This window comes from Pseudomonas parasichuanensis, from assembly GCF_021601385.1.
In the GTDB taxonomy this organism is placed as follows: domain Bacteria; phylum Pseudomonadota; class Gammaproteobacteria; order Pseudomonadales; family Pseudomonadaceae; genus Aquipseudomonas; species Aquipseudomonas parasichuanensis.
Window position 1 is genome coordinate 115344 of record NZ_BQHO01000007.1, and the last position, 56502, is coordinate 171845.

A 56502-nucleotide genomic window follows, 5' to 3' on the forward strand; every position below is an offset into this window, starting at 1 on the left:
TCATGCAGGTGCGCCGGCACCTTGATCAGGGCAAAGTTGAACACCTGGCGGCCGTTCATGAAGAAGTTGCCATTGGTGACCTTCAGGTGCTCGGCACCGGAACCGTCGGTACCGAAACGCGCCTCGCCCAGTTGCCACACCGCATCCTCACCCATCCAGGTGGCGGTGGCGGCATCACCGAACAGCATGGTGGTGTTGCGGTCTTCCGGGTCGACGATCTTCGAGTACGGGTCGGCGGTGATCAAGAGACCGTTCTTCAGCCCCGCCGCCTGCATGAAGCCCTTGATCGCGTACAGACCGTAGACGTAGCCGGAACAGCCCAGCGAAACGTCGAACGCCGCCACCCGAGTGGAAAGGCCCAGCTTGTGCTGGACGATGGCCGCGGTGTGCGGCAGCCCTTCTTCGTCACCGTTCTGGGTGACCACGATCAACACATCGATCGATTGCGGATCGAGCTCGGGGTTGCTTGAGAACAAGGCACGGGCGGCCTCGACGCACAGGTCGGAGGTTTCTTGCTCTTCGGCCTTGCGCGGCAGGAACGACGCGCCGATCTTGCCGAACATGAACTCTTCGTCCTTGCCGAACTTCGCACCCTGGACGTAGTTGTCCAGGCCAGCGGTGGGCACGTAACTCGCGATGCTTTTGATGCCAATCATTCTGGCTTCCCAATGAAAACAGGCAAAGACCGCCACTCGATGACTTGAGGGCGCCCACTACCGGGGCCGTGACACGCCGACGTCAGGCAGGTCACTGGCGAACCGGTAACAAATTGCTGCAGCAGCTGCCGCATAGAATACAGGGAAGATGCGCGATTTGACTCATTGGTCACACTCATTTATTGCCAACTGCCGCTCAGCGCCATGCACCAGGCACAAAAAAGCCCCGGCAGCGCGGGGCTGGCCGGGGCTTTTGGGTACCCGTTCGCTTACATCTGGTTGAACAGGCTCAGCTTGGAAATCTGCGTGAAGCTCAGCTGCGACGCCTGCAGCATGGCTTGATGCAGCGCCAGCATGATCGACGCGTCGGCCATGTCGGTGTTGCCGATGGCGTCCTGCGTAGCCTTGTTGGCGGTGGTCAGGCTGGTGTTTTCCTGGCGCTGGATGTCGAGCGAGTTACCGCGCGCACCAATGGAACCGCGAGTGATATCGACCTGTTCGCGGGCGCTGGCCAGGTTGGCGACCGCCGAGGCGATGGAGTTCTTCAGCGCGGTGTTCGCCGCGGCACCGGTGCCCGGCGCATCCAGCGCGGTACGCAGCTGGCTGATGGTCTCCAGCACGCTCTGGTTCTGGTGGGTGTTGGCATTGACCGCAAACTGGTCACCCGCCTGCGGCGTACCGGACACCTGGTAAGTGACACCGGCCACCGTCAGTGCCGGCGCGGTGAAGGTACCGCTGGCCACTACCTTGCTGTCGGCGGTCAAAGGCTGCGCGTAGAGCTCGTAAGTGTTGGCACCGGTAAACTTGATGACCGCACCGCTGTCGGGGAACGTGCTGCGGTAGGCCGCCGGGTCGGTCACCGCACCGCCGGTGACCTGCGCGCTCGACGGGTTGCCGGCACCACGGACGGTGGTCAGGGTGTCGGGGCGCGCCTGCAGGCTGAATGCATGGCCGGCGACGGCGGTATTGGGGTCATCGCCTTCCTGCAGCGAGAGGGTGATCTCGAACTCGACACCACGGAACGCGATGCGGTTACCGCCCTCGGCCTTGCTGTCGAAGGTGCCATTGGTCGGGGTTTCGGCAGTGATGTCGTTACCCAGGGCATCGGTCACGGTGTACTGGGTGGCACTGGTGAAGGTGACCTTGTACGGCTGGCCGGTGTTGAAATTGCTGTTATAGGCACTGCTCGAGGTCAGCAGGCCCGGCGAGACCGCGACACGGCCATCATCGACCGGCGGCGCCACCAGGGTGGACTCGGTACGGCTCTTGTTCTTGGCCGAATCGAAGATGCTGAAGCCGGTGTCGTTGGTCGCCAGCTTCAGGGTGTCGGACACCTGCAGGCTCAGCTGGGTCTGGTCGCCCTGGTAGCTGTAGCTGCCGTCGGCATTGCGCACATAGGGCGGCGACGAGGTCTTGGTGCCGCCGAACATGTAGTCGCCATTGGCATCGCGCGAGTTGAGCAGGCCGAAGATGTTCGCTTCGATCTCCTTGAGCTCGCTGCTGATGGAGGTGCGGTCGGCCGCACTGATCCCGGCGCCACCGGCACGAATGGCCAGGTCGCTGGCGCGCTGCATGGCGTCGTTGATGGTGGCCAGCACGCTCTCTTCCTGCAGCAGCGAGTTGTTCACCGTGGTCATGTTGCCGTCGTACTGCTTGAGCAGGGCCTGCTGCTGTTGCAGCAGCAGCAGGCGCGCGGCGCCGACCGGGTCATCGCCGGCGGACTGGATGCGCACACCGGTGTCGATCTGCTGCTTGACCTTCATCAGGTTGGCAAAGTTGCTGGTGTAGCTGGTAGCGCTCGACTCATAGAACTGAGCGGTGGAAATACGCACGATGGCTACTCCTTACAATGCGTTGATCAAGGTCGTGAAGGTTTCCTGCGCCGCCTTGATGATCTGCGACGACGCGGTGTAGTAGTGCTGGAACTTGATCAGGCTGGCCGCCTCATCGTCCAGGTTAACACCGGAAACTCCATTGCGGGCTTCCTTGGCCGAGTCGTACACGGCCTTGGTCGCCGTGGTATCGATTTCGGCCTGGTTGGCCTTGGCACCGACCCGCTCCACCATCGAGGCATAGGCCGACGTGAAGCTGCTGCCGCCACCGGAATTGACACCCACCGTGGCCTTGGTCTGCAGGTCGAGCAGCGACTGGGCATTGCGGTTGTCGGACTTGCCAGAGACGTTGAAGCCCAGGCTGAACGAGTCATCCTTCGCCGGGCTACCGCCGACCGAGGTCTCCACGGTGAACTTACGGGGGTTGTTGCTGGCATCGAGGATCGGCGCCCCATTGGCGTCAAGCATGGGCACGCTGATCGTCAGTTTGTTTTCCTGGCCCGGCACGATGGTGCCGGTACCGATGTTGTTGCCCTTGGCATCGAACAGGGTATAGCCCTGGGTGCCGCCGCTGGCCGCGCCGAACACCATGCGCACCGGCATCGAGTACTTGATCGAATCCTGGATCAGTGCGGTGCCGGCACCGCCGTAGATATCCAGCTTCGCCCCCAGGTTCGGCTGGGTGATGGTGCCGGTACCGTCATTGCCGCTGCCGACGGTGGCGTTGATCGGCCCGGCGAACGCCAGCTTGTTGGCATCGGTGAGGGTGGTGCTGATCGAGCCCGCCGCCGCACGGGTGGGGATCACCTTGAAGCTGTCGCCCGCTGCCAGACCGCCACCGTTGAGCTTCAGGGTGAAACCGTCGATGACCGGCGGTGGCGTGGTGCTCAGGTCGAAGCTGCCCATGTCGGTGCCGTCGGAGCGGCGCACGCTGTACTGGGTGCCACTGGTGAAGGTGACCTGGTAATCGTGGGTGGTGAGCAGGCTGCTGTTGGCAATGGTCACGTCCAGGTTGCCAGAGCCCGCGCTGTTGCCAGATGCCCCCAGGCTGCGCTGGCTGATTGCCGCGGCGCTGTTGATGCTGGAGAACAGCGCGCTGCCGAACTGGCCGTTGGCATCCAGGCCCTGGCCCAGCTGGCTGTTGATGCTGTCGGTCACCACCAGGGCCACTCGACCCAGCTCGTTCATCGACGGGTTGAGGACGTCCTGGCGGTAGCGCAGCAGGCCGCCGATCTGACCGCCGGTGATGACCGAGGTGACATCCGAGGAGAAGGTCGGGTAGTTGACCTGCAGGCTGTACTGGCTCTTGTCGGCGGCGCTCGGCCCGGCGGTGAGGGTGTTGGAGCGGTTGCCGGTGACCAGCGACTGGCCGGTGCCCAGGTACACGTCGTAGTTGCCGTCACGCTCCTGCACGGTGACACCGACCAGCTCGTTGAGCTGGCGCACCGCTTCGCTGCGCGCATCCAGCAGGGTGTTAGGCGTGGCGCCGGACGCCGACAGCTGGGTGATCTGCTTGTTCAGGTCGGCGATGCTCGAGGTGAGCTTGTTGACCTGGCCGGCCAGCGTGTCGAGCTGGCTGTTGATGCTCTGGTTCTGCTTGTTCAATTCGCTGGAGATGGAATTGAAACGGTTGCTCAGGGTTTGCGCCTGAGTCAGCAGCAACTGCCGGGACGCCACGTCGCTGGGCTTGGCCGAAGCGGTCTGCAGGGCCGAGAAGAAAGCGGTCAGCACCGAGCTGATACCGGTGCTGCTGTCACCCAGCAGCTTGTCGACACTGCCGATCTGATCCAGGTAGGTGGCCGCATCGGTACTCAGCGAGGTCGCGGTACGCAGCTGGTTGTCCAGGTAGGCGTTATAGACCCGGCGCACATCCGCAAGCTGAGTACCCGTACCAATGAACCCCGAGCCGATGTTGTGCGCAGGCCCCGAGACCTGGACGGTCTGCTGGCGCGAGTAACCGGAAGTGGCAGCGTTGGCGATGTTGTTAGAGGTGACCGACAACGCCGCCTGGCTGGCACTCAGGCCGGACAGGCCGATCGAGATCAGGTTAGACATGCTTCAATCCTTATAGATTCGTGGTAGTGCCAGCCATGGCGTATTGCTGGGTGGGCTGCAGTTGCCGGGCGATGCTGATGATCTTGCGGGCATAGTCCGGGTCGGTTGCGTAACCGGCCTTCTGCAGCTCTCTTGCAAACTGTTCCGGGTTATCGGCTGCACCGACCGCATCTTTATAGCGACTGTTGTTCTGCAACAGGCTGACCAGGTCGTGGAAGCTGTCCTGGTACGAATCGTACGAGCGGAACGCCGCGGTCTCCTTGACGAACTGGCCGCCACGGAACTCGCTGGTGATCGCCCGCGCCTCGCCCCCCTGCCAGTTGCCGGTGGCCTTGATGCCGAACAGGTTGTGGCTGCTGCTGCCGTCGGGGTTGCGCATGACCGACTTGCCCCAACCCGTTTCCAGCGCCGCCTGGGCCACCAGGTAACGCGGGTCGATACCAATGCGCTTGGCCGCCTGCTCGGCCATCGGCAGCATGGTGCTGACGAAGGCATCGCTGTTGCCGAACGCCTTGTTCGGTGCCAGCGGCGGCTGGGCCACCGCACGCCCGACGATACGCATGCCCTCGGCAGGCACGGCAAATGTCCGCGCCGGCTGCCAGTCACCACGGGCGACACCGGCCAGTGACGGCGCATTTTGCGCCGCATCGCCAGCGGCCGAGGACGGCACGATACCGGCCAACAGGCGGTCGGTGAGCTTGCCCGGCAAGGCCAGGCGCCGCGAATTGAGGGCCGCCACGTCATTGCGCGCCGCAGCGGGTTGTTCAGCCCGCGCAGGTTCGGCCGCCCGGCCACCCCAGAGCGCCGGGGCCGGCCCATCGTTACGCGGGAACGGGCTGGTATTGACCGTACTGGCCTTGCCCTTGCTCAGTTGGCGCACCAGCACATCCTGAAGGCCGATACCGCCCCCTTCGCGGGACATGCTCACGGCCAGCTGCTGGTCGTACATGTCACGGTACTGCTTGGTGGTATCGCTGTTCATCGGGTTTTCTTCGTCGGCCAGCACGTCGCTGGCCTTGCGCGAGGCCTTGAGCATCTCGCTGACGAACAGTGACTCGAACTCCTGGGCCACCTTGCGGATGTTGCCCTCGCTGTCGCGATCACCGCGCTTGAGCGTACTCAAGCGATTGAGGTCGGTGTAGGCGCCGCTGTCGGCGTGACCGGAAACCAGGCTTTTCGGATTCATCCCTAGCGTCCTCAGATCACGATCAGGTCGGCCTGCAACGCACCGGCCTGCTTCAGGGCTTCAAGGATGGCCATCAGGTCGCTTGGCGCAGCGCCGACCTGGTTCACCGCACGGACGATCTCATCCAGCGTGGTGCCCGGGCCGAACTTGAACATCGGCTTGGCTTCCTGCTGGGCATTGACCCGCGAACGCGGCACCACGGCCGTCTCGCCGTTGGAGAACGGCCCCGGTTGGCTGACGATCGGGTCTTCGGTGATGGTCACGGTCAGGCTGCCGTGGGTAACCGCGGCCGGCGACACCTTGACGTTCTGGCCTATGACGATAGTGCCGGTACGCGAGTTGATGATGACCTTGGCCACCGCCTGGCCTGGGTCGATCTCGAGGTTTTCCAGGATCGACAGGTAGTCGACACGCTGGCTCGGGTCCATCGGTGCGGTCACCCGCACCGAGCCACCGTCCAGGGCCTGGGCCACGCCCGGGCCGAGCAGTTCGTTGACCTTGTCGACGATGCGCTTGGCCGTGGTGAAGTCAGGCCGGTTGAGGTTCAGCGTCAGGCTGTTGCCCTGGTTGAAACCGCTCGGCACCGCACGCTCGACGCTTGCACCGCCCGGAATACGGCCCGCCGACGGGACGTTGACGGTAATCTTCGAGCCATCCCGGCCTTCGGCATCAAAACCGCCGACCACCAGGTTGCCCTGGGCGACGGCATAGACGTTGCCGTCGATACCCTTGAGCGGGGTCATCAGCAGGCTGCCGCCACGCAGGCTCTTGGAGTTGCCGATCGACGACACGGTGATGTCGATCACCTGGCCGGGCTTGGCGAAGGCCGGCAGGTCGGCGTGCACCGAAACCGCAGCAACGTTCTTCAACTGCACGTTGCCCGAGCCCGGCGGCACCTTGATACCGAACTGCGACAACATGTTGTTGAAGGTCTGCAGGGTGAACGGGGTCTGGGTGGTCTGGTCGCCCGTCCCGTTGAGCCCCACCACCAGGCCGTAGCCGATCAGCTGGTTGGCACGCACGCCGGAAATACTGGCGATGTCCTTCAAGCGCTCGGCGTGGGCGCCGAACGCACAGGACAGAAGAAGTGTCGCGGCAATCAACCGCCTAGCGTTGAACATGGTCATCCGTACTCAGAAGGGCCAGAGCGGGCTGATGAAGAAACGGTCCAGCCAACCGGGCTGGCTGGCATCGGCAAACGAGCCGGTGCCCGAATAGGTGATGCGCGCGTCGGCCACGCGAGTGGACGGCACGGTGTTGTCCGTGGCGATGTCATCGGCACGTATCAGGCCTGCAATGCGCACCAGCTCTTCGCCGGTGTTCAGGGTCATCCATTTCTCGCCACGCACGGCGATGATGCCGTTGGGCAGCACTTCAGCGACGGTGACGGTGATCGAACCGGTCAGGGTGTTGCCCTGGGTCGCCTTGCTGTCGCCCTTGGTGGTGCGGTCGCCGCTGTAACCGGCCTCGAGGGTGAGGTCGCCACTGCCCAGCGGGTTGTTGGTATTCGGGACGGTGCCGAACAACGAGGTCAGGCCGAGGTTGGCCTTGCTGTTCTTCTGGATCTGTGAACCGGCGTTCTTGCTCGCCGAGGTGCGCTCGTTGAGGGTGATGGTGATGATGTCACCGACCCGGAACGCCTTGCGATCGGTATACAGGCCCTGCTCGAAACCGGCCTGGTAGATCGAGCCGTTGTTGGCCGCTGCCGGCAACGGGGTGCGCGGCAACACCGGCGCATAGTACGGGTCGTTTGGCTTGGGCGTCGGCGCGACGCAACCGGCCAGCAACACCGCCCCCCCCAGGGCGAAAACGGACAACAGACGAATCATGACGCTTACCTCTTGGTGTAACGGGCGCTGCAACAGCGAGCGAATGGTCAATGGCCCGCACCCGGCGGGCCATCAGGGCTTACAGCTGCTGGGTGACGAACGACAGCATCTTGTCGGCCGTCGAGATGACCTTGGAGTTCATCTCGTAAGCGCGCTGGGTGGTGATCATGTTCACCAATTCCTCGACGGTGCTGACGTTGGAGGTCTCCAGGGTCTGTTGCTGGGTGGTGCCGAAACCGTTCAGGCCCGGGGTCCCGACCTGCGGCGCGCCGCTGGCGGCGGTCTCGAGGAACAGGTTGTTGCCGATGGCCTGCAGGCCAGCCGGGTTGATGAAGTCGGCGGTCTGGATGTTGCCGATGACCTGCGCGGCCGGGTTGCCGGTCGTGGTGATCGACACGGTGCCGTCGCGGCCGACGGTGAAGGTCTGGGCGTCTGGCGGCACGACGATGGCCGGCTCCAGGGCGAAACCGTTGGCGGTGACGATCTGGCCATCGGAGTTCAGGTGGAAGGTGCCGTCACGGCTGTACGAGACCGTGCCATCGGGCTGCAGGATCTGGAAGAAGCCACGGCCATCGACCGCCATGTCCAGCGGGTTCTCGGTGGTCTGCAGGCTGCCGGCGGTGAAGCTCTTCTGGGTGCCGACGATGCGCACACCGGTACCGACCTGCAGGCCCGAAGGCAGTTCGCTGTCCTGGGTGGACTGCGCGCCAGGCTGTCGTTTGATCTGGTACAAGAGGTCCTGGAACTCGGCGCGGTCGCGCTTGAAGCCCGTGGTCGAGACGTTGGCCAGGTTGTTGGAAATGACCGTGAGGTTGGTGTCCTGGGCGGACAGGCCGGTTTTAGCGACCCAAAGAGCCGGAAGCATCTAGTGTTCTCCTCGTGCGCCTGTTTTACGGCACCCGTTCAAATGTGATTAGCCGATTTGCAAAACCCGAGCCATGGCTTCATCGCCTTCCTTGGCCGCGTTCATCATCTTGACGTGCAGTTCGAACTGACGGGACAGCGCCAGCACCGAGGTCATTTCCTCCACCGCATTGACGTTGCTCGACTCAAGGAAGCCCGAAACCACGCGAACGTTGACGTCGGCATTGGCGGGCTGGCCGTTGCTGGTGTGAATCATGCCGTCGAGCCCCTTGGTCAGGCCCTTGATGTCCGGGTTGACCAGCTTGATCCGGTCGACCTGGGCCAGCGCCCGCGGGTCTTCACCCATGGCGCGAATGCTGATGGTGCCGTCGTCACCGACCTCGATCTTCTGCTCGGGCGGGACCGCGATCGGGCCGCCATTGCCGATGACCGGCATGCCGTTGCCGGCCCGCAGTACACCGAGGGCGTCAATGTTCAGGCTGCCGGTACGCACATAGGCTTCGCTGCCATCCGGGGCCTGCACGGCCATGAAACCCTGGCCACTGACCGCCACGTCCAGATCGCGCCCGGTCTCGACCAGGGCGCCCGCGCTGAAGTCAGTCGCCGGGCGCTCGGTCATGGCGAAGGCACGCGACGGAAAGCTGTCACCGAACACCGGCATGGAACGCGCCTGCTCCAGGTCACGCTGGAAGCCGTTGGTGGAAACGTTCGCCAGGTTGTTGGCATGCGCCTTCTGCGCCAGCGCATTCTGGCTGGCACCGGTCATGGCCACATAAAGCATCTTGTCCACAGCATCTCCTCTGCGCGCACCTTGCCGCGCTGTCGTTGGCAAGGCTTAAGCAATTATCGAACCACACCGGCAAAGCCTTTGAATACGGGGGCTTTCAAGGCTGCGCGAGCCTACTGAGCGTCAGTTTGTCGGCGAATATTTGCCGCAGGCGGCAAGCGCACGATCATTCATTGCGGCACGCCCCATTGCTGTAGGGCCCCGAGTGCAGCTTCCAGCCATCGCCCGGGTTGGTTGCCGAGCACAGGTAGCGCCCCGTGGCCAGGCTTTGCCACTGGTACCAGGGCGCTGGCGCGGCTTGCAGCGACCACGCAACCAGCAGCGCGATCGCCAGCCCCGCAACCCTCGACACTGTCTTCATGGCATCACCCTCCGCCAGATGTGAAAAAGCCCCTGCAAGCAGGGGCTTTGCCCAACCACGATCATCAGGTCATCTGGATGATGGTCTGCATGATGGTGCTTTCGGTGGAAATGGTCTTGGCGTTGGCCTGGTAGTTGCTCTGCGCCTTGATCAGGTTGACCAGCTCGCCGGTCAGGTCGACGTTGGAGTCTTCCAGGGAGCTGCCGGCAATCTTGCCCAGGGTGCCAGTGTCCGGCTCGCCAATGATCGGCACGCCCGAGGCGTAGGACTCTTTCCAGGCCGTGCCGCCCACCGGAGTCAGGCCTTGCAGGTTGGCAAAGTTGGCGATCGCCACCTGGCCGATGACCTTGTCCTGGCCGTTGGTGAAGTTGGCGAACAGGTTGCCGCTCTGGTCGACGGTCAGGCCGGCGAGCTCGCCAGTGGCATAGCCATCCTGGCTCTTGGCGGTGGTGGCCGACGCCGAGTTGTATTGGGTGGTGGCCAGCATGTCGAGGGTCACACCACCCGTACGGGCAGTGGCGCCATTGGCAACCCAGGTACCTGCGGCAGTCTTCTCGGCCGGCACCCAGCCAGTGAGCTGGAAGGTCTTGTCGGCACCGATGGTCAGGCCGCCAGGTACCGCGCCCGCGGTCATGCCGGCGGTATTCAGGGTACCGTCGGTCTTGAACGGCAGCTTGTTGACCAGCGGCGTGGTCAAGGTCGGGTCAGCCGGGTTGCGGCCGTCGATGGTGGTGTACATGGTCCAGGAGTTGGTGCCGGTATCCTTGACGAAGTACTGGTTGAGCTGGTGCGCGTTACCCTGGCTGTCGTAGACGTCGGTGTTGAAGGTGTAGTTGTAGCTGTTGACGTTGGCCGGATCGAACGGCGAGACGGTCGGCTGGGTCGCGCTGGAGTTCAGGTTGACGGTCTCGGACACGCGACCAGTCGGGTTGGGCGACAGGTTCGAGGTGTCGATCTTCAGGTCGGTAAGGATACCCTTGACGACCTTGCCATTGCCGTCCACCGCATAGCCTTGCAGGTTGGCACCGCTGGAGTTGACGACGTAGCCGTCCTTGTCGCTGTAGAAGGCGCCGGCACGGGTGTAGATACGCGAACCGTTGTCGCTCAGGGCGAAGAAACCATTACCGTCGATGGCCATGTCCAGCGCCTGGCCGGTGCCATTGATGTTGCCCGGGTTGAACATCTGCGAGACGGCCATGGTTTTTACACCGCTGCCGACCTGGGTCTTGCCGCCGGAGGTACCGCGGATCGACTGCGAATACTGGTCGGCGAACTCGGCGCGCGACGATTTGAAACCGGTGGTGGCGACGTTGGCAATGTTGTTGCCGGTAACGTTCAGAGCCTTGTTCGCCGCGTAGAGGCCGCTAAGGCCGATATTGAAAGACATTGACTCGCTCCTTGTGCCGATTCTGCGGCGTTAGATTCCGATGCTGGTGACTTTGGAGATGCCGATTTTGCCGATGCCGGCCAGGTCGAGCATCATCTCGCTGCCGTTCTGGAAGCTGACACTGTTGACCCGTGCCGGGAGCAAGGTGGACAGCGTCTTGGCCTTGCCGTCGACCGTGGTCTCAGCCGTGAAGGTGTAGGTGCCCGGGGCGACTTTTTCGCCCTTTTCATTGGTGCCGTCCCAGATGAAGTCGGCGGTGCCGGCCTTCTGCGAACCCAGCTGCATGGTCTTGACGACGTTGCCGTCCTTGTCCTTGATAGTGACCTTGGCATCGCTGATGCTCTGCGGCACCACGACCTGGCCATTGAAGCTGGAGGCGGTGTCGACCACGGCCTTGTCGCTCTGCACGATCACCGAGCGGCCGACCAGCGAGGTGGCCTGCAGCGCCTGGGATGAGCCAATGCCGGTGAGGATCCCGTTGACCGAACTGTTCAGCGTCTGGATACCTTCCAGGCTGCTGAACTGCGCCAGCTGCGCGACGAACTCGCCGTTTTCCTGCGGATCGAGCGGGTTCTGGTTTTTCATCTGCGTGACCAGCAACTGCAGGAACGCATCCTTGCCCAGCGCACTGCCGGCCTGGCCGGTGGTGCTGCTGTTCTTGCTGTCGGTCTTTTGCAACGACTTCAGGTAGGAACTACCGACTTCGTTGCTGGTATTGGTGGTGGTCATGGCGGCTCCGTGCTTACTGACCCAGGGTCAGCACTTTCTGCATCATGTTCTTGGCGGTGTTCATCAGCTCGGCGTTGGTCTGGAACGCGCGGCTGGCGGAGATCATGTCGGCCATCTCCTCGACCACATTCACATTCGGGTAGTAGACGTAGCCGTCCTTGTTCGCCGCCGGATGGTTAGGCTCGTAGCGCGCCTCGAGGTTGCTCTGGTCCTCGATGATGCCCTTGACCTGCACGCCCTGCCCCGCCTCGCCCTGGTCTTCGAACAGCGACTGGCTGGTGCCGGCTTGCGCGTTCTGGAAGGTGGTGGCGAATACCGGGTGGCGCGCACGGTAGGTCTGGTCGATGCTCGAGGAGACGGTCTCGGCGTTGGCGATGTTCGAGGCAACGGTGTTCAGGCGCGTGTTCTGCGCGCTCATGCCGCTACCGGCGATATTGAAGACACTGGCAAGGGACATGGTCACTCTCCGCGCAGGGCCGATACCAGCCCTTTGAATTTACTGTTGAGCAAGGTGAAGCTGGCCTGGAAGCCGATGGCATTCTCGGTGTAGTTCGATTGCTCGATCTGGGCATCGACGGTGTTCTGGTCGATCGACGGCTGCGTCGGGACGCGGTACTGCAAGGTGTCGTCGGCCATCGCCAGCCCTTCGGCCTCGATATGGCGAGTGTTGGTGCGATCCAGGGCAATGCGGCCCTTCTGCTGCTTGTCGGCCTCGGCGGCGAGCACCGACGAGAAGTCCATGTCACGCGCCTTGTAGTTCGGCGTATCGGCGTTGGCGATATTGTTGGCCAGCACTTCGGCACGCTGGGCGCGGAAGCCCAATGCCTTTTCGTGTATGCCAAGCGCCTTGTCGAAGCTGATGCTCATATCAGGGAAACCTTCGTAGGTGACCAGAATTTCGTTGGCTTAGCTTTAGCAAGGCCTGTGCCAGCTTTACAGAACCCCGCATTCACTGGGCCGCAAGGCTTTCCACGCTGATGTGCTTGCCAGAAAAGCGGCAAATCGCTTCCGCCGCACAGCAGGCAAGCGGCAATTGCCGCCCGGCAAAAGCGGCAAACCAAAAAATTGACGTCATTTGTCACGCCCATGAAAAAGGCCGGAGTCTGACGACACCGGCCTTTCTTCACGGCTCAGGCGTTACTTGGCCTGGTAGATGATGCCCGGACTGCACTGAACCATCTGATAGTGGTCCGGCAACCCATTGAGCGCCTCGGAAGCACCGAGGAACAGATAGCCACCGGGCTTCAGGGTGCCGTGGATACGCAGGAGAATGTCCTTCTTGACCTGGGCCGAGAAGTAGATCAGCACGTTGCGGCAGAACACCACGTCGAACTTGCCCAGGGGCGCGTAACTGTCCAGCAGGTTGTACGAGCGAAACTCGACGCGGCTGCGGATCGGCGCCTTGACGGCCCAGCGCCCCGGCCCCTTGGGATCGAAGTAGCGCTGCAGGCGCTCCTGCGACAAGCCGCGGGCGATGGCCAGGCTGTCGTATTCGCCGGTCTTGCAATTGTTGAGCATCGAGCCGGACAGGTCAGTGGCAACGATCTGCGCCCCCATCTTCAACTGGCCAAGGTTGCTGCGCTCGAACTCGTCGATAGCCATGGAGATGGAGTACGGCTCCTGCCCCGACGAGCAGGCGGCCGACCACATGCGCAGGCGCTGGCCCGGGTTACCCTTGATGAATTCGGGGATGACCTTGTTCTTGAGCACCTCGAAGGGGTAGGTATCACGAAACCACAGGGTTTCGTTGGTGGTCATGGCGTCGACCACCTGCTCGCGCAAGCCGCCACGCGGCTGCGCCTGGATACGCTGCACCAGCTCGCCCAGCGACTTGATGCCCTGCTGCTCCATCAGCTTGTTGAGACGGCTGGAGACCAGGTACTGCTTATTCTCGCCCAGCAAGATGCCACAGGCTTTCTCCAGGAAGACCCGGAACTGTTCGAAATCCAAATTACCCGTAGACAATGCTGCCGCCTCTTTCTAAATCGCTAGCGCCGGGGGCAAGCCCCGGCCGTTTCAATGGGTCGCCTTGATCCGGTCGACCACTCGCTGGGCGAGGTCGTCCGGCCTGAACTTGGCCAGGAAATCATCGGCCCCGACCTTCTTGACCATGGCCTGGTTGAAGACCCCGGACAGCGAAGTATGCAGGACGATGTGCAGTTTTTGCATGCGCGGGTCGCTGCGGATCTCGGCCGTCAGGGTATAGCCGTCCATTTCCGGCATCTCGATATCCGAGATCATCATGAGGAACTCCTCCTCCGGCCGCTTCCCTTCGTCTACCAGCTTGCGCAGGTAATCCAGTGCCTGACGGCCATCGTTGAGCGCCACCACCTCGACACCGACGGTCTGCAGGCAACGGCTGACCTGCTTGCGCGCCACCGACGAATCATCGACGGTCAACACCCGCAGCAGCACCGCCTTGTCCTGCACCTCCGCATCGATAACACCTTCGGACACCGACTCGGACGATGGCGCGACTTCCGCCAGCACCTTCTCCACATCGATGATCTCGACCATGCGGTTATCGACCCGGGTGACCGCGGTCAGATAATGATCACGCCCGGTCCCCTTGGGTGGCGGATGGATCTCTTCCCAGTTCATGTTGACGATGCGTTCGACCGAGTGCACCAAAAAACCCTGGGTCTTGGTGTTGTACTCGGTGATGATCACAAAGCTGTTACGCGTGTCTTCCTTCAACCCTGGCAACCCCGTTGCCATCGACAGGTCCAGGATCGGGATGGTCGCCCCGCGAATATTGGCCACCCCACGCACCACCGGGTGCGACCTGGGCAGTACCGTCAGTTCCGGGCACTGCAGCACCTCCCGGACCTTGAACACATTGATGCCATAGAGCTGGTCGCCATTGAGGCGAAACAACAGCAGCTCCAGGCGATTCTGCCCCACCAGCTGCGTGCGCTGGTTGACCGAATCCATCACTCCAGCCATGCCGGACTCCTCCAACGATTGCCTGCATACCGAATCGGCACGGGCTTTGCTTTTTTGAGCGCCATGTATACGAAAACGACATTTTCCCGACGACTGACGCGCCTGCTGACCGGCTCACTGGCTGCCCTGTGCCTCATGGCACCCGGTGTTCGCACGCTGGCGGAAGCATTCACCTTGCCTGAACAGCTTATCGGTGTCACCCAAGGGTTTCTTGAATTCACCGTGGAAGATTATCTGGCGACCACCCAGACCGGCGGCCGCTACGAGATTCAGGTCAACCGACTCGACCCACGCCTGCGCATGCCGTTGTGCAGCCAGCAACTTGACGCTTCATTGGAAAGCCCGACCCCGCTGGGCCGGGTCACGGTGAAGGTGCGCTGCGACGGCACGAGCCCGTGGACGATCTTCGTACCCGCACAAGTGCGCCTGCTGCGCGACGTCGTGGTGATGACCCGGCCGCTCAAGCGCGAAAGCGTGGTTGGCGAAGGCGACATTGCCCTGCGCGAACGGGATGTCGGCACGCTTGGCCCTGGGTATCTGACGCAAACGGACCAGGCCGTGGGCATGAAGCTGCTGCGCCCCACGGTGGTGGACCAGGTACTGACCCAGCAACACCTGGAGCAGGCCGAGGTGGTGCGCAAGGGCGATCATGTGGTGATCGTCGCGCGCAGCGGCACCCTCAGCGTGCGCATGCCCGGCGAAGCCTTGAGCAAAGGCGGCCTGCAGGAACAAATCCGGGTGCGCAACCTCAACTCCAAACGCGTAGTGAAAGCGCGGGTCACAGGGCCCGGGCAGGTCGAGGTCGCCATGTAGCAATATTCACCGCCGGATAACGACTGAAAGCTGGCGGCAGGGAACCGCTCCCCCTAAACTGTGTCGGAATCGGGTTGCGCAAGCGTGCTGCCAGGCAGCACTGCATTCCTGCCTAAAGTTTTTTTCGGGTTGGCCGAAAACAGGGTATGCGTACAAATACCCAGAGGTTTTGATCATGGTCATCGACTTCAGTCGTGTGAATAATTCTCCGCCCAGCACGAATGGCGTACGTGGCAATGCCGCGCCTGGCAACGTCGAAAAAACCGACGTAAACAGCGCGGCGCCCAGCACCAGCGGCGAAGCGGTACACCTGAGCCCAGAGGCCCAGCAGCTGCAGAAGATCAGCGACACGCTGCGCGACCAGCCAGTGGTCAACAGCGCCCGTGTGGCCGAGTTGAAACAAGCGATCGCGGACGGCAGCTACCAGGTCGACGCCGGCCGGGTCGCCAGTAAACTGCTCAATTTCGAAGCCCAGCGCTAACCTCCAGGTGCGCTGACTTCAAGGACGCTACACGCCAAGAGTTAGCCATGCACGACATCACTCTGCTGCAACTGATCGAAAACGACATCGCACCCACGCAGGAATTGCTCGACCTGCTCCAAAGCGAGACGGTCGCCCTGCACGGGCGGGACATGCCGCTGCTGGAACAGATTCTGGCCCGCAAGCAGTCGTTGATCATCTTGCTCGAGCAGCAGGGTCGCCGGCGCAGCCAGCTGCTCCAGGACATCGGCCTCAGTGCCGATCGCGCAGGCGTGCAGGCCCTGGCCGCGCAATCGCCCAATGGCGAAGCCCTCATGCAACGGCTCGATGCCCTTACCGCCCTGATGGACGCCTGCCAGAAGGCTAACGAGACCAATGGCCTGGTCATCCAGGTCCAGCAGCGCGCCACGGCCAACCAGGTCAGCATCCTCATGGGTGGCGAGTCTCCATCGCTGTACGACAGCCGTGGCACCACCTCGCCAATGGCCAAGCCCCGGGCGCTCAGCCAGGTGTGATTTTTCCTGTTCAAGGCACGGAGCATACTGGCAAAATGCCGTAACTTGCGTGTGTCGTTTTTGCCTGGAGATTGAGAACCCGTGTTCAATGAAACCGATGCCCCCCAGCCACCAAAGGTGCTCACAACCCCTTTGGAAATCGCGGCCAACCTGCGCCAGCTGCTGGAGAGCCACGACCCGCTGATCATCAGCTTCCATGAGCGCAGCCAGCGGTTCCAGAGCTATGTGGTGCACCTCGACCGCGACAACGGCGTTCTGGCACTGGACGAGATGATCCCCCGCGATGGCGAGAAGTACATCGAGAACGGTGAACCGTTCCGCATCGAAGGCTTCCATGACGGCGTACGCATCGCCTGGGAGTGCGATACACCGCTGACCATCACCGAGATCGACGGCCACCGCTGCTACCGCGGCCCACTGCCCACGGAAGTCACCTACCATCAGCGCCGCAGCGCCTTCCGCGCCGCGCTCAAGCTGTCGCAGCTGGTCGACATCGTTCTTGACGGCACTCACCTGAAGGGGAATGGCGCCCTGCGCGGCAAGCTGCTGGACATCTCCGCCACCGGCTGCAAATTGCGCTTTGACGGCAACGTCGAAGAGCGCCTGCAACTGGGCCAGGTGTACGAGCGTTTCAAGGCCGCCAACCCGCTCGGCCTGACTGACACCATGGTCGAACTGCGCCACCTGCACTTCGAGGAGCGCATCAACACCACCTTCGCCGGGGTACGCTTCCACAACCTCAGCGGCCAGGCGCAGCGCAAGATCGAGAGTTTCGTGTATCAGTTGCAGCGCGAAGCACGACGCTTCGACAAAGACGACTACTGATTACCCGCCAGACATGCAAACGCCACCCTAGGGGTGGCGTTTTCGTTTGCAGCGCTGCAGCCGACTTTCAAGATGGCCGGCCACCCCCGCTTAATTGACCGACTTGTCGACCGCGGCGCCGGGCTGCACAGCCGGCTCAGCGCCTTTCTCATCCGCTTCGGTATCCTCCGCTGCCACTGGCGTCTGCATCACTTCCTGCACGGTCTGCTCATCGACCCGTGGGTCAAGCGCCGCCGACAGTGGCGAACCGGCCGCCGGCATGGCCACGTGGCCCAGCGGCGCATCCTGGACCTGGTGCAGCCCGGTAACCGCCTTCGGCCGGATACGCCAGACCAGCACCAGCGCAAAGAACACAAAGAACGCATACAGCATCTGCGGGCCCAACACCTTCATCAGCACCCCCGCCGCCAGCGGCCCGATACAGGCACCCACGCCGTAGGTCACCAACAACATGGCGGTCAGCGATACCCGCCGTTCGCTTTCCACATGGTCGTTGGAAAACGCCACAGCCAGCGGATACAGGCAGAACTGCAGCAGCGAAATCACGAAGCCAATACCAAACAACAACTCCAGCGGCACACCCGGCAGGATCGCCAGGGGCGCCGAAGCCAGCGCCAGGCCGATCGCCACGCTGCGGATCAACACCGCGCGGTCATAGCGATCGGACAGCCAGCCCAGCGGCCACTGCACCACCAGGCCGGCCAGGATGCAGCTACCCATGAACAGACCGATCTGCTCGGTGGACATGCCCTGGCTGCTGGCATACAGCGGCGCCAGACCATAGAACGAACCGACGATCAGCCCAGAGCCCAGTACGGTGGAGAGCGATTGCGGCACCCGCTTGATGAAGAATTTCGGCTCCATCGGTGCCGGGCGCAACGGTGCGGGGTGGATGCGCCGGGTCATGGCCACGGGCACCAGGCACAGGGCGAAGCACATGGCTACCAGCATCAGCAGCTCTGGCCCCAGCTGTGGGTGCACCACAAGAATCAGCTGGCCCAGCACCAAGCCCAGATAAGACGCGATCATGTAGCCACTGAACACCGCGCCTCGGTGCTTGGCATCGGCCTGCTCGTTGAGCCAGCTTTCGATGACCATGTACTGGCACATCATGCCCAGGCCGACGACCATCCGCAGCCCGATCCAGGCCGGTAGCCAACTGGTCAGGCCATGCCCGAGCACTGCCGCACAGACGATACCGGCGCAGGTGGCATAGGCACGAATATGCCCGACCCGGCCGATCAGCCGGTGGCCTACCTTGCCGCCCACCGCCAGGCCGAAATAGTTGGCCGCCATCAGCGCACCGATCCACAGGCTATCAACGTGATCGGCGGCGAGGCGCAGGGCCAGGTAGGTACTGAGCAGGCCCGAGCCGATCAGCATCATCAAGGCAGCGAAGTACAGCGACTGAAACGGCTTCCAGATATTTCGCATACGTCCCGTCGGGCTCCTGGTGCAGGTGGCGGTGGGTTGCAGGCAAGCATAAAAGCAAATCCGCCGCGACGCAGGCCCCCGGCGGCGAAAAAGATCGCCGACGGCGGGCCCGTTACAGGTTACGTCGCGCTCAGGCCTGCGACGCCAGTACACGCCGCTCCCAGGGCGTGATCTCGTCGAAGAAGTCGCTCAGCTCGAGGGTCTTGGTGGCGATGTAGCCTTCGATGAACTCGTTACCGAAAAGCTCCCGCGCCAGCCCACTGCGCTGGAGTCGCTGCAACGCCGCATGCAGGGTGCAGGGCAGGCTCAAGTGCTCGGGCACTTCGAACTCGCCCTGGATCGGCGCCGTCGGGGCGAGCTGCTGCTCGATGCCATGCAGGCCGGCGGCAAGGCTCGCGGCAATCGCCAGGTACGGGTTGGCGTCGGCACCCGGCAGACGATTCTCCACCCGCCGCGCCACCGGCGAGCTGGCCGGAATGCGCAGGCCAGCGGCGCGGTTGTCGTGGGACCAGCAGGCGTTGTTCGGCGACGCGTAGGGGTGGCACAGGCGCTGGTACGAATTGACGTTGGGCGCGAACAGCGCGGTGAAATCGGCCAGCCAGGCCTGCAGACCACCGATGAAATGATGGAAGGTGCCGGTTGCCCTGCCCTGCTCATCGCTGAACACGTTTCGCCCACTGGCGATATCCACCAGGCTCTGGTGGATGTGCATCGAGCTGCCGGGGGTATGTGCCAGCGGCTTGGCCATGCACACCACGGTCAGGCCATGGCGCAGCGCCACTTCCTTGAGCAGGTGCTTGAACAGGAAGGTCTGGTCGGCCAGCAGCAGCGGGTCGCCGTGCAACAGGTTGATCTCGAACTGGCTGACGCCCATTTCATGCATGAAGGTGTCACGCGGCAGGCCCAGCGCCGCCATGCACCGGTACACCTCGCTGAAGAACGGCCGCAGGCCGTTGTTGGAGCTGACACTGAAGGCCGAATGCCCCATCTCCCGGCGGCCATCCTTGCCCAGCGGCGGCTGGAACGGCTGCTGCGGGTCGGCGTTGGGGGCGAACACGAAGAATTCGAGTTCGGTCGCCACCACCGGCGCCAGGCCATGCTCGGCGTAACGGGCAATCACCGCCTTGAGTTGGCCCCGGCTGGACAACTGCGATGGCGTGCCGTCGAGTTCGACCGCATCGCAGATGGCCAGGGCCCGAGGCTCGTCGCTCCAAGGCAAGCGATGGATCTGCGCAGGGTCGGCCACCAGTGCCAGGTCGCTGTCGTCGCTGCCATAGTATTTCGCCGCCGGGTAGCCACCCATGATGCACTGCAGCAACACCCCCCGCGCCATCTGCAGGCGCCGGCCTTCGAGGAAGCCCGCGGCGGTCATGACCTTGCCGCGCGGCACGCCGTTGAAGTCTGGGGTTACGCACTCGATCTCGTCGATGCCCTTCAGGTGCTCTGCCTGGTTGCGTGGGCCTTCGGTCGTCATGACGCTGTCCTTCTTGGGGTATTGGCGTGCCGGGAATGGCGCCGCGCTCAACATAGGATGGGGGTATTTGAAATATCAAGCACGCCATGGGGCGCGGCGCCCTCTTGGCGGGTAAACCCGCTCCCAGAGGATATTGGTGCCCTGTGGGAGCGGGTTTACCCGCGAAAGCGCCAGACCACTAATGCTCACGCAAGGTCATGCCATTGGCTGGCAACGGCAACGCAGTCTTGTAGCGCACCTGCTTGAGGGCAAAGCTGGAGCGGATGTTGGCCACCCCCGGCAACCGCGTCAGGTAATCGAGAAAACGCTCCAGCGCCTGGATGCTGGGCAGCAGCACGCGCAGCAGGTAATCCGGGTCGCCGGTCATCAGGTAGCACTCCATCACCTCGGGGCGCTCGGCGATCTCTTCTTCGAAACGGTGCAGCGACTGCTCCACCTGCTTCTCCAGGCTGACATGGATGAACACATTGACGTCCAGCCCCAGCGCCTCGGGCGACAACAGGGTCACCTGCTGGCGGATCACCCCCAGCTCTTCCATGGCCTTGACCCGGTTGAAACAAGGGGTGGGCGACAAGTTGACCGAACGCGCGAGCTCCGCGTTGGTGATCCGCGCGTTTTCCTGAAGGCTGTTGAGAATGCCGATATCCGTGCGATCCAGTTTGCGCATGAGACAAATTCACCTGGTTTTTGTGTTTGTGCGGAATGTTTATCTCCAGCGCCAGACAAAGGCAATGAACTTGAGAGAAAAATTCTCCTGCCGTCCCCCTATGATGTAACAGACGCTGACCTGCCAGTCACAAGCCGGCACTCAGCGGCGACCGCTTCAAAGCTCACAAAAACAACAGCCGAGCGAGCGTAAAAAGCATGAACGAGTACGCCCCCCTGCGTCTGCATGTGCCCGAGCCTACAGGCCGGCCAGGCTGCCAGACCGATTTCTCCTACCTGCGCCTGAACGACGCGGGTCAAGTCCGTAAACCGCCCATCGATGTGGAACCTGCCGACACCGCCGACCTTTCCGGCAGCCTGGTGCGCGTGCTCAACGAGCAAGGCGACGCCGTTGGCCCGTGGGCCGAGGGCATCGATGCGCAGGTGCTGCGCCAAGGCATGCGTGCCATGCTCAAGACGCGCATCTTCGACAGCCGCATGGTCGTGGCCCAGCGCCAGAAGAAGATGTCCTTCTACATGCAGAGCCTGGGCGAGGAAGCCATCGGCAGCGGCCAGGCGCTGGCCCTGAACCGCACCGACATGTGCTTCCCCACCTACCGCCAGCAGAGCATCCTGATGGCCCGCGACGTGTCGCTGGTGGAGATGATCTGCCAGCTGCTGTCCAACACCCGCGACCCGCTCAAGGGCCGCCAGCTGCCGATCATGTACTCGGTGCGCGAAGCCGGCTTCTTCACCATCAGCGGCAACCTGGCCACCCAGTTCGTCCAGGCGGTCGGCTGGGCCATGGCCTCGGCGATCAAGGGCGATACCAAGATCGCCTCGGCCTGGATCGGCGACGGCGCCACCGCCGAGTCCGACTTCCACACCGCGCTGACCTTCGCCCATGTGTACCGTGCCCCGGTGATCCTGAACGTGGTCAACAACCAGTGGGCGATCTCGACCTTCCAGGCCATCGCCGGTGGCGAGTCGACCACCTTCGCCGGCCGTGGCGTCGGTTGCGGCATCGCTTCGCTGCGGGTCGACGGCAACGACTTCATCGCCGTCTATGCCGCCTCGCGCTGGGCCGCCGAACGCGCCCGCCGCGGCCTGGGCCCAACCCTGATCGAATGGGTCACCTACCGCGCCGGCCCGCACTCCACGTCGGACGACCCGTCCAAGTACCGCCCTGCGGACGACTGGAGCCACTTCCCGCTGGGCGACCCGATCGCCCGCCTGAAGCAGCACCTGATCAAGGCCGGGCACTGGTCCGAAGAAGAGCACCAGGCGGTCAGCGCGGAGCTGGAGGCCGAGGTGATCAAGGCGCAGAAGGACGCCGAGCAGTTCGGCACCCTGAGCAATGGCCATATCCCCAGCGCGGCCTCGATGTTCGAGGACGTGTACAAGGAAATGCCCGACCACCTGCGCCGTCAGCGCCAGGAACTGGGGGTCTGAGATGAACGATCACAACAACAGCATTGACCTGGAAAACGCCATGTCCACCACCACCATGACCATGATCCAGGCCCTGCGCTCGGCCATGGATGTCATGCTCGAGCGCGACGACAACGTGGTGGTCTACGGCCAGGACGTTGGCTACTTCGGCGGCGTGTTCCGCTGCACCGAGGGCCTGCAGACCAAGTACGGCAAGTCGCGGGTGTTCGATGCACCGATCTCCGAAAGCGGCATTGTCGGTACCGCCGTGGGCATGGGCGCCTACGGCCTGCGCCCGGTGGTCGAGATCCAGTTCGCCGACTACTTCTACCCCGCCTCCGACCAGATCGTCTCGGAGATGGCGCGCCTGCGCTATCGCTCGGCCGGTGAGTTCATTTCGCCACTGACGCTACGCATGCCCTGCGGCGGCGGCATCTATGGCGGGCAGACCCACAGCCAGAGCCCGGAAGCAATGTTCACCCAGGTGTGCGGCCTGCGCACCGTCATGCCGTCCAACCCCTATGACGCCAAGGGCCTGCTGATCGCCTCGATCGAATGCGACGACCCGGTGATCTTCCTCGAGCCCAAGCGCCTGTACAACGGCCCGTTCGACGGCCACCACGACCGTCCGGTTACCCCGTGGGCCAAGCACCCGCACAGCAGCGTGCCGGATGGCTACTACACCGTGCCGCTGGACAAGGCGGCAATCACCCGCCCGGGCAACGACGTCACCGTGCTGACCTACGGCACCACCGTGTACGTGTCGCAAGTGGCGGCTGAAGAAACCGGCGTCGATGCCGAAGTCATCGACCTGCGCAGCCTGTGGCCGCTGGACCTGGAGACCATCGTCGAGTCGGTGAAAAAGACCGGCCGTTGCGTGGTCGTGCATGAAGCCACCCGCACTTGCGGCTTCGGCGCCGAACTGGTGTCGCTGGTCCAGGAGCACTGCTTCCATCACCTCGAAGCGCCGATCGAGCGCGTCACCGGTTGGGACACCCCCTACCCCCACGCACAGGAATGGGCTTACTTCCCAGGGCCTTCGCGGGTAGGTGCGGCATTGAAACGGGTCATGGAGGTCTGAATGGGCACGCACGTCATCAAGATGCCGGATATCGGTGAAGGCATCGCGCAGGTCGAGTTGGTCGAGTGGTTCGTCAAGGTCGGCGACATGATCGCCGAAGATCAGGTGGTGGCCGATGTCATGACCGACAAGGCCACCGTGGAAATCCCGTCGCCGGTCAGCGGCAAGGTGCTGGCCCTGGGCGGCCAGCCGGGTGAAGTGATGGCGGTCGGCAGCGAGCTGATCCGCATCGAAGTCGAAGGCAGCGGCAACCATGTCGATACGCCACAGAGCAAGCCGGTGGACGCGCCTGCCGCGCCGGTGAAGGCCGAAGCCAAGCCCGAGCCACGCATCGAAACAGCGCCTCAGGTTGCCGCGAGCCACACCGCCGCCGCCATCGTGCCGCGCGAGGCACACGAAAAACCGCTGGCTTCGCCTGCCGTGCGCAAGCGTGCGCTGGATGCCGGTATCGAACTGCGTTACGTGCATGGCAGCGGCCCTGCCGGGCGCATCCTGCATGAAGACCTCGACGTCTTCATCAGCAAACCGCAGAGCAACAGCGGCCAGGCACCGGGCGGCTACGGCAAGCGCACCGACAGCGAACAGGTGCCGGTGATCGGCCTGCGCCGCAAGATTGCCCAGCGCATGCAGGACGCCAAGCGCCGTGTCGCCCACTTCAGCTACGTCGAGGAAATCGATGTCACTGCAGTCGAAGCCCTGCGCCAGCAGCTCAACGCCAAGCACGGCGACAGCCGTGGCAAGCTGACCCTGCTGCCGTTCCTGGTGCGTGCCATGGTCGTCGCCCTGCGCGACTTCCCGCAGATCAACGCCACCTATGACGACGAGGCCCAGGTCATCACCCGCCACGGCGCGGTGCATGTGGGCATTGCCACGCAAGGCGACAACGGCCTGATGGTGCCGGTGCTGCGCCATGCCGAAGCCGGCAGCCTGTGGAGCAACGCCAGCGAGATTGCCCGCGTGGCCCATGCCGCACGCAACAACAAGGCGACCCGTGAAGAACTGTCCGGCTCGACCATTACCCTGACCAGCCTCGGCGCGCTGGGCGGCATCGTCAGCACGCCGGTGGTCAACACCCCGGAAGTGGCGATCGTCGGTGTCAACCGCATGGTCGAACGGCCGGTGGTGATCGACGGCCAGATCGTCGTGCGCAAGATGATGAACCTGTCCAGTTCGTTCGACCATCGCGTGGTCGACGGCATGGATGCCGCACTGTTCATCCAGGCCGTGCGCGGCCTGCTGGAACAACCTGCCTGCCTGTTCGTGGAGTGACCATGCAACCGATCATCGACACCACCCTGCTGATCATCGGTGGCGGCCCCGGCGGCTATGTGGCCGCCATCCGCGCCGGGCAACTGGGCATCCCCACCGTGCTGGTGGAAGGCCAGGCGCTGGGCGGCACCTGCCTGAACATCGGCTGCATCCCGTCCAAGGCGCTGATCCATGTGGCCGAGCAGTTCCACCAGACCAGCCGTTACACCCAACCGTCGGCACTGGGCATCAGCGTATCCTCGCCGCGCCTGGACATCAGCCGCAGCGTCGAGTGGAAGGACGGCATCGTCGACCGCCTCACCAGCGGCGTCGCCGCCCTGTTGAAAAAGCACGGCGTGAAAGTGATCCACGGCTGGGCGAAGATCCTCGATGGCAAGAGCGTCGAGGTGGACGGCCAACGCATCCAGTGCGAGCACCTGTTGCTGGCCACCGGTTCGAACAGCGTGGAACTGCCGATGCTGCCGATCGGCGGGCCGATCATCTCGTCCACCGAAGCCCTTGCCCCCAAGGCCCTGCCGCAGCACCTGGTGGTGGTCGGCGGCGGTTACATCGGCCTGGAGCTGGGCATCGCCTACCGCAAGCTGGGCGCCAAGGTCAGCGTGGTGGAAGCGCGCGAGCGCATCCTGCCGACCTACGACGCCGAACTTACCGCACCGGTGGCTGACTCGATCAAGAAACTGGGCATCGCGCTTCACCTGGGCCATAGCGTCGAGGGCTATGCCGACGGCTGCCTGCTGGCCCGCGACAGCCAAGGCGCGGAACTGCGCCTGGAGGCCGACCAGGTATTGGTGGCCGTAGGTCGTCGCCCGCGCACCCGGGGCTTTGGCCTGGAAAGCCTCGACTTGAAGATGAACGGCGCGGCCATCGCCATCGACGAGCGCTGCCAGACCAGCATGCGCAACGTCTGGGCCATCGGCGACGTGGCCGGTGAGCCGATGCTGGCGCACCGAGCCATGGCCCAGGGCGAGATGGTGGCGGAAATCATCGCCGGCAAGGCGCGGCGCTTCGAGCCCAGCGCAATCGCCGCCGTGTGCTTCACCGACCCGGAAGTGGTGGTGGCCGGTACGACGCCGGAACAGGCCAGCCAACAGGGCATTGACTGCATCGTTGCGCAGTTCCCGTTTGCCGCCAACGGCCGGGCCATGAGCCTGGAGTCGAAGAGCGGCTTCGTGCGGGTGGTGGCACGCCGCGACAATCACCTGATCCTCGGCTGGCAAGCGGTAGGGGTGGCGGTTTCCGAGCTGTCCACCGCCTTTGCCCAGTCACTGGAGATGGGCGCACGACTGGAAGACATCGCCGGCACCATCCACGCCCACCCGACCTTGGGTGAAGCCGTCCAGGAAGCGGCGCTGCGCGCCCTGGGCCACGCCCTGCACATCTAGCCTCGAACACTGAAGCGGCAATAGCCGATTTGGCCCGCAGCGTTACCAGGCGCTGCGGGCATTTTTTTATTCGACGATGGCATCCTTGCCGGCCGCCTTGGCCCGATACAGCGCCTTGTCGGCACGGGCCAGCAGCGCCTGTTGATCCTCCCCTTCCTGCCATTGCACCACGCCGTAGCTCATGGTCAGCTGGCAATCGCCCACCGGTGCGATGGACGCCACGGCCTGGCGTATCCTGCGCGCGGCTTCACGCGCCTCTTCCAAGGTTGTCTGCGGCAGCACCACCACGAACTCATCGCCGCCCCAACGCGCCAGCAGGTCCTGGGCGCGCAAACACTCACGGATGCGCTCGGTCACCTCGATAAGCGCTGCATCGCCACGGGCGTGGCCGTGCAGGTCATTGATCGGTTTGAAGTCATCCAGGTCCATGGCGATGACCGCCAGGGGCTGGCGGTAGCGCCGGGCGCGCTCGCACTCCTGCTCCAGGGTTTTTTCCAGGTGGTACCGATTGGCGGTGCGGGTCAGCGCGTCCCGCTCGGCCAGTTCACGGTTTTCGTCGAGCTGACGCTGCAACTGCTGGTTGACCCAGGACAGCTCGCGGGTGCGCTCGGCCACCTGGCTCTCCAGCGACTGATTGCGTTGCTCCAGTTCGGTGACCAGGCGTTTGCCGGCATCGATGTTGCGATGGGCACCGAGCATGCGCGCCACCGAACCGTCGTCGTTGCGGGCGATGATGTGGCCGCTGTCCTCGATCCACAGGTAGCTGCCGTCCTGGCAGCGGCAGCGGTACTCGATGCGGTAACGCTCATTGCGCTGGTTGATGTAGGCCTCGAAATGGGCCATCACCCGGGGGAAGTCTTCGGGGTGGATCACGCTCTCCCAGGTCAGGACCGAGTTGGCCATCGAGTGGCTGGCGTAGCCCAGCATCGCGTACCAGCCAGGGTTGCGGTAGACGTAGCCGGTGTTGGCATCCCAGTCCCAGATGCCGTCGCTGATCAGGTTGAACAAAGTGTGAAGTTGCTGCTCGCTGAAGCCGGCCGGTACCGGCCTTGGTGCCTGACTCATGGACGCTCTCCTTGGTATCCGGCAACTGCGCCCCGGTCACGGTGCTGCGGATGTTCATCGTGATTGCCGCAGTCGGCAATCCTGTTCCTCTGGGGGGCAAGCATATGCCCAGTAAAGCGCTGCCGGAATAGCCCGGGTGGGCTATTTCGAGACGTTTGCGCGCTGGCACAGCTTTTGCCCCTTTGATCGCGCTTATTGACCCTTTCAAGGAGGAGACATGCTCACGTCAGTCACCGGGATGCCATGGCAGCCCGCGGTGCAGCCATCCAGCCGCACCGGCAACGAACAGGCGCTGGCACAGGCGCTGCCGTTCCAGCCGATTACCGTCGCCGACGGCGCCGCCGCACAACAGAACAGCCAAGGCAGCACCTCGCAGCAGAACAGCGAGGACAACCGCAAGGAGGCCTTCGCCAAGCTCATGGTCATGCTGCAGAACCCGGACGTTGCTGCCCGCCAGCAGTCCAGCGTCGGCAAGCAGGAACAAAGCAACGCAATGCAGGAGTTCCGCGACTACATGGACAAGTCGCCAGCGGAGAAGATCAAGGAAAAGTACCTGCAGGAACTGGGGCTGAGCGAGGACGAATACAACGCGCTGCCGCCAGAGAAGAAAGCACGTATCGATGAGCAGATCGCCCAGCGCATGCAGGAAGATGTCGAGTCCAAGGCCCTGGCCAGTCTCGGGCAGCAGGCGCTGGGTACGCAGGAAAGTGAGGCGCTCAAGGGTACCGGGCTCTGAGCCAGGTGCGTGGCCTTCCCCGGGCCACGCTTCTTTAGGTAGGGAAGGCCCCGCGCAGCACTCGACAGCGAGCGAGTAACGGGATTCAATCCAGCCCACCTCAATCGCCTTGCAACAGGGAATCGGCAATTCGTCATGGACAGACTCAGACAAGACTTCTCACTTTCGGCGGTGGTCGCCGGCCTGATCGCAGTGATCATCTCCTATGCCGGCCCCTTGATCATCGTGTTCCAGGCTGCCCACCAGGCCCAACTCAGCAACGAGGCGACCGCCTCGTGGATCTGGGCGATCTCCATCGGCAGCGGCCTGACCGGTTTGCTGCTGAGCTGGAAACTGCGGGTTCCGGTGATCACCGCATGGTCGACACCTGGCGCGGCGTTGCTGGTGTCGATGCTGCCGACCGTGTCACTGGCGCAGGCCGTGGGGGCCTATATCGTTGCCTCGGTTCTGATCGCCGTGATCGCACTGAGCGGGGCGTTCGACAAGTTGATGCGCCGCCTGCCCAAGGCAATCGCCGCCGCCATGCTCGCCGGTATCCTGTTCCGATTTGGCGCCGAGCTGTTCAGCTCCATCCGCCTGCAGCCGTTGCTGGTCCTGTCGATGCTCGCGGCCTACCTGCTGTTCAAACGCCTGTCGCCCCGCTACGCGATCCTCTCGGTGTTGGTGGTTGGCTGCGGGCTTGCCGCCAGCATGGGTCAACTCAATACCGGCGCCCTGGTACTGGAGATGGCCGTCCCGCTCTGGACAGCGCCGCAATGGAGCTGGCATGCCATCGTCAACATCGGCCTGCCGCTGGCGCTGGTGTCACTTACAGGCCAGTCGGTACCGGGGATCGCCGTGCTGCGCACAGCTGGTTACCAGACCGCTGCACGGCCGATCGTCTCGGTGACCGCCATCGGCTCGTTGCTGCTGGCGCCGTTCGCCTGCCACGGGGTGAACCTGGCAGCGATCACCGCAGCCATCTGCACAGGCCGGGAGGCCCACGAGAACCCCGACAAGCGCTATATCGCCGGCATTGCCTGTGGCGCCTTCTACCTGCTGATGGGCACCTTCGGCGCCACGCTCGCCTCGGTGTTCGCCGCCCTGCCCCGGGAAATGATCGCCGCCCTCGCCGGCCTGGCGCTGTTCGGTGCCATCGCAACCGGGCTGAGCGGTGCAATGGCCGATGAAAAGCAGCGTGAGCCTGCGTTGATTACGTTCCTGGTCACGGCCTCTGGCATGAGCTTCCTGGGCCTGGGCGCCGCCTTCTGGGGGCTGATCTTCGGCATGGTCGCCTTCTTCGCGCTCGGCTACACCCGCCCGCATAGCACCCACACACAAGCGCACGTTGGCGAACAGCGATGAGTTTGAGGGGTAATAGAAGGTGTGAATGGCGTCCCAGGGCAGGTTCGAACTGCCAACCTTCCCCTTAGGAGGGGGATGCTCTATCCAATTGAGCTACTGAGACACAGGGGCCGGCAACGGACGTTGCACGGTAGGGACGGCGAGCATGTTACCCAGCGTATAGGCATTTGTCATGTTTCTATCGGGCATTTTGCACGTCAGTCTTTTCCTTTTGCTTGGCCGATGACACCTTCCGCGCGCAAAACGTCGAATAGCGCCTCGACGGCCTCATCGAGGGCGGCCGAGTTATCCAGCACATGCACCGAAGCGTCGTAGGCCTGCAAGCGGGTACCGCGGGCCAGTCGCTGCTCGATTTCCTCGGCACTTTCCCGACCGCGAGCCGTCAGGCGTTGGCGCAGAACATCAGGTAGAACGGTCAGGCCGACTGCAAGCAGATCCGGGTAGCGTCGCCGGGCTTCTTGCAGGTACCCCCTTGAGCCGTTCACCAGCACCGAGCGGCCAGCGGCGAGGCACTCCTGCACCTGTGCAGAAATGCCGTAGCACAGTCCATTGGCCGCCCAGTTCAGGACAAACGCTCCTGCCGCACGCATGGCCTCGAAGCGCTCGGGCGTCACGCCCAGCGCACTTTCCCCCTTGGCCTCGGGTGAACGGGTAATGACCCTTCGGGCGACTTCCACCCCGTATTCGGCCAGGCGCTCGCGTGAGGCATCGATCAGGGAATCTTTGCCCGAGCCCGATGGTCCCATCAGGAATATCAACCGCCCTCTTGAGGACGGAGTGCCGCTTGCGTCATATTGCATAGCCACTATGCTCAAGGTGTGGGAACCTGCGCATTCTAGGGTTTTTCCCTAACCTTTGCTGCCAGTTATCAGATTTTGACGACAAAGGTCTGACGCAGATGCAAAGCGAGCAATGTGAATCTTTTCAAACCAGTACTCATTTCTGACAATTGGTACTGGCAAAAAGCCTGTACCGGAGCCACTATTTGTCACAGAATTGACGCCAAGGAATCGGCGACATGAGGCAAGATGAAAACCCGAAAGCACATTACGGTTGAACATTTTGTCGTCGCCGCGGTCGTACTCCCACCGTGCGGCCAATTTGCGAACCGCTTCCCCTGAACCAGAACAACCGGTCAATTTATATGCGCCCATTGAAACAGGCTATTTATTCGAGCCGCACCGCTGACAAGTTCGTCGTCCGCCTGCCAGACGGAATGCGTGAGCGCATTGCCGAGGTAGCCCGCAACCATCACCGCAGCATGAACTCCGAGATCATCGCACGCCTGGAACAGAGCCTTATCCAGGAAGGCGCGCTGGGCGACGAACTGAGCATGCGCCTGGACAGCCCAGAGCTCAGCCTGCACGAGCGCGAACTGCTGCAACGCTTCCGCCAGCTCTCCCATCGCCAGCAGAACGCACTGGTTGCGCTCATCGCACACGATGTGGAAATGGCCGCCGACGCGTCCTGACACAAAGCTTCGACACACAAAAAAGCCAGCGCAAGCTGGCTTTTTTGTTGCTGCCGCCCCTCAGAGCAGGAACAGCGTGGCCAACCCCAGGAAAATGAAGAAGCCGCCGCTGTCGGTCACAGCAGTGATCATCACGCTCGAGCCCATGGCTGGATCACGCCCCAGGCGGGTGAGCGTCATCGGGATCAAGACCCCCATCAACGCTGCCAGCAACAGGTTGAGGGTCATGGCCGCCGTCATCACCAGGCCCAACGACCAGCTGCCGTAGAGCATGAATGCCACCGCGCCGATCACCCCACCCCAGATCAGGCCGTTGAGCAGCGAAACTGCCAGCTCCTTGCGCATCAGCCGACTGGTGTTGCCCGGCGATACCTGATCCAGCGCCATGGCGCGCACGATCATGGTGATGGTCTGGTTACCCGAGTTGCCACCGATGCCGGCAACAATGGGCATCAGCGCAGCAAGGGCGACCAGTTTCTCGATCGAACCTTCGAACAGACCGATCACTCGGGACGCAAGGAAGGCGGTGATCAGGTTGATGGCCAGCCAGGCCCAGCGGTTACGCAGCGAGCGCCAGACCGAGGCGAAGATGTCTTCCTCTTCGCGCAGACCGGCCATGTTGAGCACTTCGCTCTCGCTCTCTTCGCGGATCAAATCGACCATTTCATCGATGGTCAGTCGACCAATGAGGCGCTCGTTCTTGTCCACCACCGGCGCGGAGACCAGGTCATAACGCTCGAATGCCAGGGCTGCGTCATAAGCATCTTCCTCGGGGTGGAACACCACCGGGTCGTTGGCCATGACCTCCGCGACTTTCTTTTCCGGATCGTTGACCAGCAGCCGCTTGATGGGCAGCACACCCTTGAGCATACCGTCGTAGTCGACCACGAACAGTTTGTCGGTGTGCCCCGGCAGCTCCTTGAGCCGACGCAGGTAACGCAGTACCACTTCCAGGCTGACGTCTTCGCGGATGGTGACCATCTCGAAGTCCATCAGCGCACCGACCTGCTCCTCGTCATAGCTCAGCGCCGAACGCACGCGTTCACGCTGCTGGGCGTCGAGGCTTTCCATCAATTCATGAACGACGTCCCGCGGCAATTCCGGCGCCAGGTCGGCGAGCTCGTCGGCGTCCATTTCCTTGGCGGCGGCAAGCAGTTCGTGATCGTCCATGTCGGCGATCAGGGACTGGCGGACGGCGTCGGAAACTTCCAGCAGGATGTCGCCATCACGATCAGAGCGCACCAACTGCCAGACCGTCAGGCGGTCTTCCAGTGGCAAGGCTTCGAGGATGTAGGCAATGTCGGCAAGGTGCAGGTCATCGAGCTTGCGCTGCAGCTCGACAAGGTTCTGGCGGTGGACGAGGTTTTCCACAAGGTCGTGGTGATGACCTTCCTGACGGTGCGTCAGATCCTCGACTACCCGCTGGCGCTGCAGCAGTTCGATCACCTGGGCAAGGCGATCCTGCAGGCTGTCTTGAGCTTTCTTTACTTCTACTTCGGTCATAGGCGAACTCCACCCCCAGCAGCGGAGCACGCCGGGAGAATCAATCGATCAGATCTTGCTGCATGTAGCGTATTAGCGAGTAACTACTGGGTAAGTCCATGGTGGTATTCCACAAGCCCCGGCGGGGCTGACGGGCGCAATCATACACGGTGTCAGCTGTCGGATCGCTTAAAATTTTGGCTAGAACAATCGTTTGCGCAATAAAGCTGTGACAACACTCGAAGCCAACAGTGCGACGGCCTGAATGCTACAAAAATCACAATCGGTTATTGGCTGCGCGGCATCGGGCTATCAACGTGAGTCTAGTCGCGCGCAGACAGAATCAGTAAACGCTGAAAAAGAAAAAGCCCGCTTATATAAGCGGGCTTTTCAGGTGTGGCGGACTCAGGAGGATTCGAACCTCCGACCGCTCGGTTCGTAGCCGAGTACTCTATCCAGCTGAGCTATGAGTCCGTGGTTGGTAGTTTTATGCCAGATTACCACTGGCTGCTGAAATCGCCTTGCAAGCAAAGCCACTTCAATAAGTGGCGGACTCAGGAGGATTCGAACCTCCGACCGCTCGGTTCGTAGCCGAGTACTCTATCCAGCTGAGCTATGAGTCCGTAGTTGGTATTTTTAGACCAGATCACCACTGGTTGAATGAACTGCTTTGAAGATCAAAACCGCCCATTAAATGGCGGACTCAGGAGGATTCGAACCTCCGACCGCTCGGTTCGTAGCCGAGTACTCTATCCAGCTGAGCTATGAGTCCGTGTCTTGCCGCGCATTATAGGTCGCTGAAACATTTTTGCAAGAACTTTTTCGTTTAAAATCAACTACTTAGCGTTCTTACTGTTTAAAGCGCCCTACGCAAATAATGGCGGTGAAGGGGGGATTCGAACCCCCGATACCCTTATGAGGTATACTCCCTTAGCAGGGGAGCGCCTTCGGCCACTCGGCCACCTCACCGCAACACGAGGCGAATATTAAACACACCCTTCCTCGTTTGCAACCCTTTTTTTGAAAAAAACTTCAAAAAAATTAAAGGCTTGGCTCTTCGTCCTTCTCTTTCTTGATGCGCAGGTAGATTTCCTCACGGTGAACGGCCACTTCCTTGGGCGCGCTCACGCCGATACGTACCTGGTTGCCTTTGACACCCAGGACCGTCACGGTGATCTCACCGTCACCAATGATCAGGCTCTCGGCGCACCGACGAGTCAGAATCAGCATAGTTTTCTCCTCACATGAATCTTCAGGGACAACAGTCTTTGATTAAGCAGGGCCCGACCGGGGACGACGGCACTGGCCCGTACACACTGCCAGCAGCACCTGGACAGGGGTGCAACCGGCAGCCAGAAACGCGAAGGGCGCGGCAAGCCGCGCCCTTCCAGGCAACGTCTTACTCGCCCTGTCGGGCAGGAGCGTCGAGCTCGAACGCGGTGTGCAGCGCACGAACGGCCAGCTCCAGGTACTTCTCTTCGATCACTACCGACACCTTGATTTCGGAGGTGGAAATCATCTGGATGTTGATGCTCTCCTTGGCCAGGGCTTCGAACATGCGGCTGGCAACACCCGCGTGCGAACGCATGCCGACGCCGACGATCGACACCTTGGCGATCTTGGTGTCACCAACCACTTCACGCGCACCGATCTCACGGGCGGTGTTCTCCAGCACGCTGAGCGCCTTTTCGTACTCGTTGCGGTGCACGGTGAAGGTGAAGTCGGTGGTGTTATCGTGCGAAACGTTCTGCACGATCATGTCGACTTCGATATTGGCCGCGCTGATCGGACCGAGGATCTTGAATGCAACGCCTGGAGTGTCCGGGACGCCACGAATGGTCAGCTTGGCCTCATCACGGTTGAAGGCGATACCGGAAATGATTGGCTGTTCCATGGATTCCTCTTCATCGATGGTAATGAGGGTACCCGGACCCTCCTTGAAGCTGTGCAGCACGCGCAGCGGGACGTTGTACTTGCCGGCGAACTCCACCGAACGGATCTGCAGCACCTTGGAGCCGAGGCTGGCCATTTCCAGCATCTCTTCGAAGGTGATCTTCTCCAGGCGCTGGGCCTGGGGCACGACACGCGGGTCGGTGGTGTAGACGCCATCGACATCGGTGTAGATCTGGCACTCGTCGGCCTTCAGCGCCGCGGCAAGTGCCACACCGGTGGTGTCTGAGCCGCCACGGCCGAGCGTGGTGATGTTGCCCTGCTCGTCAACGCCCTGGAAACCTGCAACCACGACCACACGACCAGCCTTGAGGTCGGCGCGGATCTTCTGGTCGTCGATCTGCAGGATGCGCGCCTTGTTGTGAGCGCTGTCAGTGAGGATGCGCACCTGGTTGCCGGTGTACGACACCGCAGGCACGCCACGCTTCATCAACGCCATGGTCAGCAAGGCAATGGTGACCTGCTCACCGGTCGAAACAATCACGTCCAGCTCGCGAGGTTCCGGCTTGTCGGTAATCTGCTTGGCCAGGTCGATCAGGCGATTGGTTTCGCCACTCATGGCCGACAGCACCACCACCAGGTCAGTGCCCTGCTCACGGAATTTCTTGACCTTGTCGGCTACCTGCTCGATCCGCTCGATGGAACCGACAGAGGTGCCGCCAAATTTCTGTACGATCAACGCCATTTCAAAGGTGCCTCAGCCCCAAGGGGCCCCAAAAAACAATCCAACATGAAGCGGCCGCCGACTAGACCGGCGGCCGCCTCATCTCAAAGTCCCTGCTCGGCGAACGGCACAGCCAGGGCCAAGGCATTGTCCAGCGCGGCGACGTCGACGCCACCACCCTGGGCCATGTCCGGGCGACCACCGCCCTTGCCACCCACCGCCGCAGCGGCTTGCTTCATCAGATCGCCAGCCTTGAGTTGGCCGGAGAGGTCCTTGGTCACGCCAGCCACCAGCACGACCTTGCCCTCATGCTCGCTGCCCAGCAGGATCACTGCATGGCCGAGCTTGTTCTTCAGCTGATCGACGAGCGCCAGCAAGGCCTTGCCATCCTGCCCATCCAGGCGGGCGGCGAGCACCTTGGCACCCTTGACCTCAACGGCCGCATTGGAGAGATCGTCCCCGGCGGCGCTGGCGGCCTTGGCCTGCAGCTGTTCAAGCTGCTTTTCCAGCTGACGGTTGCGCTCGAGCACAGCCGACAGCTTGTCGATCAGGTTGTCGCGGTTACCCTTGACCAGCTGCGCGGCTTCCTTGACCTGCTCTTCGGCAGCATTCAGGTAAGCCAGCGCGGCGGCACCGGTCACCGCTTCGATACGGCGCACGCCAGAGGCCACGCCGCCTTCGCTGATGATCTTGAACAGGCTGATATCGCCCGTGCGCTTGGCGTGGATGCCACCGCACAGTTCGACGGAGAAGTCACCGCCCATGCTCAGCACGCGCACGGTGTCGCCGTACTTCTCACCGAACAGCGCCATGGCGCCCTTGGCCTTGGCGGTCTCGATGTCGGTCAACTCGGTCTGCACCTCGGTGTTACGGCGCACTTCACGGTTGACGATCTCTTCCAGGGCCTTGATCTGCGCAGGCGTCACCGCCTCGAAGTGGCTGAAGTCGAAACGCAGGCGCTGGCTGTCGACCAGCGAGCCCTTCTGCTGTACGTGCTCGCCCAGTACCTGGCGCAGCGCTTCGTGCAGCAGGTGGGTGGCGGAGTGGTTCAGCGAGGTAGCGTGCTGCACGTCGGCATCGACACGCGCGTCGACGGCCGTGCCAACGCTCAGCGCACCACTGGCAACCACACCATGGTGCAGGAAGGCGCCACCGGTCTTGGTGGTGTCGCGCACATCGAAGCGCGCGGCGCCGGCCTGCAGGTAACCGCAGTCACCCACCTGGCCGCCCGACTCGGCGTAGAACGGGGTGCGATCCAGGATCACCACACCCTCTTCGCCTTCGCCCAGCTGCTCGACCGCCTGGCCATCCTTGTACAGAGCAATGACCTTGCCCTGCCCTTCGGTGGCATCGTAGCCGAGGAAGTCAGTGGCGGTATCGACCTTGACCAGGCTGTTGTAGTCCATGCCGAAGGCGCTGGCGGAGCGGGCACGCTCGCGCTGGGCTTCCATTTCACGCTCGAAGCCGGCCTCGTCGATGGTCAGCTCGCGCTCGCGGGCGATGTCGGCGGTCAGGTCCATGGGGAAGCCGTAGGTGTCATACAGCTTGAACACCACGTCACCCGGGACGACCTTGCCCTGCAGCTGGGCCAGGTCCTGCTCGAGGATACGCAGGCCCTGCTCGAGGGTCTTGGCGAACTGCTCTTCTTCGGTCTTGAGCACGCGCTCGATGTGCGCCTGCTGGCTTTTCAGCTCAGGGAAGGCTTCGCCCATCTCGGTGACCAGCGCGGCAACGATCTTGTGGAAGAAGCTGCCGGTGGCACCCAGCTTGTTGCCGTGGCGGCAGGCGCGACGGATGATGCGGCGCAGCACATAGCCACGGCCTTCGTTCGAAGGCAGCACACCGTCGGCGATCAGGAAGCCGCAGGAACGGATATGGTCAGCGACCACTTTCAGCGAAGGCTGCTCGTCGTTGCTGCAACCGATAGCCTTGGCGGCGGCGGCCAGCAGGCTCTGGAACAGGTCGATCTGGTAGTTCGAATGCACATGCTGCATCACCGCACTGATGCGCTCCAGGCCCATGCCGGTGTCCACCGATGGCGCTGGCAGCGGGTGCAGCACGCCATCGGCGGTGCGGTTGAACTGCATGAAGACGTTGTTCCAGATCTCGATGTAGCGGTCGCCGTCTTCTTCCGGCGAGCCGGGTGGGCCGCCCCAGATGTCGGCGCCGTGGTCGTAGAAGATCTCGGTGCACGGGCCGCACGGGCCGGTGTCGCCCATGGTCCAGAAGTTGTCGGAGGCGTACGGGGCGCCCTTGTTGTCACCGATGCGCACCATGCGCTCGGCGGGCACGCCGACTTCCTTGGTCCAGATGTCGTAGGCTTCGTCGTCGCTGGCGTAGACGGTGACCCACAGCTTCTCCTTCGGCAGGTTGAGCCACTTGTCCGAAGTCAGGAAGGTCCAGGCGAAGGTGATCGCATCGCGCTTGAAATAGTCGCCGAAGCTGAAGTTGCCCAGCATTTCGAAGAAGGTGTGGTGACGGGCGGTATAGCCGACGTTTTCCAGGTCGTTGTGCTTGCCGCCGGCGCGTACGCACTTCTGGCTGCTCACCGCGCGGGTGTAGGCGCGCTTTTCCTGGCCGAGGAAGCAGTCCTTGAACTGGTTCATGCCGGCGTTGGTGAACAGCAGGGTCGGGTCATTGCCCGGGATCAGCGAGCTGGAGGCGACGCGGGTGTGGCCCTGCTCTTCGAAGAAGCGAAGGAAGGCTTCACGGATTTCTGCGCTTTTCATAGGTTCTTCCACGGAAACGGCCGGCCCCTTTGGGCAAACTCGTCAAATCGACGAAACGACGGCAAAGGGCGCCATTATATCCAGCCTGAACGGCGGATGCAGTGTGTTTATAAGATAGAAACGGTCAATCGAAGGTGAAATGACCTTCATTTAGCCGGTCATATCCGCAGGCTATACAGTTCACCGCGCCGGAACAACCACACCGGCTTGCATTATGTACTGCCCGGTGCACCGGCATGGCTCCGAAGATCGCCCCCTTCATTCCCGGCAATACGGAGCAACACATGTCCATCAATCAGCCCGCCACACCCTTGCAGCGCGTCAGCACCGGCCCGTCCCCCAAAAACCTCAACGACGACCATGCACTGCCGTTTCAGGACCAGAACCTCCATCTGCAAGCCCTGCCCGGCAAGCTTCTGGCCAGATCGCAACGCCAGCGTATCGACCTGTATGCCCGGCGCGACAAGGACGGCGCCCATCTGCAGACCGAAGACCGTAGCTACTTCATCGCCCTGAACGACGGTGACGTCCTGCACATCATCACCAACGGCGGCGACGACAAGGTCGAAATCAATACGGAACAAGAGCGGCTGGTCATCATTGAAACTGGTGAAGGCAATGATGCAGTGATAGGCCATGCCAGCATGGGTGCCAATATCCTGGTCAACACAGCTCAAGGTGACGATCTGATCGAACTGGACGGAGAAGGGCTCGCAACGCTCTATGCAGGCGACGGCAATGACCGCATCACGACCGCGATGCGGCGCGCGACAGTCTTCACCGGAACAGGAGACGATCATGTCCGCTGCCATGGCGAGTCGGTCGTGGATGCGACCAACGGCGTGAATCGGGTGGAAAGAACGCCTCACCGCGACCATGTCTATGCCAACGACCAGACCCAACTGATTGCCAACAACTTTGATCGCGTGCAAGCCAGCGGCCCAGGCCCGCACCCCGGGTTTCGCTCGATCACCATCAACGGAACGCCCGAATATCAGGACCTGGTGCGCAACAACCTCGCGCTGCTACTCGCCACCTCGTCGGGCCGGGCGATGTTGCAAGGCCTGGACGCCAGCAATGCGCGGATAGTTATTGAGGACACCCCCGAACTGGACAACGGTCATTTCGATTTCGATCGTTCGCAGGGCGACCCCAGCATCAGAGGCTCGCAGCCCGGAGACAGGGTATTGGCAGGCAAGATCGGCTTCAATCCCCTGGCCCAAAGGCCCAATACGCCGGCAGTGATAATCCTGTACCACGAGCTGTGCCACGCCTGGAATCACGTCAATGGCACAGTCATGCCAGAGCATGAGAATCAGGTCACCGGCCTGTGGGCCGCGAGCACCTTCGATTTTGACGGTGATCCACACACCCCGGCCAACAACACCAACCCCGACCCATTCAACGAGAATGCGCTGCGCCGCGAGCTTGGGCTGCCGCGACGCAACATCTATTGAGAGGCGTCAGGACAAGCGTTGGCCACTGTCCGGCACGATCAGAATCCCCGCCCTGAGGCCATTCTTGACCTTGGGGTTGGGGAAGATGATCCGCGCCCCCTCCTCCTCCACCACCCAGCGCGTTTCGGCCAGGTCCTCGGCCAGCAAGTAGCCTTTGCTCAACTCGGAGAAGTTCTCGATATCCGCCGGCAGGTGCAGGTGGAAGCTGTCACTGTGCTTGATGATCTCGCGGGCGACGCTGAACAGTTTCAGGCCGTCGAGCGAGTCGCCGGTCTCAGGCTCGGTACCTTCGATGATCTGGATGAGGCGCTCTTCGAGCTTGTCGAGATTGACGCCTTCGTTCTGCCCGAATGGCCGCGCCTTGCCCAGTTCGAGGGTGAAGGCCTCGGCCTCCAGCTGCTCATAGGTGAAGGCACTGAAGGTAATCGAAGATTTGCTCTGCAGCAGCACCGCTTCCATGCCCGCCGCAGCCAGGCGAGCCAGCTCGCGCCGAGAATGGGTGCGACCTTCCTTATAGGGATACAAGGCGAACTGCTCGATCTTGGAACCGCGGATCGCGGTATGCAGGTCGTAATGCAGGCGGGTGCGCCCAGGTTTGCTGAAGAACACGCGGGCAAACTGCTCAAGCTCTGCTGCACGCAAAGCTTCGAAGCCACTGGAAAGCTCATGACGGCCATTGAACAGGCGGTTTATATCCTGCTCGATGAAACGCTCGCCCTTGCGGATCGCCGCCGGGTTGCCGAACAGGAACAGCACCCGCGCACGGGGCTTGATCTTGTTGTTGGCCACGCCATGCAGCAGCCGCTCAAGCAATTCGATCGGTGCGGTCTCGTTGCCATGAACCCCCGCCGACAACAGCAGATCCAGCCCGCTGTCCTCGCCTTCAGGCGGGCGCACCTCCAGTGCGCCCTCCCCCAGCCAGCGCAAACGCGCGCCCTTGGGTGTCACTTGGGTCTTCTCGGCCGGTTCGTGGCCGGTCAGGGTCAGCTCAAGCAGTTTGCCGAGGGCGAGCATAGGCACTTCCTTAGTGGTGGTGGCCGCAGTCCGGGCCATGGACGTGATCGTCGTCATCACCGACTTCTGCCGGTTCCATTTCCAGTTGCAGGCTGACCAGGTTGGTGGCCATCGGACGCAGCAGCAGGTTGGCGTACTCGGTATCGTTTTCGTCGACATCGACACCGATCAGCAGCTGGCCGCGACCATCCTGCTGGATCCACACTTCCTTGCCTTGCCAGACCACGGCAAAGCGCGTGCAGGAGGTTTCCAGCTGGGTGCCGTCTTCATCTTCCAGGATCAGGCGCAGGGCGTCGGACATTGCAAATTCTCTCTATCAAGGTTGGCGTTGGAACGGATACACCGAGCCCAGCTTCATGATCTGGGTCAGCTCATCCAGTGCCGTGCGACATTCGATCAGCAGTTGCGGGTCGGCCAGGTCCGCCTCGCCGAGGCGATCGCGGTAGTGCTTGTCGACCCACTGCACCAAGGTGTCGTACAGCGAGGCGGTCATGATAACGCCTGGATTGACCGCCGCCAGTTCCGATTCTTTCAAGGCCACACGCAAACGCAGGCAAGCCGGGCCACCGCCGTTTTGCATGCTCTGCTTGAGGTCGAACACCTTGACCTCCTTCACCGGGCCGCCCTGGCTGGTCAGCTGGCCCAGGTAAGCCCAGACGCGTTCGTTGTTGCGGCACTCTTCCGGCACCACCAGCAGCATGGAGCCGTCTGCACGGCTGAGCAGCTGGCTGTTGAACAGGTAGGAACGCACTGCGTCCTCCACCGTCACTGCCGAGCGCGGCACGCAGATACCCTGGAACTGGCCACCCTTGCCGGCCAGTTTAGCCTGCAGCTGGCCGAGCACCGCGTCGGTCTCGAGGAAGGCGTCCTCGTGGTAGAACAGCACCTCGCCGTTGCCCACCGAGATCACATCGTTGTGGAACACACCCTGATCGATCACTGCCGGGTTCTGTTGAGCGTAGACCACGCCATCGTCGCGCAGGCCGTGCAGCCGGGCGACCGCCTGCGAGGCTTCCAGGGTCTGGCGTGCCGGGTACTTCTGCGGCGCCGGGTAGCGGCTGTCGAAGGCGCTGCGGCCATAGACGAAGAACTCGACGCCGGCATCGCCGTAATCGCGGCAGAACCGCGTGTGGTTGGCCGCGCCTTCGTCACCGAACTGCGCCACCGCCGGCAGTGCGGCATGGTGCGCGAAGTGCTTGTCGTCATTGAACATGGCCCCCAGCACACGGCTGGTGGTCGGATGTTCGATACTGCGGTGGTACTTGCAGTTGAGGTTGGCGGCAGTGAAGTGCACGCGGCCGTCGGCGGTGTCGGCGCTGGGGCTGACCGTGGCGGCGTTGGCCACCCACATGCTCGAGGCCGAGCAACTGGCAACCAGCAACGGCATGGCTTCTTTGGCCGCGCGCTGGATCACCTCGGCGTCGCTGCCGGTGAAGCCCAGGCTGCGCAGGGCAGCCACATCCGGGCGCTCCTGCGGCGCCAGTACGCCCTGCTGGAAGCCCATTTCCATCAACGCCTTCATCTTGGCCAGGCCCTGACGCGCCGCTTCGCGCGGGTTGGAGCCCTGCTGGCTGTTGCTTTGCGAGGCCACGTTGCCGTAGGACAGGCCACCGTAGTTGTGGGTCGGCCCCACCAGGCCATCAAAATTCACTTCGTAGGATTTCATCGGCAAGGCTCCGAGACCTGTTGTTATAGGGTGACGCCCGGCGTCAGGGTCGCCGGCAGTGCAAGGCTCGCGGTCTCCAGCGAAGCCACGGGGTAGGCGCAGTAATCGGCCGCGTAGTAGGCGCTGGCGCGGTGGTTGCCGCTGGCACCGACACCACCGAACGGCGCGCTGCTGGCGGCACCGGTCAGCTGCTTGTTCCAGTTGACGATGCCGGCGCGGCTGCGCAGCCAGAAGTGCTGGTAACGGGCATTGGAGTCCGACAGCAACCCGGCGGCCAGGCCGTACTGGGTGTTGTTGGCTTCTTCGATGGCAGCATCGAAGTCGGCGTAGCGGATCACCTGCAGCAGTGGGCCGAAGAACTCTTCGTCCGGGCGACCGGTCACGGCGGTGACATCGATGATGCCCGGGGTCAGCAAGGCCGCATTGGCCTGTGGCTGGGTCATCTCCAGCAGCGCCACGCCTCCCTTGCCCAGCAGATCGGCCTGGGCTGCGACCAGCGCGCGTGCGGCCTGCAGCGAAATCACCGAGCCCATGAAGGGGGCTGGCTGCTGATCGAAGGCGCCGACACTGATGCTGCGGCTGACTTCGACCAGGCGGGCGAGCAGTTGGTCGCCCCAGGCGCCCTGGGGCACCAGCAGACGGCGGGCGCAGGTGCAGCGCTGGCCGGCAGAAATGAACGCCGACTGGATGATGGTGTAGACCGCGGCGTCCAGGTCCTTGACCTCGTCCACCACCAGCGGGTTGTTGCCGCCCATCTCCAGGGCCAGGATCTTGTCCGGGCGCCCGGCGAACTGCTGGTGCAACAGGTTGCCGGTGCGGCTGGAGCCGGTGAAGAACAGGCCATCGATGCCCAGGTTGGCAGCCAGCGCCACGCCGGTTTCACGGGCGCCCTGCACCAGGTTGAGCACACCGGCAGGCAGCCCGGCTTCGATCCAGCACTGCACCGTCAACTCGGCAACTTTGGGGGTCAGCTCACTCGGTTTGAAGACCACGCAGTTGCCCGCCAGCAATGCCGGGACAATGTGGCCGTTGGGCAGGTGGCCGGGGAAGTTGTAGGGGCCGAACACCGCCACCACACCATGGGGCTTGTGGCGCAGCACGGCTGTGGCGTCGGCCAGCGGGCCGCTCTTTTCGCCGGTACGTTCGCGGTAGCTCTGCACCGAGATCGCCACCTTGTTGACCATGCTGGTGACTTCAGTGGCCGACTCCCACAAGGGCTTGCCGGTTTCTTCACCAATGCAGCGCGCCAGCTCGTCGGCACGTGCCTTGAGCTTTTCGGCGAACGCCTCGAGCACAGCGATACGCGCGTCCAGGCTCAGTTGCGCCCAGTTCGGGAACGCTTGGCGCGCCGCTTGGACCGCCGCCTCAACTTGAGCGGCATCGGCGCCTTGCCCGGCCCAGACCACCGCCTGGGTGACGGGGTTGAGCGACTGCAAGGCTTCGCCCTGGCCAGCCAGCCATTTGCCTGCAATGTAATGCGTGGTCATTTACTGAACCTCCCGGCCGGCGGACAGCGGCACCGCGCGCACATTGTCGCCGGCGCCCAGGCGCAGGCGCTTGGCGGTCAGCGGATCGACCACCAGGGTGCCTGCGGCAAGGCGCGCCGGCGCGGCAGTGATGCGGCAGTCTTCGCGCTTGCGGTTGTGAATGATGTAAGGGGTGGCGTCGTCACCTGGGGTGCCGACCGCCAGCACCAGGGTTTCGCTTTCGCGCACCGCACGGATCTTCGAGGTTTCGCACTCGATGGCCGGGCCTGCGTCGAAGATGTCGACGTACCCCTGGTAGTTGAAGCCTTCGCGCTTGAGCATGGCCAGCGCCGGCTCGGTGTCGGTGTGCACGCGACCGACCACATCACGGGCAGCCTGCGACAGGAAGCAGGTGTACAACGGGAACTTGGGCATCAGCTCGGCGATGAACGACTTGTTGCCCACCCCGGTGAGGTAGTCGGCCTGGCTGAACTCCATCTTGAAGAAGTGCCGGCCCAGGCTCTCCCAGAACGGCGAGCGGCCTGCTTCATCGGACATGCCGCGCATCTCGGCAATGATCTTGCTGCCGAACAACTCGGGGAATTCAGCGATGAACAGCATGCGCGCCTTGGACAGCAGGCGGCCATTGAGGCCACTGCGATAGTCGCTGCGCAGGAACAACGAGCACAGCTCGGAGTTGCCGGTCAGGTCGTTGGCCAGGAACAGCGTGGGGATCTCACGGTAGATGCCCAGCTCCTGAGAGGCGCTGACGGTCAGCCCCACCCGGTAGTTGTACCAGGGCTCACGCAAGCCGACGGCACCGGCGATGGCACTGATGCCGACCACCAGGCCTTCGTCGTTCTCCAGCACGAACAGGTAGTCGGTGTCGCCGCGCTCGGCCTCGCCACGGAAGGTCTTCTCGGCCCAGCCGACCCGCTGGCCGAGGCGTTCCTCGTTGGCCGGAAGCGTGGTCAGCCCGGTGGTGCCGGTGCTGCGGGCCAATTCGATCAGCGCGGGTAAATCGCTGCTGCGTACAGGACGAACGATCATGCTATCTCCTTGTGCGGCGGTCTGTGCCTGCCGCGAAACTCTCTGTTCCGGCTTATCAGACCGCTACCAGCCGTACACTGGCACCCTCGCCGACGCCCAGGGCATCAGCGGCTTCGCTGTTCAGGCTGACCGGTTTGCCCGGCACCCAGTCCAGCTCAAGCAGCACCGCGCGGTAATCCTGCAACTGGCCGTTGCACACCAGGTACGGGCGGCCGCCCTTGACCGGCGCTTCGTCGAGTTTGACCGGCACCACACGGCTCTGGGCGATCGAACGGATACCCGAAGCACGGGCATGCAGGGTCGGGCCGCCGTCGAAGATGTCGATGTAGTGCTCGGTCTCGAAGCCCTCACGCATGAGGATGTCGAAGGTGATCTGCGCACGCGGGTGCACCTGGCCCATCGCTTCCTGGGCCTCATCGTGGAGCAGCGGCACATAGATCGGGTAGTGCGGCATCAGCTCGGCAAGGAAGGTACGGCTCTTCAGGCCGCACAAGCGCTCGGCGTCGGCGTAGTTGAGGTCGAAGAAGTTGCGCCCGATGGCATCCCAGAACGGCGACTCGCCCTGCTCGTCGCTGTAGCCGACGATTTCGGTCACCACCGACTCGGCGAAACGCTCCGGGTGCGCGGCCATGAACAGCAGGCGGCCACGGGAGTTGAGCTCGGCGAAGGCGCTGTTCACCAGCTCCGGCAGCACATAGAAACTGGTCAGCAGGCTGTTGCCGGTGAGGTCGTGGCACAGCGACAGGACGTGGATCTTGTTGTGGATTTTCAGCTCGCGCGAAGCGTGCACGAAGGTCTCGTTGCGAAAGCTGTAGAACGGCTCGGAGTAGCCGGCCGACGCGACGATGGCCGAGCAGCCGACCAGCTTGCCGGTGGCGCTGTCTTCGAGCACGAAGAAGTAGCTCTCTTCGCCATTGAAGCTCACTTCAGCGGCGAAAGAGGTTTCCGAGGCGGCGATCTTGTCGCCCAGGCGGCCGGCGTCGTCCGGCAGCGAGGTGACACCAATGGGGCTGTCGGCAGCCATGCGCTGCACTTCGTTCAGATCAGCCATTTGCGCGGGGCGCATCACCAGCATGGTGTCACTCCTTTCGGGAAAGCGCGCCGATCAATCGGCACGGGAAAACAGCGGGCACGCGCCACTACCTGCAAGCAGGTGCCCGCATTGAAATTCAGGATTCGCCCGCCCTGATCGTGCTCAGGACGGGCGACGGGACTACCGGGCGATCAGCCCTGGGTCAGTTTGGCTACCGCACGCTCGAAGCGATCCAGGCCTTCGTCGATGTCGGCATCCTCGACCACCAGGCTCGGGGCGAAACGCACCACGTCAGGGCCTGCCTGCAGCACCATCAAGCCTTCCTTCTCGGCAGCGTTGAGGATGTCCTTGGCCTTGCCTTTCCAGGCATCGCTGAGCACGCAGCCAAGCAACAGGCCGACGCCACGCACCTGGGTGAACAGGCCGGTTTGCTGGCCAATTTTCTCCAGGCGGGTCTTGAAGCGCTCGTGCTTGGCCTTGATGCCAGCCAGTGTCTCCGGGGTGTTGACCACATCCAGCACGGCACAGGCAACGGCGCAGCCCAGCGGGTTGCCACCGTAGGTGGTGCCGTGGGTGCCGACAGCCAGGTGCTTGGCAATCTCGCTGGTGGTCAGCATGGCGCCGATCGGGAAGCCGCCGCCCAGGCTCTTGGCGCTGGTGAGGATGTCCGGGGTGACGCCGTAGTGCTGGTAGGCATACAGCGAGCCGGTACGGCCGACGCCGGTCTGCACTTCATCGAAGATCAGCAGGGCGTTGTGCTCTTCGCACAGCTTGCGCGCGCCTTCCAGGTACGCCTTGTCGGCCGGCACCACACCGCTCTCGCCCTGGATCGGCTCGATCACCACGGCGCAGGTCTTGTCGGAAATCTGTGCCTTCAGCGCTTCCAGGTCGTTGTAGGCCACGTGGCTGATGCCGGTGATCTTCGGGCCGAAGCCGTCGGAGTACTTGGGCTGGCCACCGACGCTGACGGTGAACAGGGTGCGGCCGTGGAAGCTGTTAACCGTGGCGATGATTTCGTGCTTGTCCGGGCCGAAACGGTCATGGGCGACGCGACGGGCCAGCTTGAAGGCGGCCTCGTTGGCTTCGGCGCCGGAGTTGCAGAAGAACGCACGGTCGGCAAAGGTCGCGTCCACCAGCTTGTGTGCCAGGCGCAGGGCCGGCTCGTTGGTGAATACGTTGGAGACGTGCCAGAGGGTGTTGGCCTGCTCGGTCAGCGCCTTGACCAGCGCCGGGTGGCAGTGGCCCAGGGCGTTGACGGCGATACCGCCAGCGAAGTCGATCAGTTCGCGACCCGACTGGTCCCACACTCGGGAGCCCTCGCCTCGCACAGGAATGAAGGCCGCCGGAGAATAGTTGGGGACCATGACCTGGTCGAAATCGGCACGTTGCACCGGGGCTTGCTCAACGGACATCTGAGTCTCCTGAAGAGGAACGCTGGCCTGGAAGTGGCGAGCGATGGGGGGATTGTAAGGACTGATCGGCGCCTGTCCTTGCTGCCAGGCGACAACTTGTTACAGCGCAAAACCCTGTTTTCAGCAGGTTTTCGGCAATGCGACAAACAGTGTCGCAATCGCGCAGTGTAACGGCAGAGGGAGGATGGGTGAACGGGTGTTCACGGGTTATGTAGAGGGGATGCCAGGTGTAGGGCGCGGTTACTGCGTAGCGGCGCAAATCGAGCGCCGCCCGCGCGGCGCTCGATCTCTGCCCCAGCACCAAACTCAAGGCATGCACCTCGAGCCCTAAACCGCCCCTGAGCCCTTTTCCACTGGCGCCGAACTGAGCTCGAACGGGCTGCTGCTGCGCCGCTGGTTGCGGTCTTCACGCGGCGTTGCACCAAAGAAGTTGCGGTACGCACTGGAAAAATGCGGCCCGGAAGAGAACCCGCACGACAAACCGATCTGGATGATCGACTTGCTGGTCTGCATCAGCATCTGCCGCGCCTTGTTCAGGCGCAGCTCCAGGTAATACTGGCTGGGCACCCGGTTGAGGTATTGCTTGAAGATCCGCTCCAACTGCCGGCGGGACACGCACACATGCTGGGCGATCTCGTCGGTGGTCAGCGGCTCTTCGATATTGGCCTCCATCAGCAGCACCGCCTGGGTGAGCTTCGGATGGCTGGAACCCAGACGGTTCTGCAGCGGGATACGCTGGCGCTCCCCCCCCTCACGAATACGCTCGACCACCAGCTCTTCGGAGACTGCACCGGCCAGCTCGGCGCCGTGGTCACGCGCCAGCACCGCCAGCAGCAGGTCGGTCACCGCCATGCCGCCACAAGCGGTCAGGCGGTCCCGATCCCAGTCGAACAGGTGGCTGGTGGCGATCACCTTGGGGAACCGCTCGGCGAAGTCGTCCTGCCAGCGCCAGTGCACCGCGGCGCGGTAACCATCGAGCAACCCCATCGCTGCCAACGGATACACACCGGCGGACAAGCCACCGACCATGCAGCCACTGCGTGCCAGTTGCTTGAGTGCGGCCGACAGCGCCGAACTGATCGCCGCCGGCGGCTCGTCGGCCAGCAGGAACAACTTCTGGCAACCCTCCAGGCGGCCGTTCCAGGCCTCGCCCGGCAAACGCCAGGCGCCCTCCTGCCCGGCCTCGGCCTGCAAGTAGACCAGCTCGTAGACCACCTCCGGATGCACCCGCTGGGCCACCTGCAACACCTCGTCGGCCAACGCCAGGGTCAGCGGCTTGGTGCTGGGCCAGATGAGAAATCCGATTCGCTGGGTGGTCATAGGGCGTGGTCCGAAACCTGGAAGAGAGGGTTCGCGCGCGTGGCGCCAGGGCACGCCGCGCGCACTGCGCAGCATGCCCCATTATGGTGCAAAGTGCAGCCTTTACTTCAGGCTGCCGGAGAGGAACTGCTTGAGTCGCTCGGACTGCGGATTGGCCAGCACTTCACGCGGGCAGCCGCGCTCTTCCACCAGGCCTTTGTGCAGGAACACCAGCTGGTTGGAGACTTCACGGGCAAAGCCCATCTCGTGAGTGACCACCACCATGGTGCGGCCTTCCTGGGCCAACGACTGCATCACCTTGAGCACATCGCCCACCAGCTCAGGGTCCAGCGCCGACGTAGGTTCGTCGAACAGCATTACCTCGGGCTCCATGGCCAGGGCGCGGGCGATGGCCACACGCTGCTGTTCACCGCCGGACATGTGCCCGGGGAACGCGTCCTTGCGGTGGGCGACGCCGACCTTGTTCAGGTAGTGCTCGGCCTTTTCCAACGCCTCTTTCTTGTTGACGCCCAGCACGTGCACCGGCGCCTCGATGATGTTCTCCAGCGCGGTCATGTGCGACCACAGGTTGAAGTGCTGGAACACCATCGACAGGCGCGAACGCATGCGCTGCAGCTGTTTCGGGTCGGCGGCCTTGAGCGCGCCGTCCTTGCCGGCCACAAGCTTAAGCTCTTCATTGTTGAGCAGGATGCGCCCGGCATGCGGCTGCTCGAGCATGTTGATGCAACGCAGGAAGGTCGATTTGCCCGAGCCACTGGAGCCGATGATGCTGATCACGTCGCCTGCCTTGGCTTCGAGGGAGATGCCCTTGAGCACCTCGTGGCTGCCGTAGCGCTTGTGCAGGTCTTGGATTTGAAGTTTGTACATGCTGTCGGTTCTCACAGAGCGGTCAGTGCTTGCGCGGCGCCAGGTAGCCGAGCCAACGGCGTTCGGCCATCTTGAACAGGCGCACCAGGATGAAGGTCAGGCACAGGTAGAACACGCCCGCCGTGATGTAGGCCTCGAAAGGCAGGTAGTACTGGGCATTGACCGTGCGCGCGGCACCGGTGATGTCGATCAGGGTGACGATCGACGCCAGGCTGGTGGTCTGCAGCATCATGATCACTTCGTTGCTGTACTGCGGCAACGCCCGGCGCAGGGCCGACGGCAGCAGGATGCGACGGTACATCTTGAAGCGCGACATGCCGATCGCCTTGGCGGCCTCGATCTCGCCATGTGGCGTGGCCTTGAGGCTGCCGGCGATGATCTCGGCGGTGTAGGCGCTGGTGTTGATGGCAAACGCCAGGCAGGCACAGAAGGTCGCGCTGGACAGCCACGGCCACAGGAAGCTTTCGCGCACCGCCTCGAACTGGGCCAGGCCGTAGTAGATCAGGAACAACTGCACCAGCATCGGCGTGCCGCGAATGACGTAGGTGTACAGCCAGGCGGTCATGTTCACCACCGGTTGCTTCGACACCCGCATCAAGCCCAGCGGGATGGCCGCCAGCAGGCCGAACAGCAGCGACAGTGCCAGCAGCTTCAGCGTGGTCAGCAGGCCACCCAGGTACAGCGGCATGGCTTCCCAGATGACGTTGTAGTCAAAGATCATAGTTCAACCACCTTGACGCCAACCGAGTAGCGCTTCTCGAGATACTTCAACGCCAGCAGCGAGACACTGGTCAAGACCAGGTACAACGCCGCCACCGCCAGGAAGAAGGTGAAAGGTTCGCGGGTGGCATCGGCCGCCTGCTTGGCCTTGAACATCATGTCCTGCAGGCCGACCACCGAAATCAGCGCGGTCGCCTTGGTCAGCACCAGCCAATTGTTGGTGAAGCCCGGGATCGCCAGGCGGATCATCTGCGGCACCATGATGCGGAAGAACACCTGCAGGTTGCTCATGCCGTACGCCGCACCCGCCTCGGCCTGCCCCTTGGGGATGCCCAGGAAGGCGCCACGGAAGGTCTCCGACAGGTAGGCCCCGAAGATGAAGCCCAGGGTACCGATACCGGCCACCAGCGGGTTCAGGTCGATGTAGTCGTCATAGCCCAGCAGCGGTGCCAGCCGGTTGAGCAGGTCCTGGCCGCCGTAGAAGATCAGCAGGATCAACACCAGGTCAGGGATGCCACGGATCACCGTGGAGTACAGGTCACCCAGCCAGGCCAACCAGCGCACCGGCGACAAGCGCAGCGCCACACCGATCAGGCCGAGGACGATGGCCAGGGCCATCGACGAGAGGGCGAGCTGCAGCGTCAGCCACGCCCCATCGAGGATGACTGCCCCATAGCCTTTCAACATGATTGCAATTCCTCAGGGCTTGGGAATGAAAAATGGTGCAAACCTCAGAGATTCTGCTGTTTGCACCATTGCACAGGTGAAACCCGACGTCTTACTGAGCGTCAGGGCCGTAGATGTCGAAGTTGAAATACTTCTTCTCGATCTCTTTGTACTTGCCGTTGGCGCGGATCGCGTCGATGGCCTTGTTGATGCGCTCGCGGTTGGCGTCGTCACCCTTGCGCACGGCGATGCCGATGCCGTCACCGAAGTACTTCGCGTCGGTGAACGCCGGGCCAACGAAGCTGAAACCCTTGCCGGCGTCGGTTTTCAGGAAACCGTCTTCGAGCAGGGTGGCATCAGCCACGGTGCCGTCGAGGCGGCCAGCCGCCACGTCCAGGTAGATTTCGTTCTGCGTGCCGTAAGGCACGACGGTGGCGCCTTTCGGGGCCAGGACTTCCTTGGCGAAGCGGTCGTGGATCGAGCCACGCTGCACACCGATCTTCTTGCCCTTGAGCTCACCCAGGCTCTCGCTGATGGCGGTACCTTCCTTCATCACCAGGCGTGCCGGGGTGAGGTAGTAGCGCTTGGTGAAGTCAACCGACTTCTTGCGATCGTCAGTGATCGACATGGACGACAGGATGGCGTCGATCTTGCGCACTTTGAGTGCCGGGATCAGGCCATCGAATTCCTGCTCGACCCAGGTGCACTTGGCTTTCATCTCTTCGCACAGGGCGTTGCCGATGTCGTAGTCGAAGCCGGCGATGCTGCCGTCGGGTTGCTTGAAGGCGAAGGGTGGGTAGGCGGCTTCGATACCGATCTTCAACGGCTTCTCATCGGCCTGCGATACCAGGGAAAACACGGAAAGCGCCAGGGCGCCAAGCAGTGCAAGCTTCTTCATCAGGTAACTCCATCGGTACGGGGCAATACAAGGCAGGTGTAACGGCTGCCCGATATGCGAATGGGTACAACGCGAGCCGCGCAGGTTTCGACCAAGGTCGCAGACCACGAGCGAGTGAGTGGCATTTTAGCGACAGCCCGGTAGTCGATATTTCTTCAAAGCGACAACTAGTTACAGAAGCGCTTGAAACCACGGCGGGCGATATTGACAGCTCTCGCTGAATATGCAAGAGCAAAAGAGAAATAACCTATATCCAAAGCAATAAGCGCGCCTATTATTGGCAAACCCTTGTATTCCGGCAAGTGCAGCGTGCCACGGTGCATGAAATGGCTGGAAATTCGCACCGCGATAGCCCGCGAATGTTTCCGCAAGCCTCATTTGTGTGCGAAATCACCTACAGACACGGTTACCGATGAATGTCGGGTAACAGTCCATTCAGTAAAGCAAAAACCCCGCCGGTTGCCCGGCGGGGTTCTGCTGCATCTCGCAAATCAAGCAACTGTCTTGCGCAGCTTTTTCTGCAGGAGCGGCCTTGTGCCGCGAAAGGGCCGCAAAGCGGCCCCTTGCCATCAGGCCGAAGCCAGGCTCATCGCCTTGTGGGTATCGATCAGGTGCTGCACCACCCCCGGGTCGGCCAGGGTGGAGATATCACCCAGCGCGTCGTACTCGGCCGTGGCGATCTTGCGCAGGATGCGGCGCATGATCTTGCCCGAGCGGGTTTTCGGCAGCCCCGGCGCCCACTGGATCACGTCCGGCGAAGCGATCGGGCCGATCTCCTTGCGCACCCAGTTCTTCAGCTCCAGGCGCAGTTGCTCGCTCGATTCCTCGCCGGCATTGAGGGTGACATAGACATAGATGCCCTGCCCCTTGATGTCATGCGGCACACCCACCACCGCGGCCTCGGCCACTTTCGGGTGGGCAACCATGGCGCTTTCGATCTCGGCGGTACCCATGCGGTGGCCGGACACGTTCAGCACGTCATCCACACGGCCGGTGATCCAGTAGTAGCCGTCCTCGTCGCGGCGGGCGCCGTCACCGGTGAAGTACATGCCACGGAAGGTCTTGAAATAGGTGTCGACGAAGCGGTCGTGATCACCATAAAGCGAGCGCGACTGGCCCGGCCACGAATCGAGGATCACCAGATTGCCTTCGGCGGCGCCGTCGATCAGGTTGCCCAGGTTGTCAACCAGGGCCGGCACCACACCGAAGAATGGGCGGGTCGCCGAACCCGGCTTGAGCGCGGTAGCCCCCGGCAGCGGGCTGATCAGCACACCACCGGTCTCGGTCTGCCACCAGGTGTCGACGATCGGGCAACGCTGCTTGCCGACGGTCTTGTAGTACCAGTTCCAGGCTTCCGGGTTGATCGGCTCGCCCACCGAGCCCAGCAGGCGCAGGCTGGAGCCGTCGGCACCGGCCACGGCGGCTTCGCCCTCGGCCATCATGGCGCGGATCGCGGTCGGCGCGGTGTAGAGGATATTGACCTTGTGCTTGTCGACGATCTTCGACACGCGGGTGATGTCCGGGTAGTTCGGCACACCTTCGAACAGCAGCGTGGTGGCGCCGTTGGCCAGCGGGCCGTAGACGATATAGCTGTGGCCAGTGACCCAGCCCACGTCGGCGGTGCACCAGTACACCTCGCCCGGGCGGTAGTCGAACACCCGCTCATGGGTCAGCGCGGCATACACCAGGTAGCCGCCGGTGGTGTGCAACACGCCCTTCGGCTTGCCGGTGGAGCCAGAGGTATAAAGGATGAACAGTGCCTCTTCGGCCCCCATCTCTTTCGGCGCACAGTGGCTGGAGGCAACCTTCATCAGGTCCTCGTACCAGATGTCACGGTGCTGGTGCCAGGCGATGTCGCCACCGGTGCGCTTGCACACGATGATCTTCTGCACACTGCTGGTTTCCGGGTTGGTCAGGGCCAGGTCGACGTTACCCTTGAGCGGGGTACGACGGCCGCCGCGCACACCTTCGTCGGCAGTGATCACCACCTTCGACTTGCAGTCGATGATGCGCCCGGCCAGGGCCTCCGGCGAGAAGCCGCCGAACACCACCGAGTGGATCGCGCCAATGCGGGCACAGGCCAGCATGGCCACCACGGCCTCGGGGATCATCGGCATATAGATGGTGACCACGTCACCACGGTGCACATCCTGGCCACGCAGGGCGTTGGCGAACTTGCAGACCTGCTCGTGGAGCTCGCGATAGGTGATGTTGCGGTGCTCGGAAGGGTCGTCGCCCTCCCAGATGATCGCCAGCTGGTCGCCGCGCTCTTCGAGGTGGCGGTCCAGGCAGTTGGAGGAAACGTTCAGAGTGCCGTCGGCGAACCACTTGATATCGACATGGTGGTCGTCGAACGAGGTCTGCTTGACCTTGGTGAAGGGCTTGATCCAGTCCAGGCGCTGGGCCTGCTCGCGCCAGAAGCCGTCCGGGTTGATCACAGACTGCTGGTACATGGCCTTGTAGGTGGCCTCGTCGGTCAGGGTAGTGGCCGCAACCTCGGGACGAACGGGATACAGTGGAGCCGCACTCATCTGTGTTACCTCGGTGTAATAGTTGTTTTTGTATGGAACCGTTTGTAACTGTACCAGAGCGGCAAAAGCCATTCGACGTTGGTAGTAACGCAACCCGCCAAAGACCGGCCCATCCGGCTCGACCGCTCTAACTCATGGCACACAGCCATCCGCGAGAAAAACCGGAGCATTTTTCCAAGGGATTGTTACAGATTCTGTCAAAAGACTTTATCAAAACCCCCTCTGTTTCAGCCGCAGCCACCCTCCTAGAATTCAACTCGCCAGCAACGGCAACGCGATTAACTTCTGGTTACAGCCCCCACGAAGGCAAAGTTGATCCGCACCTCATCCTGATAGTTGAACAACCGTTGTACTCGCGGCGCCACAAGCGCCGCGTGCCCCCTCACGACCTTAGACAGGTAAATAGAAAATGAAAGCTTTACTGGTATTGGTACTTGGCAGTCTTTGCGGCGCGGCACTGGCCGGCGAGGCAAAAGATGCCGAGCAGATTCCGGTTGAACAGTACAGTTATTCGCAGCACCTGGACATCGCCCGCGTCCTTTCCATGAGCGAAGTGCCCAATGTCTGCGAAGTGGTGCCGGCCCGTATGACCTACGAGGACTCCCAGGGCCAGAAGCACATTCTCGAATACCGCGTGATGGGCAACGGCTGCTCCAACGGCTGACCCCGTGAATTGGGGCCCCTCCGGGGCCCTTTCGCGGCTAAAGCCGCGCCCACAGGGTCCGCACTATCCCTATGGCAGCGGCTTTAGCCGCGAAAAATATTGAAAGCCACAACTTATCGAAATTAATCCGCCGACTTGTTAAGTGAATAATCACGCAACTTGTTGGCAATCGTCGTATGTGAAACCCCCAGCCTTTTACCCAGCGCCCGACTACTTGAATATTCACTCAGCAAACTTTCAAGTACCGCCTTTTCAAAACGCCCGACAATCTGCGCAAGATCACCGTCCAGCGAAAACTCGCCCAACGGCTGACGCGCGCCATAATCCGGCAAGCGGATATGTTCGCTCTTCACCACCCCGCCCTCGCATAACGACACGGCCTGGAACAACACGTTTTCCAATTGCCGGACGTTGCCCGGCCAATGGTACTGACTGAGCTTGTCCATCGCTGCCGGCGCCAACCGCGGCATCGGGCAACCAATCTGCCGACTGGCCTGGTCGAGAAAGTGCTGCACCAACCCCTCCAGCCCATCCATGCACTCGCGCAGCGGCGGGATGTGCAACGACAGCACGTTGAGCCGGTGATACAAGTCCTGGCGGAACTCACCCCGGGCGCACAGCTCGGACAGGTCGACCTGGGTGGCACAGATCACCCGCACGTCCAGGTAAACCTCTTCATCGCTGCCCACCCGCCGGAAGCATCCGTCCTGCAGGAAGCGCAGCAGTTTCACCTGCAGGCGCGGGCTCATCTCCCCTACCCCGTCGAGGAACAGGGTGCCGCCTGCGGTCAGCTCCAGCAGCCCCAGCTTGCCCTCGGCACGCGCACCTTCGAACGCCCCGGGGCCGTAACCGAACAGCTCGGTTTCGGCCATCGATTCCGGCAGGCCGGCACAGTTGAGCGCCATCAACGGCGCCTGGCCACGCGGGCTGGCCAGATGGCAGGCGCGGGCCAGCAGCTCCTTGCCGGTGCCGGTCTCGCCCTCGATCAGCAGCGGCGCATCCAACGGCGCCATGCGCCGGGCCTCACGCACCACCGCAGCCATCACCCGCGAACTCTGGAAGATGCTGTCGAACCCGCGCAACTCCTGCTTGCGCACGTTGTAGATGCGTTCGCCAATACGGTCGGCGCGGTGCAGGGTCAATACCGCGCCGGCCAGCGCCTCGCTTTCGTCGTGCTCCGACTGCAGCGGCGCGATGTCGGCCAGGAACACGTCGCCCTTGACCTTGATGCGCAGGCCGTTGATTCGCGACTTGTTGGCGCGCACCAGCTCCGGCAGGTCGAAGTCCTCGACATAGCGTGACAGCGGCAGGCCCGGCACTTCATCGACCCGCACCCCAAGCAACTGGGCCGCACTGCGGTTGGCGGCCACGATACTGCCGCCCATGTCGATGGACAGCACCGGGAAGTCCAGCGCCCCGAGCAAGGCATTGAGCTCCATGTGCCGGCGCTCGCTGGGCATCAGCCCGACCCGCTTGACCCCGAACACCCCGGCGATCGCCTCGAACTTCGGCCGCAGCGCCTGGAACTGGATATTGATCAGGTTCGGGCAGTGCAGGTAGATGGCGTTGCCATGATCGCCCCCTACTTCGCCGCGCAGTACGTTGATGCCGTATTCCACCAGCAGGTTGAGAATGTCGCGCAGGATCCCGATGCGGTTCTGGCAGTGCACTTTGATACGCATGAAAGCTCTCGAAGCGGCCGAAGTTTTTCGTCGACACGCAGAAAAGTCGTAAAGATAAGCTGACAAATTCCACTTGAAGGCCAGCCCGATGCCCGTGATTTTCCGGGTTTACGGGCCTTTTGTAAAATTATCGTTACAAAACGGAAGGAGGTACAGGCCATCACACAGCCCGCACCCCCGTGCAAAGTGGCGAATGTAGGGATATTCCTATGGCATGTCCTGCACATAACAAGAAAGCCCTCACCAGGAGCGCCACATGAAACAGACGCACTACGTGGCCCGCGAGCCCGATGCGCAAGGTTTTATCGACTACCCGCAGCAAGAGCATGCGGTGTGGAACACCCTGATTACCCGCCAGCTGAAAGTCATCGAAGGCCGGGCCTGCCAGGAATACCTGGACGGCATCGAGCAGCTCAAGCTGCCCCATGACCGCATCCCGCAGCTGGGCGAAGTCAACAAGGTGCTCGGCGCCACCACCGGCTGGCAGGTTGCCCGCGTGCCGGCACTGATCCCCTTCCAGACCTTCTTCGAACTGCTGGCCAGCAAGCGCTTCCCGGTCGCCACCTTCATCCGCACCCCGGAAGAACTCGACTACCTGCAAGAGCCCGACATCTTCCACGAGATCTTCGGCCA

The 56502-nt window shown here is 62.7% G+C and carries 52 protein-coding genes and 5 tRNA genes (2 of these 57 running past the window's edge); 14 read left to right on the forward strand and 43 right to left on the reverse strand.

All coding sequences use genetic code 11. The features are described 5' to 3' along the window. The 15 genes from L6D77_RS08210 to L6D77_RS08280 all read right to left on the reverse strand — a co-directional run. On the reverse strand, positions 1-656 hold the 5' portion of the coding sequence (locus L6D77_RS08210) for a ketoacyl-ACP synthase III (RefSeq protein ID WP_232882809.1). The gene continues 274 nt to the left of window position 1, outside the view; the window shows 656 of its 930 coding nt (coding positions 1-656); the start codon lies at positions 654-656; its stop codon lies off the left edge, out of view. A 269-nt stretch (positions 657-925) separates the two neighbouring features. Then, positions 926-2488 carry a flagellar hook-associated protein 3 gene (locus L6D77_RS08215; RefSeq protein WP_232882808.1) on the reverse strand — a complete coding sequence of 521 codons (1563 nt, stop codon included), beginning with the start codon at positions 2486-2488 and terminating at the stop codon, positions 926-928. A 12-nt stretch (positions 2489-2500) separates the two neighbouring features. Beyond that, positions 2501-4543: a flagellar hook-associated protein FlgK gene (gene flgK / locus L6D77_RS08220; protein ID WP_232882807.1), complete on the reverse strand. Its 2043-nt coding sequence runs from the start codon at positions 4541-4543 to the stop codon at positions 2501-2503. Between the two features lie 10 nt (positions 4544-4553). Continuing rightward, a complete protein-coding gene (gene flgJ / locus L6D77_RS08225; protein ID WP_232882806.1) occupies positions 4554-5729 on the reverse strand; it encodes a flagellar assembly peptidoglycan hydrolase FlgJ in 1176 nt (391 codons plus the stop codon). A gap of 11 nt (positions 5730-5740) precedes the next feature. Next, entirely contained in the window at positions 5741-6850 is a 1110-nt protein-coding gene (locus tag L6D77_RS08230; RefSeq protein ID WP_373870579.1) for a flagellar basal body P-ring protein FlgI, read from the reverse strand. Positions 6851-6862: 12 nt separating this feature from the next. Next, positions 6863-7558, reverse strand: coding sequence for a flagellar basal body L-ring protein FlgH (gene flgH, locus L6D77_RS08235; protein WP_232882804.1), 696 nt, complete (start codon positions 7556-7558; stop codon positions 6863-6865). A 79-nt stretch (positions 7559-7637) separates the two neighbouring features. Continuing rightward, complete coding sequence (gene flgG, locus L6D77_RS08240) at positions 7638-8423, reverse strand: flagellar basal-body rod protein FlgG (RefSeq protein WP_232882803.1); 786 nt, start codon at positions 8421-8423, stop codon at positions 7638-7640. 48 nt (positions 8424-8471) lie between these two features. Continuing rightward, on the reverse strand, positions 8472-9212 hold the full coding sequence (gene flgF, locus L6D77_RS08245) for a flagellar basal-body rod protein FlgF (RefSeq protein ID WP_232882802.1): 741 nt from the start codon (positions 9210-9212) through the stop codon (positions 8472-8474). Positions 9213-9375: 163 nt separating this feature from the next. Then, positions 9376-9570 carry a hypothetical protein gene (locus L6D77_RS08250; RefSeq protein ID WP_232882801.1) on the reverse strand — a complete coding sequence of 65 codons (195 nt, stop codon included), beginning with the start codon at positions 9568-9570 and terminating at the stop codon, positions 9376-9378. Positions 9571-9634: 64 nt separating this feature from the next. Further along, entirely contained in the window at positions 9635-10957 is a 1323-nt protein-coding gene (flgE, locus tag L6D77_RS08255; protein WP_232882800.1) for a flagellar hook protein FlgE, read from the reverse strand. A 30-nt stretch (positions 10958-10987) separates the two neighbouring features. Further along, entirely contained in the window at positions 10988-11686 is a 699-nt protein-coding gene (gene flgD, locus L6D77_RS08260) for a flagellar hook assembly protein FlgD (protein WP_232882799.1), read from the reverse strand. A 13-nt stretch (positions 11687-11699) separates the two neighbouring features. Then, positions 11700-12143, reverse strand: coding sequence for a flagellar basal body rod protein FlgC (flgC, locus tag L6D77_RS08265; RefSeq protein ID WP_110991889.1), 444 nt, complete (start codon positions 12141-12143; stop codon positions 11700-11702). Positions 12144-12145: 2 nt separating this feature from the next. Then, positions 12146-12553 carry a flagellar basal body rod protein FlgB gene (gene flgB / locus L6D77_RS08270; protein WP_232882798.1) on the reverse strand — a complete coding sequence of 136 codons (408 nt, stop codon included), beginning with the start codon at positions 12551-12553 and terminating at the stop codon, positions 12146-12148. A 270-nt stretch (positions 12554-12823) separates the two neighbouring features. Continuing rightward, on the reverse strand, positions 12824-13651 hold the full coding sequence (gene cheR / locus L6D77_RS08275) for a protein-glutamate O-methyltransferase CheR (protein ID WP_232882797.1): 828 nt from the start codon (positions 13649-13651) through the stop codon (positions 12824-12826). Positions 13652-13702: 51 nt separating this feature from the next. Further along, a complete protein-coding gene (locus tag L6D77_RS08280; protein WP_232882796.1) occupies positions 13703-14632 on the reverse strand; it encodes a chemotaxis protein CheV in 930 nt (309 codons plus the stop codon). A gap of 63 nt (positions 14633-14695) precedes the next feature. On the opposite strand from L6D77_RS08280, the gene flgA reads away from it, so the two are divergent. The 4 genes from flgA (at position 14696) to L6D77_RS08300 (ending at position 17266) form a co-directional block, all read left to right on the forward strand. After that, positions 14696-15445, forward strand: a complete 750-nt coding sequence (flgA, locus tag L6D77_RS08285) for a flagellar basal body P-ring formation chaperone FlgA (protein ID WP_232882795.1) — start codon at positions 14696-14698, stop codon at positions 15443-15445. 175 nt (positions 15446-15620) lie between these two features. Then, complete coding sequence (gene flgM / locus L6D77_RS08290) at positions 15621-15926, forward strand: flagellar biosynthesis anti-sigma factor FlgM (protein ID WP_232882794.1); 306 nt, start codon at positions 15621-15623, stop codon at positions 15924-15926. Between the two features lie 47 nt (positions 15927-15973). Continuing rightward, positions 15974-16441: a flagella synthesis protein FlgN gene (locus L6D77_RS08295; RefSeq protein ID WP_232882793.1), complete on the forward strand. Its 468-nt coding sequence runs from the start codon at positions 15974-15976 to the stop codon at positions 16439-16441. A gap of 81 nt (positions 16442-16522) precedes the next feature. After that, a complete protein-coding gene (locus L6D77_RS08300) occupies positions 16523-17266 on the forward strand; it encodes a flagellar brake protein (RefSeq protein ID WP_232882792.1) in 744 nt (247 codons plus the stop codon). Positions 17267-17356: 90 nt separating this feature from the next. Here L6D77_RS08300 and L6D77_RS08305 read toward each other — a convergent pair whose 3' ends face one another. From L6D77_RS08305 to bkdR, 3 genes are all read right to left on the reverse strand, one after another. Beyond that, complete coding sequence (locus L6D77_RS08305; protein ID WP_232882791.1) at positions 17357-18700, reverse strand: MFS transporter; 1344 nt, start codon at positions 18698-18700, stop codon at positions 17357-17359. Between the two features lie 130 nt (positions 18701-18830). Further along, a complete protein-coding gene (locus tag L6D77_RS08310) occupies positions 18831-20072 on the reverse strand; it encodes a glutamine synthetase family protein (RefSeq protein ID WP_232882887.1) in 1242 nt (413 codons plus the stop codon). A 280-nt stretch (positions 20073-20352) separates the two neighbouring features. Continuing rightward, positions 20353-20841, reverse strand: a complete 489-nt coding sequence (gene bkdR / locus L6D77_RS08315; RefSeq protein WP_125465000.1) for a Bkd operon transcriptional regulator BkdR — start codon at positions 20839-20841, stop codon at positions 20353-20355. A gap of 197 nt (positions 20842-21038) precedes the next feature. Here bkdR and L6D77_RS08320 point away from each other — a divergent pair, with 197 nt between their 5' ends. Genes L6D77_RS08320 through lpdA form a run of 4 tightly spaced genes read left to right on the forward strand, consistent with a single transcriptional unit; the run spans position 21039 to position 25982 of the window. Next, positions 21039-22271, forward strand: coding sequence for a 3-methyl-2-oxobutanoate dehydrogenase (2-methylpropanoyl-transferring) subunit alpha (locus tag L6D77_RS08320; RefSeq protein WP_232882790.1), 1233 nt, complete (start codon positions 21039-21041; stop codon positions 22269-22271). A 1-nt stretch (position 22272) separates the two neighbouring features. Continuing rightward, on the forward strand, positions 22273-23331 hold the full coding sequence (locus tag L6D77_RS08325; RefSeq protein WP_110991900.1) for an alpha-ketoacid dehydrogenase subunit beta: 1059 nt from the start codon (positions 22273-22275) through the stop codon (positions 23329-23331). Beyond that, complete coding sequence (locus L6D77_RS08330) at positions 23332-24600, forward strand: dihydrolipoamide acetyltransferase family protein (RefSeq protein ID WP_232882789.1); 1269 nt, start codon at positions 23332-23334, stop codon at positions 24598-24600. Between the two features lie 2 nt (positions 24601-24602). Continuing rightward, on the forward strand, positions 24603-25982 hold the full coding sequence (gene lpdA / locus L6D77_RS08335; RefSeq protein ID WP_232882788.1) for a dihydrolipoyl dehydrogenase: 1380 nt from the start codon (positions 24603-24605) through the stop codon (positions 25980-25982). A 66-nt stretch (positions 25983-26048) separates the two neighbouring features. Here the strand turns inward: lpdA and L6D77_RS08340 are convergent, their stop codons facing one another. Next, complete coding sequence (locus tag L6D77_RS08340; protein WP_232882787.1) at positions 26049-27047, reverse strand: sensor domain-containing diguanylate cyclase; 999 nt, start codon at positions 27045-27047, stop codon at positions 26049-26051. A gap of 217 nt (positions 27048-27264) precedes the next feature. Here L6D77_RS08340 and L6D77_RS08345 point away from each other — a divergent pair, with 217 nt between their 5' ends. Both L6D77_RS08345 and L6D77_RS08350 read left to right on the forward strand, forming a co-directional pair. Beyond that, positions 27265-27783, forward strand: a complete 519-nt coding sequence (locus L6D77_RS08345) for a hypothetical protein (protein WP_232882786.1) — start codon at positions 27265-27267, stop codon at positions 27781-27783. Between the two features lie 135 nt (positions 27784-27918). After that, entirely contained in the window at positions 27919-29127 is a 1209-nt protein-coding gene (locus L6D77_RS08350) for a benzoate/H(+) symporter BenE family transporter (RefSeq protein ID WP_232882785.1), read from the forward strand. Positions 29128-29153: 26 nt separating this feature from the next. Here the strand turns inward: L6D77_RS08350 and L6D77_RS08355 are convergent. Then, positions 29154-29230 (reverse strand) — tRNA-Arg (locus L6D77_RS08355). Between the two features lie 94 nt (positions 29231-29324). Then, complete coding sequence (gene phnN, locus L6D77_RS08360) at positions 29325-29927, reverse strand: phosphonate metabolism protein/1,5-bisphosphokinase (PRPP-forming) PhnN (protein ID WP_232882784.1); 603 nt, start codon at positions 29925-29927, stop codon at positions 29325-29327. A 344-nt stretch (positions 29928-30271) separates the two neighbouring features. Here phnN and L6D77_RS08370 point away from each other — a divergent pair, with 344 nt between their 5' ends. Then, positions 30272-30598: an Arc family DNA-binding protein gene (locus tag L6D77_RS08370; RefSeq protein WP_033699552.1), complete on the forward strand. Its 327-nt coding sequence runs from the start codon at positions 30272-30274 to the stop codon at positions 30596-30598. A 60-nt stretch (positions 30599-30658) separates the two neighbouring features. Here the strand turns inward: L6D77_RS08370 and mgtE are convergent, their stop codons facing one another. The 8 genes from mgtE to alaS form a co-directional block, all read right to left on the reverse strand. Further along, on the reverse strand, positions 30659-32101 hold the full coding sequence (gene mgtE, locus L6D77_RS08375) for a magnesium transporter (protein ID WP_232882783.1): 1443 nt from the start codon (positions 32099-32101) through the stop codon (positions 30659-30661). Positions 32102-32477: 376 nt separating this feature from the next. Further along, positions 32478-32554 (reverse strand) — tRNA-Arg (locus L6D77_RS08380). Positions 32555-32626: 72 nt separating this feature from the next. Beyond that, positions 32627-32703: transfer RNA gene (locus L6D77_RS08385), tRNA-Arg, on the reverse strand. Positions 32704-32775: 72 nt separating this feature from the next. Beyond that, positions 32776-32852, reverse strand: a tRNA-Arg gene (locus tag L6D77_RS08390). 106 nt (positions 32853-32958) lie between these two features. Continuing rightward, a tRNA-Ser gene (locus L6D77_RS08395) sits at positions 32959-33049 on the reverse strand. 72 nt (positions 33050-33121) lie between these two features. Next, positions 33122-33310, reverse strand: coding sequence for a carbon storage regulator CsrA (gene csrA, locus L6D77_RS08400; RefSeq protein ID WP_003254503.1), 189 nt, complete (start codon positions 33308-33310; stop codon positions 33122-33124). Positions 33311-33479: 169 nt separating this feature from the next. Beyond that, the gene (locus L6D77_RS08405; RefSeq protein WP_232882782.1) at positions 33480-34715 is read right to left on the reverse strand and encodes an aspartate kinase; all 1236 of its coding nucleotides are present in this window, start codon (positions 34713-34715) and stop codon (positions 33480-33482) included. A gap of 83 nt (positions 34716-34798) precedes the next feature. Beyond that, a complete protein-coding gene (gene alaS, locus L6D77_RS08410; RefSeq protein WP_232882781.1) occupies positions 34799-37423 on the reverse strand; it encodes an alanine--tRNA ligase in 2625 nt (874 codons plus the stop codon). 236 nt (positions 37424-37659) lie between these two features. On the opposite strand from alaS, the gene L6D77_RS08415 reads away from it, so the two are divergent. Beyond that, a complete protein-coding gene (locus L6D77_RS08415; protein ID WP_232882780.1) occupies positions 37660-38880 on the forward strand; it encodes a M91 family zinc metallopeptidase in 1221 nt (406 codons plus the stop codon). 6 nt (positions 38881-38886) lie between these two features. On the opposite strand, the gene astE is transcribed toward L6D77_RS08415, so the two are convergent. The 13 genes from astE to acs all read right to left on the reverse strand — a co-directional run bounded on the left by astE (position 38887) and on the right by acs (position 53523). Further along, a complete protein-coding gene (gene astE, locus L6D77_RS08420) occupies positions 38887-39894 on the reverse strand; it encodes a succinylglutamate desuccinylase (protein WP_232882779.1) in 1008 nt (335 codons plus the stop codon). Positions 39895-39904: 10 nt separating this feature from the next. Further along, positions 39905-40195, reverse strand: a complete 291-nt coding sequence (locus tag L6D77_RS08425) for a topoisomerase II (protein WP_110991912.1) — start codon at positions 40193-40195, stop codon at positions 39905-39907. 15 nt (positions 40196-40210) lie between these two features. Next, positions 40211-41560 carry an N-succinylarginine dihydrolase gene (gene astB, locus L6D77_RS08430; RefSeq protein ID WP_232882778.1) on the reverse strand — a complete coding sequence of 450 codons (1350 nt, stop codon included), beginning with the start codon at positions 41558-41560 and terminating at the stop codon, positions 40211-40213. 23 nt (positions 41561-41583) lie between these two features. Then, positions 41584-43047: a succinylglutamate-semialdehyde dehydrogenase gene (gene astD / locus L6D77_RS08435; protein WP_232882777.1), complete on the reverse strand. Its 1464-nt coding sequence runs from the start codon at positions 43045-43047 to the stop codon at positions 41584-41586. After that, complete coding sequence (astA, locus tag L6D77_RS08440; RefSeq protein WP_232882776.1) at positions 43048-44076, reverse strand: arginine N-succinyltransferase; 1029 nt, start codon at positions 44074-44076, stop codon at positions 43048-43050. It lies immediately after the preceding gene. A gap of 55 nt (positions 44077-44131) precedes the next feature. Beyond that, positions 44132-45151, reverse strand: coding sequence for an arginine/ornithine succinyltransferase subunit alpha (gene aruF, locus L6D77_RS08445; RefSeq protein WP_110991916.1), 1020 nt, complete (start codon positions 45149-45151; stop codon positions 44132-44134). Positions 45152-45300: 149 nt separating this feature from the next. Then, positions 45301-46521, reverse strand: coding sequence for an aspartate aminotransferase family protein (locus L6D77_RS08450; RefSeq protein WP_232882775.1), 1221 nt, complete (start codon positions 46519-46521; stop codon positions 45301-45303). A 327-nt stretch (positions 46522-46848) separates the two neighbouring features. Further along, the gene (gene argR, locus L6D77_RS08455; protein ID WP_232882774.1) at positions 46849-47841 is read right to left on the reverse strand and encodes a transcriptional regulator ArgR; all 993 of its coding nucleotides are present in this window, start codon (positions 47839-47841) and stop codon (positions 46849-46851) included. A gap of 102 nt (positions 47842-47943) precedes the next feature. Continuing rightward, positions 47944-48708 carry an ABC transporter ATP-binding protein gene (locus L6D77_RS08460; protein ID WP_232882773.1) on the reverse strand — a complete coding sequence of 255 codons (765 nt, stop codon included), beginning with the start codon at positions 48706-48708 and terminating at the stop codon, positions 47944-47946. 22 nt (positions 48709-48730) lie between these two features. Continuing rightward, on the reverse strand, positions 48731-49429 hold the full coding sequence (locus tag L6D77_RS08465; RefSeq protein WP_110991920.1) for an ABC transporter permease: 699 nt from the start codon (positions 49427-49429) through the stop codon (positions 48731-48733). Beyond that, positions 49426-50115, reverse strand: a complete 690-nt coding sequence (locus L6D77_RS08470; RefSeq protein ID WP_110991921.1) for an ABC transporter permease — start codon at positions 50113-50115, stop codon at positions 49426-49428. The genes L6D77_RS08465 and L6D77_RS08470 overlap by 4 nt, the downstream gene beginning before the upstream one ends. 91 nt (positions 50116-50206) lie before the next feature. Beyond that, positions 50207-50992: an ABC transporter substrate-binding protein gene (locus tag L6D77_RS08475; protein ID WP_232882772.1), complete on the reverse strand. Its 786-nt coding sequence runs from the start codon at positions 50990-50992 to the stop codon at positions 50207-50209. 569 nt (positions 50993-51561) lie between these two features. Then, entirely contained in the window at positions 51562-53523 is a 1962-nt protein-coding gene (gene acs, locus L6D77_RS08480) for an acetate--CoA ligase (protein ID WP_110991923.1), read from the reverse strand. A 409-nt stretch (positions 53524-53932) separates the two neighbouring features. On the opposite strand from acs, the gene L6D77_RS08485 reads away from it, so the two are divergent. After that, positions 53933-54187, forward strand: coding sequence for a DUF2790 domain-containing protein (locus L6D77_RS08485; RefSeq protein WP_232882771.1), 255 nt, complete (start codon positions 53933-53935; stop codon positions 54185-54187). Between the two features lie 122 nt (positions 54188-54309). Here the strand turns inward: L6D77_RS08485 and L6D77_RS08490 are convergent, their stop codons facing one another. Then, complete coding sequence (locus L6D77_RS08490; RefSeq protein WP_232882770.1) at positions 54310-55869, reverse strand: sigma-54-dependent transcriptional regulator; 1560 nt, start codon at positions 55867-55869, stop codon at positions 54310-54312. A 256-nt stretch (positions 55870-56125) separates the two neighbouring features. On the opposite strand from L6D77_RS08490, the gene phhA reads away from it, so the two are divergent. Continuing rightward, on the forward strand, positions 56126-56502 hold the 5' portion of the coding sequence (phhA, locus tag L6D77_RS08495) for a phenylalanine 4-monooxygenase (RefSeq protein ID WP_232882769.1). 412 nt of this gene lie beyond the right edge of the window; 377 of the gene's 789 nt are visible here — the first part of the coding sequence; the start codon lies at positions 56126-56128; the stop codon falls past the right edge of the window.

What these genes read in the sequence shown, in the direction of transcription:
- phnN (WP_232882784.1), bottom strand. Translation starts at nt 29,927, where the DNA reads ATGCAATATGACGCAAGCGGCACTCCGTCCTCAAGAGGGCGGTTGATA.
- L6D77_RS08415 (WP_232882780.1), top strand. Translation starts at nt 37,660, where the DNA reads ATGGCTCCGAAGATCGCCCCCTTCATTCCCGGCAATACGGAGCAACAC.
- aruF (WP_110991916.1), bottom strand. Translation starts at nt 45,151, where the DNA reads ATGCTGGTGATGCGCCCCGCGCAAATGGCTGATCTGAACGAAGTGCAG.
- L6D77_RS08295 (WP_232882793.1), top strand. Translation starts at nt 15,974, where the DNA reads ATGCACGACATCACTCTGCTGCAACTGATCGAAAACGACATCGCACCC.
- flgD (WP_232882799.1), bottom strand. Translation starts at nt 11,686, where the DNA reads ATGACCACCACCAATACCAGCAACGAAGTCGGTAGTTCCTACCTGAAG.
- L6D77_RS08450 (WP_232882775.1), bottom strand. Translation starts at nt 46,521, where the DNA reads ATGTCCGTTGAGCAAGCCCCGGTGCAACGTGCCGATTTCGACCAGGTC.
- flgM (WP_232882794.1), top strand. Translation starts at nt 15,621, where the DNA reads ATGGTCATCGACTTCAGTCGTGTGAATAATTCTCCGCCCAGCACGAAT.
- L6D77_RS08485 (WP_232882771.1), top strand. Translation starts at nt 53,933, where the DNA reads ATGAAAGCTTTACTGGTATTGGTACTTGGCAGTCTTTGCGGCGCGGCA.
- L6D77_RS08305 (WP_232882791.1), bottom strand. Translation starts at nt 18,700, where the DNA reads ATGCGAAATATCTGGAAGCCGTTTCAGTCGCTGTACTTCGCTGCCTTG.
- argR (WP_232882774.1), bottom strand. Translation starts at nt 47,841, where the DNA reads ATGACCACCCAGCGAATCGGATTTCTCATCTGGCCCAGCACCAAGCCG.
- L6D77_RS08330 (WP_232882789.1), top strand. Translation starts at nt 23,332, where the DNA reads ATGGGCACGCACGTCATCAAGATGCCGGATATCGGTGAAGGCATCGCG.
- mgtE (WP_232882783.1), bottom strand. Translation starts at nt 32,101, where the DNA reads ATGACCGAAGTAGAAGTAAAGAAAGCTCAAGACAGCCTGCAGGATCGC.
- astB (WP_232882778.1), bottom strand. Translation starts at nt 41,560, where the DNA reads ATGAAATCCTACGAAGTGAATTTTGATGGCCTGGTGGGGCCGACCCAC.
- astA (WP_232882776.1), bottom strand. Translation starts at nt 44,076, where the DNA reads ATGATCGTTCGTCCTGTACGCAGCAGCGATTTACCCGCGCTGATCGAA.
- flgK (WP_232882807.1), bottom strand. Translation starts at nt 4,543, where the DNA reads ATGTCTAACCTGATCTCGATCGGCCTGTCCGGCCTGAGTGCCAGCCAG.
- flgA (WP_232882795.1), top strand. Translation starts at nt 14,696, where the DNA reads ATGTATACGAAAACGACATTTTCCCGACGACTGACGCGCCTGCTGACC.
- L6D77_RS08425 (WP_110991912.1), bottom strand. Translation starts at nt 40,195, where the DNA reads ATGTCCGACGCCCTGCGCCTGATCCTGGAAGATGAAGACGGCACCCAG.
- L6D77_RS08345 (WP_232882786.1), top strand. Translation starts at nt 27,265, where the DNA reads ATGCTCACGTCAGTCACCGGGATGCCATGGCAGCCCGCGGTGCAGCCA.
- L6D77_RS08320 (WP_232882790.1), top strand. Translation starts at nt 21,039, where the DNA reads ATGAACGAGTACGCCCCCCTGCGTCTGCATGTGCCCGAGCCTACAGGC.
- flgJ (WP_232882806.1), bottom strand. Translation starts at nt 5,729, where the DNA reads ATGAATCCGAAAAGCCTGGTTTCCGGTCACGCCGACAGCGGCGCCTAC.
- L6D77_RS08405 (WP_232882782.1), bottom strand. Translation starts at nt 34,715, where the DNA reads ATGGCGTTGATCGTACAGAAATTTGGCGGCACCTCTGTCGGTTCCATC.
- acs (WP_110991923.1), bottom strand. Translation starts at nt 53,523, where the DNA reads ATGAGTGCGGCTCCACTGTATCCCGTTCGTCCCGAGGTTGCGGCCACT.
- L6D77_RS08340 (WP_232882787.1), bottom strand. Translation starts at nt 27,047, where the DNA reads ATGAGTCAGGCACCAAGGCCGGTACCGGCCGGCTTCAGCGAGCAGCAA.
- L6D77_RS08475 (WP_232882772.1), bottom strand. Translation starts at nt 50,992, where the DNA reads ATGAAGAAGCTTGCACTGCTTGGCGCCCTGGCGCTTTCCGTGTTTTCC.
- L6D77_RS08460 (WP_232882773.1), bottom strand. Translation starts at nt 48,708, where the DNA reads ATGTACAAACTTCAAATCCAAGACCTGCACAAGCGCTACGGCAGCCAC.
- astD (WP_232882777.1), bottom strand. Translation starts at nt 43,047, where the DNA reads ATGACCACGCATTACATTGCAGGCAAATGGCTGGCTGGCCAGGGCGAA.
- L6D77_RS08490 (WP_232882770.1), bottom strand. Translation starts at nt 55,869, where the DNA reads ATGCGTATCAAAGTGCACTGCCAGAACCGCATCGGGATCCTGCGCGAC.
- astE (WP_232882779.1), bottom strand. Translation starts at nt 39,894, where the DNA reads ATGCTCGCCCTCGGCAAACTGCTTGAGCTGACCCTGACCGGCCACGAA.
- csrA (WP_003254503.1), bottom strand. Translation starts at nt 33,310, where the DNA reads ATGCTGATTCTGACTCGTCGGTGCGCCGAGAGCCTGATCATTGGTGAC.
- flgC (WP_110991889.1), bottom strand. Translation starts at nt 12,143, where the DNA reads ATGTCCCTTGCCAGTGTCTTCAATATCGCCGGTAGCGGCATGAGCGCG.
- alaS (WP_232882781.1), bottom strand. Translation starts at nt 37,423, where the DNA reads ATGAAAAGCGCAGAAATCCGTGAAGCCTTCCTTCGCTTCTTCGAAGAG.
- L6D77_RS08470 (WP_110991921.1), bottom strand. Translation starts at nt 50,115, where the DNA reads ATGTTGAAAGGCTATGGGGCAGTCATCCTCGATGGGGCGTGGCTGACG.
- bkdR (WP_125465000.1), bottom strand. Translation starts at nt 20,841, where the DNA reads ATGCGCAAACTGGATCGCACGGATATCGGCATTCTCAACAGCCTTCAG.
- flgB (WP_232882798.1), bottom strand. Translation starts at nt 12,553, where the DNA reads ATGAGCATCAGCTTCGACAAGGCGCTTGGCATACACGAAAAGGCATTG.
- lpdA (WP_232882788.1), top strand. Translation starts at nt 24,603, where the DNA reads ATGCAACCGATCATCGACACCACCCTGCTGATCATCGGTGGCGGCCCC.
- L6D77_RS08370 (WP_033699552.1), top strand. Translation starts at nt 30,272, where the DNA reads ATGCGCCCATTGAAACAGGCTATTTATTCGAGCCGCACCGCTGACAAG.
- flgE (WP_232882800.1), bottom strand. Translation starts at nt 10,957, where the DNA reads ATGTCTTTCAATATCGGCCTTAGCGGCCTCTACGCGGCGAACAAGGCT.
- flgH (WP_232882804.1), bottom strand. Translation starts at nt 7,558, where the DNA reads ATGATTCGTCTGTTGTCCGTTTTCGCCCTGGGGGGGGCGGTGTTGCTG.
- L6D77_RS08350 (WP_232882785.1), top strand. Translation starts at nt 27,919, where the DNA reads ATGGACAGACTCAGACAAGACTTCTCACTTTCGGCGGTGGTCGCCGGC.
- L6D77_RS08310 (WP_232882887.1), bottom strand. Translation starts at nt 20,072, where the DNA reads ATGACCGCCGCGGGCTTCCTCGAAGGCCGGCGCCTGCAGATGGCGCGG.
- L6D77_RS08280 (WP_232882796.1), bottom strand. Translation starts at nt 14,632, where the DNA reads ATGGCTGGAGTGATGGATTCGGTCAACCAGCGCACGCAGCTGGTGGGG.
- L6D77_RS08325 (WP_110991900.1), top strand. Translation starts at nt 22,273, where the DNA reads ATGAACGATCACAACAACAGCATTGACCTGGAAAACGCCATGTCCACC.
- L6D77_RS08250 (WP_232882801.1), bottom strand. Translation starts at nt 9,570, where the DNA reads ATGAAGACAGTGTCGAGGGTTGCGGGGCTGGCGATCGCGCTGCTGGTT.
- L6D77_RS08465 (WP_110991920.1), bottom strand. Translation starts at nt 49,429, where the DNA reads ATGATCTTTGACTACAACGTCATCTGGGAAGCCATGCCGCTGTACCTG.
- L6D77_RS08230 (WP_373870579.1), bottom strand. Translation starts at nt 6,850, where the DNA reads ATGTTCAACGCTAGGCGGTTGATTGCCGCGACACTTCTTCTGTCCTGT.
- flgG (WP_232882803.1), bottom strand. Translation starts at nt 8,423, where the DNA reads ATGCTTCCGGCTCTTTGGGTCGCTAAAACCGGCCTGTCCGCCCAGGAC.